At 44.6% G+C, this 57671-nt stretch carries 52 protein-coding genes and 1 tRNA gene (1 of these 53 running past the window's edge); 13 read left to right on the top strand and 40 right to left on the bottom strand.

Annotation, left to right across the window (positions count from 1 at the left end; all coding sequences use genetic code 11):
• The 4 genes from AB4180_RS00590 to fabB form a co-directional block, all read right to left on the bottom strand.
• Window positions 1-1364: part of a FimV/HubP family polar landmark protein coding region (locus tag AB4180_RS00590; protein WP_372081737.1), annotated on the bottom strand (this coding region is incomplete at its 3' end). The annotated region extends 1840 nt beyond the left edge of the window; the window shows 1364 of its 3204 annotated nt.
• Between the two features lie 209 nt (window positions 1365-1573).
• Entirely contained in the window at window positions 1574-2587 is a 1014-nt protein-coding gene (locus tag AB4180_RS00585; protein ID WP_102249272.1) for an aspartate-semialdehyde dehydrogenase, read from the bottom strand.
• A 12-nt stretch (window positions 2588-2599) separates the two neighbouring features.
• Entirely contained in the window at window positions 2600-3733 is a 1134-nt protein-coding gene (locus AB4180_RS00580; RefSeq protein WP_102249271.1) for a 4-phosphoerythronate dehydrogenase, read from the bottom strand.
• Between the two features lie 530 nt (window positions 3734-4263).
• Window positions 4264-5475: a beta-ketoacyl-ACP synthase I gene (gene fabB, locus AB4180_RS00575; protein WP_009848735.1), complete on the bottom strand. Its 1212-nt coding sequence runs from the start codon at window positions 5473-5475 to the stop codon at window positions 4264-4266.
• 128 nt (window positions 5476-5603) lie between these two features.
• Here fabB and mnmC point away from each other — a divergent pair, with 128 nt between their 5' ends.
• The gene (gene mnmC / locus AB4180_RS00570) at window positions 5604-7682 is read left to right on the top strand and encodes a bifunctional tRNA (5-methylaminomethyl-2-thiouridine)(34)-methyltransferase MnmD/FAD-dependent 5-carboxymethylaminomethyl-2-thiouridine(34) oxidoreductase MnmC (protein ID WP_102249270.1); all 2079 of its coding nucleotides are present in this window, start codon (window positions 5604-5606) and stop codon (window positions 7680-7682) included.
• 154 nt (window positions 7683-7836) lie between these two features.
• Here the strand turns inward: mnmC and AB4180_RS00565 are convergent, their stop codons facing one another.
• The 3 genes from AB4180_RS00565 to AB4180_RS00555 form a co-directional block, all read right to left on the bottom strand.
• Window positions 7837-8358, bottom strand: a complete 522-nt coding sequence (locus tag AB4180_RS00565) for an NADPH-dependent FMN reductase (RefSeq protein ID WP_009848737.1) — start codon at window positions 8356-8358, stop codon at window positions 7837-7839.
• Window positions 8359-8546: 188 nt separating this feature from the next.
• Entirely contained in the window at window positions 8547-8810 is a 264-nt protein-coding gene (locus tag AB4180_RS00560) for a YfcL family protein (protein ID WP_009848738.1), read from the bottom strand.
• A gap of 9 nt (window positions 8811-8819) precedes the next feature.
• Entirely contained in the window at window positions 8820-9350 is a 531-nt protein-coding gene (locus tag AB4180_RS00555) for an elongation factor P hydroxylase (RefSeq protein WP_012603480.1), read from the bottom strand.
• A gap of 299 nt (window positions 9351-9649) precedes the next feature.
• Here AB4180_RS00555 and AB4180_RS00550 point away from each other — a divergent pair, with 299 nt between their 5' ends.
• On the top strand, window positions 9650-10273 hold the full coding sequence (locus AB4180_RS00550) for a trimeric intracellular cation channel family protein (protein WP_102249269.1): 624 nt from the start codon (window positions 9650-9652) through the stop codon (window positions 10271-10273).
• Window positions 10274-10386: 113 nt separating this feature from the next.
• Here the strand turns inward: AB4180_RS00550 and aroC are convergent, their stop codons facing one another.
• Complete coding sequence (aroC, locus tag AB4180_RS00545; protein ID WP_004734182.1) at window positions 10387-11472, bottom strand: chorismate synthase; 1086 nt, start codon at window positions 11470-11472, stop codon at window positions 10387-10389.
• 297 nt (window positions 11473-11769) lie between these two features.
• Here aroC and AB4180_RS00540 point away from each other — a divergent pair, with 297 nt between their 5' ends.
• On the top strand, window positions 11770-12273 hold the full coding sequence (locus AB4180_RS00540) for a GNAT family N-acetyltransferase (protein ID WP_029224081.1): 504 nt from the start codon (window positions 11770-11772) through the stop codon (window positions 12271-12273).
• 113 nt (window positions 12274-12386) lie between these two features.
• Here the strand turns inward: AB4180_RS00540 and AB4180_RS00535 are convergent.
• Window positions 12387-12463, bottom strand: a tRNA-Arg gene (locus tag AB4180_RS00535).
• A gap of 211 nt (window positions 12464-12674) precedes the next feature.
• Here AB4180_RS00535 and folD point away from each other — a divergent pair.
• Window positions 12675-13532 carry a bifunctional methylenetetrahydrofolate dehydrogenase/methenyltetrahydrofolate cyclohydrolase FolD gene (folD, locus tag AB4180_RS00530; RefSeq protein WP_012603477.1) on the top strand — a complete coding sequence of 286 codons (858 nt, stop codon included), beginning with the start codon at window positions 12675-12677 and terminating at the stop codon, window positions 13530-13532.
• Window positions 13533-13683: 151 nt separating this feature from the next.
• On the opposite strand, the gene AB4180_RS00525 is transcribed toward folD, so the two are convergent.
• From AB4180_RS00525 to AB4180_RS00505, 5 genes are all read right to left on the bottom strand, one after another.
• Window positions 13684-15498 (bottom strand): sodium:proton antiporter, encoded by a 1815-nt coding sequence (locus AB4180_RS00525; RefSeq protein ID WP_102249268.1) that lies wholly within the window; start codon window positions 15496-15498, stop codon window positions 13684-13686.
• A 185-nt stretch (window positions 15499-15683) separates the two neighbouring features.
• Window positions 15684-16883 carry a NupC/NupG family nucleoside CNT transporter gene (locus AB4180_RS00520; protein ID WP_102249267.1) on the bottom strand — a complete coding sequence of 400 codons (1200 nt, stop codon included), beginning with the start codon at window positions 16881-16883 and terminating at the stop codon, window positions 15684-15686.
• Window positions 16884-17088: 205 nt separating this feature from the next.
• The gene (locus tag AB4180_RS00515) at window positions 17089-18009 is read right to left on the bottom strand and encodes a LysR family transcriptional regulator (protein WP_009848494.1); all 921 of its coding nucleotides are present in this window, start codon (window positions 18007-18009) and stop codon (window positions 17089-17091) included.
• Between the two features lie 188 nt (window positions 18010-18197).
• A complete protein-coding gene (locus AB4180_RS00510; protein ID WP_009848495.1) occupies window positions 18198-19196 on the bottom strand; it encodes a lytic transglycosylase domain-containing protein in 999 nt (332 codons plus the stop codon).
• Between the two features lie 30 nt (window positions 19197-19226).
• A complete protein-coding gene (locus AB4180_RS00505; RefSeq protein WP_009848496.1) occupies window positions 19227-19517 on the bottom strand; it encodes a YcgL domain-containing protein in 291 nt (96 codons plus the stop codon).
• 219 nt (window positions 19518-19736) lie between these two features.
• Between AB4180_RS00505 and minC the strand changes: the two genes are divergently transcribed.
• From minC to minE, 3 genes are read left to right on the top strand one after another with little or no spacing between them, the layout of a single operon-like run.
• Entirely contained in the window at window positions 19737-20399 is a 663-nt protein-coding gene (minC, locus tag AB4180_RS00500) for a septum site-determining protein MinC (protein ID WP_009848497.1), read from the top strand.
• A 22-nt stretch (window positions 20400-20421) separates the two neighbouring features.
• Window positions 20422-21234: a septum site-determining protein MinD gene (minD, locus tag AB4180_RS00495; protein WP_009848498.1), complete on the top strand. Its 813-nt coding sequence runs from the start codon at window positions 20422-20424 to the stop codon at window positions 21232-21234.
• A gap of 6 nt (window positions 21235-21240) precedes the next feature.
• The gene (gene minE / locus AB4180_RS00490) at window positions 21241-21504 is read left to right on the top strand and encodes a cell division topological specificity factor MinE (RefSeq protein ID WP_009848499.1); all 264 of its coding nucleotides are present in this window, start codon (window positions 21241-21243) and stop codon (window positions 21502-21504) included.
• Between the two features lie 95 nt (window positions 21505-21599).
• On the opposite strand, the gene hflX is transcribed toward minE, so the two are convergent.
• The 10 genes from hflX to prmB form a co-directional block, all read right to left on the bottom strand.
• Window positions 21600-22967, bottom strand: a complete 1368-nt coding sequence (gene hflX, locus AB4180_RS00485; protein ID WP_012603471.1) for a GTPase HflX — start codon at window positions 22965-22967, stop codon at window positions 21600-21602.
• 279 nt (window positions 22968-23246) lie between these two features.
• Complete coding sequence (locus AB4180_RS00480) at window positions 23247-24359, bottom strand: ABC transporter ATP-binding protein (RefSeq protein WP_009848501.1); 1113 nt, start codon at window positions 24357-24359, stop codon at window positions 23247-23249.
• Between the two features lie 6 nt (window positions 24360-24365).
• The gene (locus tag AB4180_RS00475) at window positions 24366-25223 is read right to left on the bottom strand and encodes a carbohydrate ABC transporter permease (RefSeq protein WP_009848502.1); all 858 of its coding nucleotides are present in this window, start codon (window positions 25221-25223) and stop codon (window positions 24366-24368) included.
• A complete protein-coding gene (locus AB4180_RS00470; protein WP_009848503.1) occupies window positions 25220-26158 on the bottom strand; it encodes a carbohydrate ABC transporter permease in 939 nt (312 codons plus the stop codon). The genes AB4180_RS00475 and AB4180_RS00470 overlap by 4 nt, the downstream gene beginning before the upstream one ends.
• 181 nt (window positions 26159-26339) lie before the next feature.
• Window positions 26340-27587, bottom strand: coding sequence for an ABC transporter substrate-binding protein (locus tag AB4180_RS00465; protein ID WP_012603467.1), 1248 nt, complete (start codon window positions 27585-27587; stop codon window positions 26340-26342).
• 110 nt (window positions 27588-27697) lie between these two features.
• Entirely contained in the window at window positions 27698-29143 is a 1446-nt protein-coding gene (locus AB4180_RS00460; protein ID WP_102249266.1) for an ATP-binding protein, read from the bottom strand.
• A gap of 45 nt (window positions 29144-29188) precedes the next feature.
• On the bottom strand, window positions 29189-29917 hold the full coding sequence (locus tag AB4180_RS00455; RefSeq protein WP_017099187.1) for a response regulator: 729 nt from the start codon (window positions 29915-29917) through the stop codon (window positions 29189-29191).
• Window positions 29918-30074: 157 nt separating this feature from the next.
• Complete coding sequence (locus AB4180_RS00450) at window positions 30075-31532, bottom strand: protein adenylyltransferase SelO (RefSeq protein ID WP_102249265.1); 1458 nt, start codon at window positions 31530-31532, stop codon at window positions 30075-30077.
• 516 nt (window positions 31533-32048) lie between these two features.
• Window positions 32049-32690 (bottom strand): LysE family translocator, encoded by a 642-nt coding sequence (locus tag AB4180_RS00445; RefSeq protein ID WP_102249264.1) that lies wholly within the window; start codon window positions 32688-32690, stop codon window positions 32049-32051.
• Between the two features lie 261 nt (window positions 32691-32951).
• Window positions 32952-33884 carry a 50S ribosomal protein L3 N(5)-glutamine methyltransferase gene (gene prmB, locus AB4180_RS00440; protein ID WP_009848509.1) on the bottom strand — a complete coding sequence of 311 codons (933 nt, stop codon included), beginning with the start codon at window positions 33882-33884 and terminating at the stop codon, window positions 32952-32954.
• Window positions 33885-33946: 62 nt separating this feature from the next.
• Here prmB and smrB point away from each other — a divergent pair, with 62 nt between their 5' ends.
• Window positions 33947-34477, top strand: coding sequence for an endonuclease SmrB (gene smrB, locus AB4180_RS00435; RefSeq protein WP_009848510.1), 531 nt, complete (start codon window positions 33947-33949; stop codon window positions 34475-34477).
• A gap of 135 nt (window positions 34478-34612) precedes the next feature.
• Here the strand turns inward: smrB and sixA are convergent, their stop codons facing one another.
• The gene (gene sixA / locus AB4180_RS00430; protein WP_012603460.1) at window positions 34613-35077 is read right to left on the bottom strand and encodes a phosphohistidine phosphatase SixA; all 465 of its coding nucleotides are present in this window, start codon (window positions 35075-35077) and stop codon (window positions 34613-34615) included.
• Between the two features lie 304 nt (window positions 35078-35381).
• Between sixA and AB4180_RS00425 the strand changes: the two genes are divergently transcribed.
• Window positions 35382-38159, top strand: a complete 2778-nt coding sequence (locus AB4180_RS00425; protein ID WP_102249263.1) for an insulinase family protein — start codon at window positions 35382-35384, stop codon at window positions 38157-38159.
• A 484-nt stretch (window positions 38160-38643) separates the two neighbouring features.
• Here the strand turns inward: AB4180_RS00425 and fadJ are convergent, their stop codons facing one another.
• Window positions 38644-40890 carry a fatty acid oxidation complex subunit alpha FadJ gene (fadJ, locus tag AB4180_RS00420; RefSeq protein WP_198592244.1) on the bottom strand — a complete coding sequence of 749 codons (2247 nt, stop codon included), beginning with the start codon at window positions 40888-40890 and terminating at the stop codon, window positions 38644-38646.
• Window positions 40890-42197: an acetyl-CoA C-acyltransferase FadI gene (fadI, locus tag AB4180_RS00415; RefSeq protein WP_009848514.1), complete on the bottom strand. Its 1308-nt coding sequence runs from the start codon at window positions 42195-42197 to the stop codon at window positions 40890-40892. The genes fadJ and fadI overlap by 1 nt, the downstream gene beginning before the upstream one ends.
• Before the next feature lie 559 nt (window positions 42198-42756).
• Between fadI and AB4180_RS00410 the strand changes: the two genes are divergently transcribed.
• From AB4180_RS00410 to AB4180_RS00395, 4 genes are all read left to right on the top strand, one after another.
• Window positions 42757-43305, top strand: a complete 549-nt coding sequence (locus AB4180_RS00410) for a sigma-70 family RNA polymerase sigma factor (RefSeq protein ID WP_009848515.1) — start codon at window positions 42757-42759, stop codon at window positions 43303-43305.
• Entirely contained in the window at window positions 43298-44026 is a 729-nt protein-coding gene (locus tag AB4180_RS00405; protein WP_017104011.1) for a DUF3379 domain-containing protein, read from the top strand. The genes AB4180_RS00410 and AB4180_RS00405 overlap by 8 nt, the downstream gene beginning before the upstream one ends.
• Before the next feature lie 297 nt (window positions 44027-44323).
• Window positions 44324-45562 (top strand): outer membrane protein transport protein, encoded by a 1239-nt coding sequence (locus AB4180_RS00400; RefSeq protein ID WP_102249262.1) that lies wholly within the window; start codon window positions 44324-44326, stop codon window positions 45560-45562.
• Window positions 45563-45858: 296 nt separating this feature from the next.
• Complete coding sequence (locus AB4180_RS00395; protein ID WP_102249261.1) at window positions 45859-47133, top strand: outer membrane protein transport protein; 1275 nt, start codon at window positions 45859-45861, stop codon at window positions 47131-47133.
• A 114-nt stretch (window positions 47134-47247) separates the two neighbouring features.
• On the opposite strand, the gene AB4180_RS00390 is transcribed toward AB4180_RS00395, so the two are convergent.
• The 13 genes from AB4180_RS00390 to AB4180_RS00330 all read right to left on the bottom strand — a co-directional run.
• On the bottom strand, window positions 47248-48033 hold the full coding sequence (locus AB4180_RS00390; RefSeq protein ID WP_009848519.1) for a VacJ family lipoprotein: 786 nt from the start codon (window positions 48031-48033) through the stop codon (window positions 47248-47250).
• Window positions 48034-48151: 118 nt separating this feature from the next.
• Window positions 48152-49372: a c-type cytochrome biogenesis protein CcmI gene (gene ccmI, locus AB4180_RS00385; RefSeq protein WP_102249260.1), complete on the bottom strand. Its 1221-nt coding sequence runs from the start codon at window positions 49370-49372 to the stop codon at window positions 48152-48154.
• The gene (locus tag AB4180_RS00380; protein WP_009848521.1) at window positions 49372-49860 is read right to left on the bottom strand and encodes a cytochrome c-type biogenesis protein; all 489 of its coding nucleotides are present in this window, start codon (window positions 49858-49860) and stop codon (window positions 49372-49374) included. The genes ccmI and AB4180_RS00380 overlap by 1 nt, the downstream gene beginning before the upstream one ends.
• The gene (locus tag AB4180_RS00375) at window positions 49857-50408 is read right to left on the bottom strand and encodes a DsbE family thiol:disulfide interchange protein (protein ID WP_102249259.1); all 552 of its coding nucleotides are present in this window, start codon (window positions 50406-50408) and stop codon (window positions 49857-49859) included. Before AB4180_RS00375 ends, AB4180_RS00380 begins: the two co-directional genes overlap by 4 nt.
• Window positions 50409-50413: 5 nt before the next feature.
• The gene (locus AB4180_RS00370; RefSeq protein WP_102249258.1) at window positions 50414-52384 is read right to left on the bottom strand and encodes a heme lyase CcmF/NrfE family subunit; all 1971 of its coding nucleotides are present in this window, start codon (window positions 52382-52384) and stop codon (window positions 50414-50416) included.
• Entirely contained in the window at window positions 52381-52863 is a 483-nt protein-coding gene (gene ccmE / locus AB4180_RS00365; protein WP_009848524.1) for a cytochrome c maturation protein CcmE, read from the bottom strand. The genes AB4180_RS00370 and ccmE overlap by 4 nt, the downstream gene beginning before the upstream one ends.
• Window positions 52860-53066, bottom strand: coding sequence for a heme exporter protein CcmD (gene ccmD / locus AB4180_RS00360; RefSeq protein ID WP_009848525.1), 207 nt, complete (start codon window positions 53064-53066; stop codon window positions 52860-52862). The genes ccmE and ccmD overlap by 4 nt, the downstream gene beginning before the upstream one ends.
• 14 nt (window positions 53067-53080) lie before the next feature.
• Window positions 53081-53821: a heme ABC transporter permease gene (locus AB4180_RS00355; protein ID WP_009848526.1), complete on the bottom strand. Its 741-nt coding sequence runs from the start codon at window positions 53819-53821 to the stop codon at window positions 53081-53083.
• Between the two features lie 174 nt (window positions 53822-53995).
• Entirely contained in the window at window positions 53996-54664 is a 669-nt protein-coding gene (gene ccmB / locus AB4180_RS00350) for a heme exporter protein CcmB (RefSeq protein ID WP_009848527.1), read from the bottom strand.
• Window position 54665: 1 nt separating this feature from the next.
• On the bottom strand, window positions 54666-55283 hold the full coding sequence (gene ccmA / locus AB4180_RS00345) for a cytochrome c biogenesis heme-transporting ATPase CcmA (protein ID WP_102249257.1): 618 nt from the start codon (window positions 55281-55283) through the stop codon (window positions 54666-54668).
• Between the two features lie 278 nt (window positions 55284-55561).
• A complete protein-coding gene (locus tag AB4180_RS00340) occupies window positions 55562-56074 on the bottom strand; it encodes a DUF2802 domain-containing protein (protein ID WP_102249256.1) in 513 nt (170 codons plus the stop codon).
• Window positions 56074-56568, bottom strand: coding sequence for a chemotaxis protein CheW (locus AB4180_RS00335; protein ID WP_009848530.1), 495 nt, complete (start codon window positions 56566-56568; stop codon window positions 56074-56076). Before AB4180_RS00335 ends, AB4180_RS00340 begins: the two co-directional genes overlap by 1 nt.
• Window positions 56569-56638: 70 nt before the next feature.
• The coding region (locus AB4180_RS00330; protein WP_372081736.1) for a chemotaxis protein CheW at window positions 56639-57671 on the bottom strand (1033 nt) is incomplete at its 5' end.

Genomic DNA, 57671 nt, shown 5'->3' with positions numbered 1-57671 from the left:
TTATCATCTGAAAGATCAAAGTCGGCCTCATCAGAACCGAGTTCGCTTTCTGATGTTTTATCAAGTGCGCGCTCCATCTCTTCAAGACCAAGCGCCTTGTCATCGCCATTGACACTAATGCCGTTGCTGCTGTCTAACTCCAGATCATCGAAGTTAGTGTCTAAGTCACCATTTTCGCCAATACTCGCAAATGGGTCGTCATCGTCATCATCGAGATTAAAATCGAGATCAGAATCATCTAAACCTGCGAATACATCTTCTTCAGGCGATGCTTGGTCATCAAATAACTTATCAGCATCATCTTCATTGCCAAATTGTTCATCGTCTAAAGACAATTCATTATCAAAGTCGTCCATCTCGTCGCCTAAAGCGATAGGCGCGACGCTACTTGCATCTGATTGAATTGGTTGGTCTTGTGTCGGCTGCTGCTCATCATTTTTAGAACGGCGCCCCAACAAAATCACTATGATAAGACCAAGTAGAAGGCCTGGAATAACCGCAAGAGCAGTAACTAACCAACCATTTGATAACAATTGATCCATGGCACTTGGAGCCATTTTTGCAATCTCAGCGTTCTTTCTACGCTCTTCATCAAGCAGCTTTTCCACTTCGCTACGAATGCGGTCTTCGTCACTAAGTTCTGTTTTTAGCTCATCCACTTCCAATTGAACATTCGACAACATCAGACGAAGTTGATGGTTTTTCTCTTCAAGTGACAATAGCTCAGTTTCTGAAAGCTCTAGCTGTTTCTCTAACTTATTCACCTCTCGGGTTGGAGCTGATTGAGCTAGAGATGATTGAGTTGGAGACAATGGTTTTTTAGCGGCTTCAGCAGTGCTTACTTGCTTTGCAGGAACAACATTGTTTGAGCTTGCATCAGGGCGGCTTGACGCTTGCGCTGGTTTTGGCTTTGACACTGTGGGTTTAGTCACAGGAGCATCGAGCTTAGCAAGGTGCGCATTCATGATGTTAACGGCTTGCTGTGTAGAACTTGCACGTGCTTGCTCTGAAGAAGGCACACGTAAATTACTGGCAGGCAGCAAGCTGTGAATATTCTGGTTTTCAAACGCTTGTGGATTTAGACGATAAATAGCCAACAAGGTTTGCTGAACTGAAACGGAATTATCAGGGCGTAACTTTGAGGCAATTGACCACAATGTTTCCGACCCCAAAGTTGGGCCGTAAAAACGAGAAGGCCCAGCACGATTCAATTGTGCTCTTTGAAGAGGTTCGGAAAACGTAGGCGCTGATTGTATCTGGCCATTAGGCCCTACAACTCGAATGGAATCTGCACGAACAACGGAAATCTGAGTCGCCATGAGAATGGCAAAAGGCATTAACCACGGCTTGAAAAATTGAAACATAAAAGGCTCAGCTAGGTGCTTAAATTCGAATAAATTGATGAACTGTTAAATATATCGGATAAACGACGTAAAGCTATAGAGATGAAAACAAAAAATGTGTTGCAGCGACAATATTCGCAGCAATTTCACACAATTTGACTAACAATATTTTCAATCGATTAAAAAAGCCCCACTAAAAGAGTGAGGCTTGTTTATCAAAGCAGTGAAGCTTAGAAGTAATCGCGAATCAGAACTTCAGCGATTTGAACTGCGTTTGTTGCTGCGCCTTTACGAACGTTATCAGCGACAACCCACATGTTCACACCGCTGTGATGGCTGATGTCGTTACGAATACGACCAACCATTACGTGGTCTTTACCACCAGCATCACGAACCTGTGTTGGGAAGTCTAGAGCTTGGAAAACTTCTACGCCTTCCGTGTTCTCTAGAAGCTGAACCACTTGCTCTGCACCGATTGGCGCGCGAGTTTCAATGTGTAGAGATTCTGCGTGACCGTAGAATACTGGTACGCGAACACAAGTCGGGTTAACCGTGATTGATGAATCAGCAAAGATCTTTTGAGTTTCCCAAACCATCTTCATTTCTTCACGTGTGTAGCCGTTCTCTGTAAATTCATCAATTTGAGGAATACAGTTGAACGCGATCTGCTGTGAGAACGCTGACTTGTCAGCTGGCATACCGTTAAGAAGCTTAGCCGTTTGACCTGCTAGCTCATCGATACCCGGCTTACCTGCACCAGACACAGATTGGTAAGTTGAAACGTTAATACGCTCAAGACCCACTTCATCGTGAATCGGTTTAAGTGCTACTACCATCTGAATAGTAGAACAGTTCGGGTTCGCAATGATGTTGCGGTTACGGAACTCAGCAATCGCTTCAGGGTTCACTTCAGGCACAACCAGAGGAACATCGTATTCGTAACGGAAACGTGAGGTGTTATCGATAACAACCACACCTTCGTCAGCGGCGATTGGAGCCCAACGTTCTGAAAGCTCGCTACCTGCAGAGAAAAACGCAATATGTACTTGAGACCAATCGAAGTCTTCTACGTTTTGTACTTGTATTGTTTTGCCGTTAAAACGGGAAGTTTTGCCTTCACTACGTTCACTTGCTAGTAAGTGCATTTCACCGACAGGGAATTTACGCTCTTTAAGTACTTCAAGAATGGTTTCACCAACCGCACCAGTCGCACCTAAAATAGCAATATTAAATTCTTGGCTCATTGTTTCTCTCTTTTATAAAGTTGGCTTTACCATAAAACCGAGTTTAGATAACGGCGTTAAATTACAAGATTCGTCGCCCGTTAACTCGACTGCACTGTACTCTCTGCGGTCCCAATATTCTTTACGCATCTTGTCAAAAGAACCCGGCGTAGAGATATTGCGACGGAATAAGGCGTCGTCTTTGCGCACATCATAGATCAACTGAGTCAAATTGTGCAGTGTTGCTTCATCCCAAGCTCTATCTAATTTCATTTGAGGCACTGGCGCTGTCGGTAATAAGTCGCTTGCATAAGCACGCTGTTCAGTACCTAAAAACTCACAATAACTGTTGAAGATCATGGTGGTACCACGCGCTTTACCCTCTAAACCGTAGCCCGCTACGTGAGGTGTTGCAAAAGCAAGCAACGGAAGAAGTTCAAAGTCGACTTCAGGTTCAAACTCAAACACATCAAGAACGGCAGTGAAACCATCGGCTTTTTGCAAGCGAGCTTTTAACGCTTGGTTATCAACAACTGGGCCACGAGCCGCATTAATCAGAATTTGGTCAGCACGTAAATTGTTCAGTACTTGCTCATTGATCAAATGATGCGTTGGGAACTCACCTGTCTTAGTGATTGGCGTATGCAGAGTGATGACGTCTGACTGCTCAAGCAGTGTCTTTAATTCAGTAAACTCACGAGTATCACCCTCTTGCTGTTTTAGAGGGTCGTTTAGCAATACTTTAATGCCAATGCCTTCAAGGCATTTCGCTAAATAGCTACCCACTTGGCCACAGCCGATAATACCGACCGTTTTTTCGAATACAGAGAAACCTTGCTGCTGAGCCAACACCATCATCGCGCTGAACGCGTACTCAGCTACACCCACCTTGTTACAGCCAGGGGCTGCAGTAAAGAAAATGCCACGTTCTTTCATCAATTCTTGGTCGACATGATCCATACCTGCCGTCGCTGTGCCGACAAACTTCAGCTTGTTGGCTTTGCTGATCAATGACTCGTTCACCTTGGTGACAGAGCGAATCATCAAAGCGTCTACGTCAACTAGGTCGTCAGCCGTTAATGTGCGACCAGACTTCATTGTCACTTCCCCTAGCTGGCTAAAAAGCGCTTCAGCATAAGGCATATTTTCGTCGATTAAGATTTTCATTTGGCGAGTACTTTTGTTGGGGTCTATCGACCTAAATGTGAATTGAAATGATTGTGCAAAATTCCACACACGGTGTCGAGTAGCAATTGGAATACATTATAAATAAAGGGTTGAATCGTCTAGTCTGCACAAGAAAAAGCAGTAATAAGAACAACTACCTGAAATTAGAAAACTAAAGTCAGAAGACTAAAACGAAAAATGCCCGATTGAATAAACAATCGGGCAAACATCCAGAACAAAAGGATCCTATCTCGCTCTCCAGGAGACAGAGTCTTGCGTCTGTTCAACCAGTACTAACCAAAGCCAGTACTGATCAAGCTCTGGAAACCTTTCAATTTCTAAACTCAAATTTAAAAAACTATTTTCTAAAGCGAAGCTTATAAAGCTAAGGTTTAAAAACACGTTTGAAAATCTATGTTTAAAAAGCTTTGTTCTGTTGGTCAGGGTTAATGAGCGACCCGTGCGTGTTGAGTCAGCACTCACGTCACCCATTAACGATTAACCTTTTATTAATTTAACCTTAGCTTCAATTAGCCTTGGTATTTTTTGATTACTAGCGTTGCGTTCGTACCGCCGAAACCAAAGCTGTTAGACATAACCGTTGTTAGCTCTTGTTCACGAGCTTCGGTTACGATGTCTAGGCCTTCGCCCGCTTCGTCTAGGTTTGCAACGTTAATGCTTGGTGCGATGAAGCCGTTATCAAGCATTAGCGTTGAGTAAATTGCTTCGTGTACACCAGCCGCACCTAGAGCGTGACCTGTCATCGCTTTAGTTGCTGAGATTGCAGGGCTGTTGCCGCCAAAGACTTCTTGGATTGCGCCAAGTTCTTTAACATCACCTACAGGAGTTGAAGTACCGTGAGTGTTCACGTAGTCAACGCCATCAACGTTTTGCATTGCCATCTTCATACAACGAACCGCGCCTTCACCAGAAGGAGCAACCATGTCGTAGCCATCTGAAGTTGCGCCGTAACCCACGATCTCACCGTAAATTTTTGCGCCACGAGCAACAGCGTGCTCAAGTTCTTCGATAACTAGCATACCGCCGCCACCAGAGATAACGAAACCGTCACGGTCAGCATCGTAAGTACGAGAAGCCAATTCTGGCGTGTCGTTGTACTTAGTAGAAAGTGCGCCCATTGCGTCGAACATCATAGTCAGAGACCAATCCAGTTCTTCACCGCCACCAGCGAATACTACGTCTTGCTTACCAAGTTGGATAAGCTCCATTGCGTGACCGATACAGTGTGCAGATGTTGCACATGCAGAACTCATAGAGTAGTTCACACCGCGGATTTTGAAAGGTGTTGCTAGACAAGCAGAAACCGTAGAAGCCATTGTACGTGGAACCATGTATGGGCCAACGCGCTTCACGCCTTTTTCACGGATGATGTCTACTGCGTTTACTTGGTTTAGAGATGAAGCACCACCTGAACCCGCTACGATACCCGTGCGGTCATTAGATACTTGATCTTCAGTTAAACCAGAGTCAGCAATTGCTTGCTCCATTGAAAGATAAGCGAATGCCGCTGCATCACCCATAAAGCGCATTTTTTTGCGATCGATATGGTCAGCAGGGTTCATTTTTAGGTTACCCCAAACTTGAGAGCGCAAGCCATTTTCCTTGAACTGCTCTGAAGCGGTAATACCTGATTTACCCTCTTTCAGTGATGCTAAAACTTCTTCGACGTTGTTACCGATACTTGAAACAATACCCATACCGGTGATTACGACTCGTTTCATGTGACATTCCTATAATTCTAAATTCAGCTAGATGATAACTAAGAAGCCTAACAAAAGTGGTCAGCTTTCCTAGAAATTCGTACAATCCCTACCAACATATCGCTTCAAATCACAAAATGATAGATTTTATGACTTCAATTACTAATGCAGAGCTGGAATGGAATGAGTCTGGCACGCCAGTTTCAGACCAATTTGACGACGTTTACTTCTCTAATGTTAACGGTTTAGAAGAAACTCGCTACGTCTTTTTAAAACAAAACCACCTTCCAGAGCGTTGGGTTGAACATCAACAACGCCGTTTTGTGATTGCTGAAACCGGTTTTGGTACAGGTTTAAACTTTCTCGCAGTCTGGCAATGGTTCGATGCTTTTCTTAAAGATAACCCACAAGCTATGACCAAAGAGTTACATTTCATCAGTTTTGAAAAATATCCTTTAAATAAAGATGATCTGATCAAAGCGCACCAATCTTGGCCTGAACTAGCCCAGTATGCGACACAACTCCAAGAACACTATCCGATTGCTCTACCGGAATGTCACCGCATTGTGTTGGGCGATGGCGCGATCACACTCGATTTATGGTTTGGTGATATTAAAGATTGTATGCCAAACGTGCCGACCCCGCAGGAAGGTTTGGTTGACGCTTGGTTCTTAGATGGCTTTGCGCCAAGTAAGAACCCTGAAATGTGGAATCAAAACCTATTCAACGGAATGGCCAAACTGGCAAAACAAGATTGCAGCTGTGCAACGTTTACCGCTGCCGGTTTTGTGCGACGCGGTTTAATCGAAGCCGGCTTTGCCATGAAAAAAGTTAAAGGCTTTGGTACTAAGCGTGAAATGATTGCAGGCCGCCTTGACGAGAAGCTCGCTCATACCAACATCAAACCTTGGTATGGCCTAGCTCAACACAGTGATTCACAAGATATCGCCATTATCGGTGGTGGTGTTGCCAGTGCTGCGCTTGCAAAAACGTTAAACCGACGTGGTAAAAACATCACCCTTTATTGTGAACACCAACAAGCCGCTGGAAATGCCTCTGGCAACAATCAAGGTGCCATTTATCCGCTACTCAGCGAAGCGACATCGAATGTTTCAAGAATATTTGGTCCGGGCTTATTGTTTGCCCGCCAATTTATTAATCAAGCAGCACAATCAGTAAACTTCGATCACAACTGGTGTGGCGTGAATATCTTGATGTGGGATGAAGGTTCAACCAAAAAGCTCAACCGCATGTTAGAAGGCAATTTCCACACAGATCTGATTCAGCGTTTAACGCCAGAGCAAGCCAACGAAAAGATTGGCTTACCAGTCGATAAAGAGAGTGTCTACTTTCCACTGGGAGGTTGGTTAAGCCCTCTCCAACTGACTCAAGGTTTGATTGGCAGGTTAGAAGAGACCAACCAAGTGAGCGCGCACTATCAACATCAAGTAACGCAACTTGAATGGTTAGAAACAGAACAGCAATGGTTGCTGACGATTGAGACGCCTCAAGGTGAAATTCAAACCAAGCACGACCAAGTAGTTGTCGCGAATGGACACAAATTCACTCAGTTTGAACAAACTCGCCCCGTACCTCTGACGCCAGTTAAAGGCCAAGTGAGTCATATTCCGACCACGGGAAATCTCAGCCAGCTAAAAACCGTGTTGTGCTTTGATGGCTACCTTACGCCGCAGAATCCAAACAATGGTCATCACTGTATTGGTGCGAATTACGATAAAACCAATATCGACCAAGAATTTGATATTGAGGTTCAACAACATAATGGTGAGCGCCTACATGGGTCGCTACCAGATCAAGCATGGACAAAAGATGTCGACACCAGTGACAATTTAGCGCGCCAAGGTATCCGCAGCGTAAGCCGTGACCACCTTCCGTTTGTCGGAAACGTTGGCGATTTTGAATCAATCAAAGAACAGTACCAAGACCTGCATAACTTCAACCCGCAACGTCACTCTGTTGATGATATTCAAACGGTAGCAAGCTTCCCTAACCTATACTGCTTTATCGGGCTAGGCTCACGTGGCTTGAGCTCTGCGCCATTATTAGCTGAAGTGTTAGCATCGCAAATTTGTGGCGATCCGCTTCCCTTACCTGTCGATGTGCTTGAGGCGATTCACCCAAGCAGAATGTGGGTGCGCAGACTGCGTAAAGGCAAAGCATTAACGGCTGGATGGGTTGCAGACAAGCACTCTAAATCAAATTCATAGTTTCTAGTTCAGCTATTCTGAACATCTGAAGTTTCTGAATATCAGAAATATCTAAAACTAAAGGCTAAAAGCTAGAAAGCCCGAGCGACATTATGTCACTCGGGCTTTTTGTTGTTCGTGTTGACCTAAACTGATGTTCTAAACGGAGCAGTATTTACAGCTTAGCAACCGCGTCTTTAATCTGTTGGGCGATCTCTTCGTTGCTGATAGCACCGGACTCAAAATCAAAGTTATCGTAGAAGCTAGGCACTGAAAGCGATGCTTTAACGTTACCACCAAAGTACGGAGCCGAACCAGTTGCTGCGCCAAGTACTGTTTGTGCGCCACCTGGGCCTGGTGATGTCGCTAAGTAAACCGCAGGTTTCTCGCCAAATACTGAACGCTCAATGCGTGTCGCCCAGTCAAATAGGTTTTTGTACGCCGCTGGGTAGTGCCCGTTGTGCTCAGCGAAAGAGATAACAAATGCGTCAGCTTCTGCTAGGTCACGTAAGAATGCTTGAGCACCTTCCGCTTGGCCAATCTCTTTTTCAGTGTCTTCACTGAACATAGGAACGTTGTAATCGTTGATGTTTAGAACTTTGACTTCAGCACCTTCAATCAAGTTAGCTGCGTAAGTTGCTAGAGTTTTGTTGATAGAGGTAGAGCTGGTGCTTGCGCCAAATGCGATAACTTTCATGATGTGACCTTTTCTGTGATTCCGTTAAGTGGGATTAGAATAACGTAGTCAGAAAATGGAACCATCACAAGGATTGAACGGACTCATTCAAAAAATTCGAATGAGTCTCAAATTATTGGTTCGCTCAAAAATGAGGAGGGAGAGTTGTGAGCGAATTACGGTAGACGAATAATGCTAAACGACTAAAATTAAGCTTGGTTTTGCAGCTCAACCCAAAGGTCATTAACGATCGTACGATCGGCTGGCGTCAATTCAGAACGTGCGTCTTCTAGGCTCTTCTCAATACGCAATTTAACTTCTGCTACGTCTTCAATACCGTCTTCTTCACATGAAGCTACTGAAAGAGAAATATGACCACGTAAGTAACCACCAGCAAACAGTTCATCATCTGATGCGTTTTCAATGCGAGCATCAATTAATTCAAGTAGTTTTTCTTCAAATTCGATAATCATAATATTCTCTTATTTCACAATAAATTGGCTAGTACATAAAGGCGCAACATCATAGAAGCTGCGTAATGCTTCAGAGAGCATTTTCACGCGAGGCGGCAGACCAGCTTCAAAGATACCCATGACTTCGCTGTGTACTTTATTCATAAAGGCCAAACGATCTGGCTCAAAATCGCCGTGTAGATTGTCACAGCTAACATTAAAAGGAAAGCCTGCGCTGGTCGCAATGATCCATTCATACGCTTGTGGGCGAATTTCCACTTTTTCAAACTCAGCTTGAACCGACTCAGTTCGGCCATCAGGCTCATACCAGTAACCAAAATCTTCCAATAAGCGACGCTCAGGACCAGCCACACACCAGTGCGCTATCTCGTGAAGTGCTGAAGCATAAAAGCCACGAGCAAAAACGATACGGTGATGAGGAATCTCCTCATCGGCTGGCAGGTAAATAGGCTCGTCCGCTCCCAGTTCTAGCTTAGTATTGAAGCTCTCGAAAAAGGTTTGATTGAAAATGTCGATGATGTCTGGGTATTGGTGTGTCATAAGATCAAATTTAAGTAAAAAGAACTGGGGCATTTTGCGTTTTTTTAAGCGCTCGGTAAAGCCCTATCACTGGCAATGACATTAGGTTCATCATAATACTTTACGATGACAATCGATTGCTGATCCCAGATTACACCACTTTGAGGTAAATGATTAGTTTAGCTAATCTGAAATACCTATTCACGGTACAAATATTCATTCGTCAATCAGCGTTTTTACTACTACACTCGCGCTTCATTTTTATATCCCTACGGCCTATAAGACTCCAATTTATAGACCTAAATTATAGAGCTACAGCAATGCTACTAAGTGTTTTGTATATCATTGGCATCACGGCAGAAGCCATGACCGGTGCTCTCAGTGCTGGCAAACAAAAAATGGATTGGTTTGGTGTAATGCTGGTTGCGAGTGCAACGGCAATTGGCGGAGGTACAGTAAGAGATATTTTACTCGGCCATCACCCTTTAGGCTGGGTTGAAAACCCCCAGTATCTGGCGATCACTTGTATTGCTGGTGTTATCACAACGGGATTAGCCAAATGGGTAATCAAGCTAAAAGGCTTGTTCATTCGTTTGGATGCGTTGGGGCTTATCGTATTTAGTATCATTGGTACTAAAGTAGCGATGACCATGGGTCTGCACCCAATGATTTGTATGGTGTCTGCATTAGTGACTGGCGTGTTTGGTGGCCTGCTGCGCGATCTTATCTGTCGTCAAACGCCACTAGTCTTGCATGAAGAGTTGTACGCATCTGTCGCCCTTGTCGCTTCAGGCTTGTACTTAGGTCTTCTTGAACTAGGCATAAACGATGTGACCGCGACGATCGTGACATTGGTTGTAGGCTATTTACTGCGCATGGCAGCAGTGAGATTCAAATGGCGCTTGCCTTCGTTCCAGCTTGATCCGGAAAGCTCTGTGCATTAGATAATATATTCTCAATGACGCAGAATATAAAAAGGGTTGCTTCATTACGAAGCAACCCTTTTTGATTTCTCTCAAATCAGTTTCAAATCTGTTCTGAATAAAACGAAGCAGAACTAGATTTTTGGCGTTTCTGTTGTCACACCAAAGTTTTGACCACGGTGACGTAGTAAGTGATCAAGCAACACGATAGCCAGCATCGCTTCAGCAATAGGCACCGCACGGATACCAACACATGGATCGTGACGGCCTTTAGTGATTAGCTGCGTTGCTTCACCGTCTTTGGTGATCGTGTCACCAGGAACGGTAATGCTTGATGTGGGTTTAAGCGCAATGCTTGCCACAATATCTTGACCAGTAGAAATACCGCCTAAGATACCGCCAGCGTGGTTGCTGCTGAAGCCTTCTGGAGTTAATGGATCACGGTGTTCACTACCGCGCTGATTAACCACATCGAAGCCATCACCAATCTCAACACCTTTCACCGCATTGATGCTCATTAGAGCGTGCGCGATGTCTGCATCTAGACGATCAAAGATTGGCTCACCAAGGCCTACAGGCACTTTAGTCGCAACTACTTGAATCTTCGCACCGATCGAGTTGCCTTCTTTTAGCAAGTCACGAATCAGTTGGTCAAATTCAGGTACTTTGTCGGCATCAGGACAGAAGAAAGCGTTGTTTTCGATCTCGTTCCAATCCACTTTATCAATTGAGATATCACCCATTTGAGAAAGATAAGCTTGGATTTCAACACCAAATTCTTGCTTAAGGTATTTCTTCGCAATCGCACCTGCCGCAACACGCATTGCAGTTTCACGAGCCGAAGAGCGACCGCCACCTCGGTAATCACGCACACCGTACTTTTGATGGTAGGTATAATCAGCGTGGCCAGGGCGGAACTTGTCTTTAATTTCGGAATAGTCTTTAGAGCGTTGGTCTGTATTTTCAATCAATAGACCAATAGAAGTACCCGTAGTCTGGCCTTCAAATACACCGGATAAAATCTTTACTTCATCCGCTTCACGGCGAGCCGTTGTATAACGAGAAGTACCTGGGCGACGACGATCCAAATCTCTTTGAAGGTCTGCTTCGGTAATTTCTAATCCTGGTGGGCACCCATCTACGATACATCCTAGTGCGATACCGTGACTTTCTCCGAACGTAGTCACGCGGAAATGTTGTCCGATACTGTTTCCTGCCATTACTTCCTCTAAATCAGCCATTGAGCAGAAGGTTTGATTCCTAAACCTACGGGTTAACAGCTTTACTTGTCTATTCTTCGTGAATTCATATTGGCTTTATTACCAAATGATGTAAACCCCAAAAAACCAACAATTTTAACTTTCTATTACATGAGCCGAATGAAATGAATAACGAGGGGAAATGAGTGGTGCTTTAAAGTGGTGATTTTGAATAGTTTCATGGCCAGTTAACAAAGGTTAATGAACTCGGTTTGAATACTATCTATGTTGTAGCCCAAAATAATAAGGAGAAAAGTGATGATCGAGTGGAGAGTTAAAAAATTTTCGGAGCTGTCTGTTCAAGAGCTCTATGATTTCTTACAGCAAAGAGTCGATATTTTTATCGTCGATATGAACACACCCTATAGTGATCTAGACGGCAAAGATAGCCATCCAGAAACCTATCACGTCATGGGTTATGAGAACGGGCAACTAGTAGCTTACAGTCGAATTATGGCTCAGAAGCTTGGATACCCCGTAGATGTTCTCCCTCTGCTCGATTCTGATGCAGATGATGTTTGTATCGGGCGAGTGATCGTAGCAAAGGATTATCGCGGTAAACAGATTGGTAACCAGCTGATGCAAGTAAGCTTTGATACGACCCGCGAGGTGTATCCTGACTGTTCAATTTTTATTTCGGCACAAGCACACCTCAAAGACTACTATGGTAAATTCGGCTTCGACGTTGTCACCGACAGTTACTTGGAAGATGGGTGCAGTATGTTAGGTCTTAGATATACCCCACAGTTAGTAGTCGTTTAGCAATAACCGAAAGACAGAGACATCTAAATACAAAACATGGTATTGATAGATTAAGCTGTTCTGAAATGCAAAAAACCCGACAACTCAGAGAGTTATCGGGTTTCTTTAAATAGTGGTACGCCCTGAAGGATTCGAACCTTCGACCACCTCCTTAGAAGGGAGGTGCTCTATCCAGCTGAGCTAAGGGCGCGCTACAGGAAAGGATTATACGAATTCGAATCAGTAAAGCAACGGCTTTGTGTAACATTCTGATCCAAGTGAGTAAAAAAAGGGCAATGAGATTATAAGTGTTGGAAAATAGAACAAAGCAAACGTTTGCTTGATGGTAATCAAAAAGACTTTCTGGAATAATGCGCCAAAAACATCAGCCACTAACTTGAATATCAATACTAAGGAAATTCATGACTGCTCAAAATATTGATGGAAAGCTAATTTCTCAAACGGTTCGCTCTGAAGTTGCGGCTCGTGTAAAAGCTCGCACTCAAGCTGGATTACGCGCTCCGGGCCTAGCGGTTGTTTTAGTGGGTGAAGACCCTGCTTCTCAGGTTTACGTAGGAAGTAAACGTAAAGCATGTGAAGAAGTTGGCTTCGTATCTAAATCTTACGACTTGCCAGCCACTGCGACAGAAGACGAATTATTAACACTGGTAGACCAACTGAACGAAGACCCGGAGATTGACGGTATTCTTGTTCAACTTCCTCTACCAGCTGGTATTGATAGCACTCAAGTTCTTGAGCGCATCACGCCGGAAAAAGACGTTGATGGCTTCCACCCATACAACGTAGGTCGTTTGGCTCAGCGTATGCCTAAGCTTCGCTCTTGTACGCCTAAAGGCATCATTACGCTGCTTGACCGTTATAACATCGACTTACGTGGCAAACACGCGGTTGTGGTTGGCGCATCAAACATCGTAGGTCGCCCAATGACGTTAGAGCTTCTTCTAGCCGGTTGTACGACGACAACATGTCACCGCTTCACCAAAGACCTTGAGGGTCATGTACGTCAAGCAGATGTTGTTGTGGTAGCAGTTGGTAAGCCTAACTTCATTCCTGGTGCTTGGATTAAGAAAGGGGCTGTTGTGGTCGATGTAGGCATCAACCGTTTGGAATCTGGCAAACTCGTTGGCGACGTTGAATACGATGTCGCGAAAGAGAGCGCAAGCTTCATCACACCAGTTCCGGGTGGTGTTGGTCCAATGACTGTAGCAAGCCTAATTGAGAACACAATGATCGCTTGTGAGCAGTTTCACTCGAAATAGTCCGCAATGACAGCTTCGATAGTAATACCGTTGGCATGAATTGCCTCGCCCTAGAGTAAAACAAGCTAGAGCAGAATTAGAAAGCCGCAACGTGATGAACGTTGCGGCTTTTTTGAATCAAGGCAACTCGCTTCTGATGCAGTGCTCGTTGCTACTTATCTGGTATCTCGATTTTTTCCGTCTGTTCAGAAGGCGGCAATAAACTAATGATCGCACACTCCGTTGATATGAGTTTTTCCAAATCAGAACCTTGTGTTACTAAACGGAAATCACCACCAGTAATCACACCGAGTGGAATCGCTTTAGGATACAGGGCGTTAAACTCATTAAGGTCAAACGCATCGGTCAATCCCGTGCTCTTAATTTGGCTGCCTTGAGCCATCAAGGAGTTAAGCTTGGAATAGGTAATTCCTTCCGAAAACAGGCTTCTGTTACCATCTCGGCTCACTGAATGCCTTTCGTGTTTAGTTTCTGTCGATTCAAGCTCAAACACCTTATTTTCACCAAACTCATCTTGATAATGCATGCTGACTAATGGATTGGTTTGACGATAAGGCGAGACGATCATCGCGCGCCCTATCCCGTCCAATTCCAGATTATTTTCCGCGTGGCTTGAGGCTGGGTTACCAAAATAGACACTCAGGTTATCCATACGCGCCAAACGAATGCTTTCCCAGTTGGTATCGGCAAGTACACTGTTGATGTTGTGTGTCGCCAGCACCTTGGCAAACTGTCTTGCAAAATGAGTCGCGCCAAAGAAGATAACCCCTTGCGCTTTCTCTTGAGTCACACCCAACCTTCTCGCCCACCAACTTGCGGTAAGGCTTTGAATCACAACCGTACCGATGATGACCAAGAACATCATTGGCACCAGTAGATCAGCCCCTTCAATCAATTGCTTCTCTTGAAGTTTGATAGCAAACAGAGAAGAAACTGCGGCAGCAACGATCCCGCGAGGTGCCATCCAGCTCAAAAACCATTTATCTGCTGAAGTAAGATCCGTGCCGATCCCGCTGATCCACACGCTCAAAGGACGAGCCACCAGCATGACGACCGCTAATAAGCCAATACCGCCCCAACCTATCGAAAGGAAAGTCCCAGAATCAAGTCTACTCGCCAGTAAGATAAACAAGGCAGAAATGAGTAACACGGTTAAGGTCTCTTTGAACTCAATAATATCTTCAAGATCCAAGCCTTTCACGTTGGCGAGCCAGATACCCATGATGGTCACGGTTAATAGGCCAGACTCTTCACTCAGATCATTAGAAAAAGAGAACGCCGCCAACATCAACGTTAGGACTGCCACGTTACGCAAATAATGCGGAACCCAATGCCCTTTCAGCATCTTGGCAATCAAATAGCCACCGATGATCCCTAAGCCTAAACCGATGGCTAGAGTCAGCCCCAAAGCCGACAGTACATGGCTTGTAGGATCGGCTGAAGAAACAATGTATTCGTAAACGAGAACGGCAAACAGAGCGCCAATCGGATCAATCACTATCCCTTCCCAGCGCAAGATGCTGCCTAACGAAGATTTGGGCTGAATGCTGCGCAGCATGGGAACAATAACGGTTGGACCCGTCACCACCACTAAGGCAGCAAACAGCGCGGCTAATGGCCAACTGAAGTCCACAAAGTAATAAGCACCAACAACAATACACGCCCAAGTAATCAGCATGCCGAAACTCACGAGGTGCGTCACCATACGACCATGACCTCTTATTTCCTTGAAATTCAGGGTCAATGCACCTTCAAACAGAATAATAGCGACACCTAATGAAATCAGCGGAAATAGCACGTCACCAAAAATGGCATCGGGATTAAGGATGTTAAGACCGGGACCTAAAAGTAGGCCGACAATAAGAAGAGGAAGAATAGCAGGAAGACGTAAGCGCCAGCCTAACAATTGACACGTTAAGGACAGCAGTCCAATTAACGCCAAGGATGAAGTAATCGACAAATCCATTTGTGCCCCTAAAAAATTTGCACCACACCTTGTGATACAAACCTATTTGCTGAAACAAGAAAGCCTATGTAATTAAACTATAGGCTCTCTTTTTCATGCTAACCGAATATTAGTGTGATTAATCAGTCACTTTACTATAGGGGAAATAAAGTGACTGACTCATCCACTCTGTACTTATCATCTAGCTACAGAGAAAGCACCACGCCAGCGATCGCAGCGCTCATTAAGTTGGCAAGCACACCCGCACAAATCGCTTTGAAGCCATATTGTGAGATGAAAGAGCGACGCTCTGGAACTAAGCTACCCAAACCGCCAATCAGAATCGCCATGGTAGAGATGTTAGCAAAACCACATAGTGCAAAAGTAACGATCGCTTTTGAGTGCTCACTCAGTGCATCTTTTACGTCCATTAACTGGATGAAAGCCACAAACTCATTCACAACGATTTTGTTACCGATCAGCGAGCCTGCAACCACAGCTTCAGACCACGGTACACCGATCAGCCATGCAACGGGTGCGAACACATAACCTAGGATAAGTTCGAAGCTTAGGTTTACGCCAAACCAGCCACCAACAATACCTAACAAGCCATTCAGCATCGCAATCACACTGATAAAGGCTAGAAGTGTCGCACCCACCGCAACGGCAATACGAAGTCCAGACATAGCCCCATCTGCCATTGCCTCAACTACGTTTGTTGCTCGTGGAATCTCTACACCAGACTCAATATCTTCTTGAACATCCTCTGGGCTGCCTGGTACTAAGATTTTAGCCATCAATAGACCAGCTGGTGCCGACATGAATGCCGCAGCGATCAGATAGTTTAGGTCAACACCCAGCGATGCATAACCCACTAGCGTGCCGCCAGCAACAGAAGCCAAACCACATACCATCACAGCAAACAGTTGTGAGTCCGTCATATGTTTTAGGTAAGGCTTAACCACCAATGGCGCTTCGATCATGCCAACAAAAATGTTTGCCGTTGCAGACAGTGACTCCGCACGACCTGTGCCTAGAAACTTCTGCAAAGCACCGCCGATTATGTTGATCACCTTTGGCATAAAGCCGATGTGATACAAACCTGAAATCAATGCAGAGAAAAAGATAATGATGCCGAGAACATTAATAGCGAAAACAAATCCGTTATTCGTTAGGCCACCGAATAGGAAGTTAATCCCCTCTTGACCGTAGTTGATCAAGCTAGACACCGCACCAGTAGCTGCATTCAGCGCTTCTTTACCCATTGGCACATAAAGAACCAATAGCGCGAATGAGATTTGCAGTAAGAAAGCCAAAGAGACAGTTCTTAGCGGGATATTTTTTCTGTCCGTAGATAGTAACCAAGCGGCTACTAAAATAGTGATAATTCCAAGTAGGGAAGCCATATGCGTCAACCTAAAAGTTGTAGGTAGGAAAGGCGACGCATTGTATAGAGGAAATCGTTTGCGGCAAGGTGCGGTTGTTAATGTGATGTTGGGATTATCAGCAACTTGCCCAAGATTAGATTAAAGCATTGAATTTTAATGGATTAACTTGTTCAAAAAGCATACTTTTTCCATATGGAAATTATATTTATGAATTAGGAAACAATTAACGATGCAGCTCAACGCAAGTTTTGAGGTTTTTGTCCCAATACGTCGGCGAACCAACATGCTGTTTGATGAACTCAATCACTGCTGAAAGCTTCTTTGGCATGTTCTTTCGACTCGGATAGACGGCATAGAATGGCATCAACTGACTGGCTCTCCATTCTGGTAATACTTGGATTAACTTGCCTGTTCTAAACTCCTCTTTGACTAAATAAGTCGCCAAATAAGCAACACCCCACCCAGATACAGCTGCGTCTCGTACCGCCTCAGCCAAATCCACCGAGTAATCGCCCGCCACTTTGACACTGAGGTTTTCTTGCCCGTTATCAAACGCCCATGACGTGTAGTCTCGTTCACGGCTGCGATAGATAAGACAGTTATGGTCAATCAGATCAGATGGCACATGAGGAGTACCAGCTTTAATCAGATAATCCGGTGATGCGGCTACCACAAATTGGCTGTCGGCTAAACGCTGCGCTATATAACCTTCTGGCAGGTCTTCATTATTGGTGATCCAAAGATCCAAGCGCTCCTCAATCATATCCACTTTGTAATCGAACAAATGCACTTCAATTCTCAGCTGCGGATAGAGCTGTCTGAGCTGATCAATCGCTGGAATGATATGCAGTGTGCCAAATGACTGAGACAAGCCTATGCGGAATATTCCAGAAATGTCGTCACGCTGGCTATCCATATCCATTTGAGCCGCTTTCACCGTATTGAACAGCTGCTCACAATGTTGATAGAACACTTCCCCTGCTTCAGTTAGTGTCAGGCTGCGTGTGGTTCGTTGCACCAGCTTGATACCTATCGAATCCTCGAGCAAAGCAACTTGCTTACTGATGTGAGACACCGACACATTCAAACTTTTTGCTGCACTGGTAAAGCCTTCATGCTTGATTAACGCATGGAATATCACCATCTGTGCGGCTCTATCTGTTAGCACAAGGCCACCTTTAAAAATCTCTGAAATATAAAAGAAAAAGGACTCCGAAGAGTCCTTTAGTTCGTTCTGCCTATGGTAGGCCAAATGCTATTCAAAGCGACCTAAATCTGTTAACCAAATTAGCTCTAATAACCAAATTAAGGCCATTAATCAAATTAGGTCGATTAATCAAACTTAATTCTGTCTGCTAGGTGGCTAACTGCCAACGCAAAGTAGTAAGAACGATTCCACTTCATTAACACATTGTAGTTGTTGTAAATGAGGTAAGAACGGCCAGTTTCATCGTCTGGCATAATTAGCCAAGCTTTAATATCTTCATCAAGCGTTGGTAGTGGGCGATCGTCAAAGCGCTTAATACCGAGTTCAGACCACTCTTTTAAGTATTTCGCTTTGTCTTCGCCTCGGCCTTGCATTTCAATAGACACAGTCGACGGTACGTGAACCTGACGGCCCCAAGTATATTTGTCATCCCAACCCGATTGGCTGAGATAATTCGCCGCTGAAGCAAATACATCTTCTTCAGTACCCCAAATATCTTTCTTGCCATCGCCGTTACCGTCAGCGGCATAAGCTAAGAATGAGCTTGGCATAAACTGAGGTTGTCCCATCGCACCAGCCCAAGAGCCTTTCATCTCTTGTGGTGCAATATGGCCTTGATCAAGAATCTTCAACGCCGCCATCGCTTCGCTACGGAAGAAGGCTTCTCTACGTCCTTCATAGGCCATAGTCGTGAGAGCATCAATAACACTGTAGTTACCTGTGAACTTACCAAAGTTACTCTCAACACCCCATAGCGCGACAATGAATCTTGGTTGAACACCATATTCATCACCAATGCGCTTCAACGCTGAATAATGCTTCTTATAGAGCGATCTCGCCTGCTTCACTTTCCAATCTGGAACCGCGCGTGGAATGTATTCATCCAGAGTCAGTTTTTTCTCAGGTTGATTCTTATCGGCTTTCACCGCTCTTGGCTTAAACGTCACACCATCAAAGGCCTGATCAATGATCGTTTCAGAGATGCCTTCTGCACGGCCTTGTTGCTTTAGTTTCTCTACATATTGCTCAAAGCTCAGCTCTTCAGCCTGAACTGAACCAATCGTCAGGCTATTACCCAATAGTAATGCCGACACAGCCAATATGGTTTTCGAAAATTTACTCAACGATCACTCCTCCCTGAATTAAGGTAGCTATCACTCTTCGTCTTGAACGTTTTGCTGAGCTTTACGCTCTTTATGAAGTTCAAGTTCATTAACCGGTGGTGGCGGAACCTGCAAAAAGAAACCATCGGTGTTCAGTGATTCTCTCACTTTATCGATGTTCACTTGCGCCAGTTTACGGCCATCCATTTTAATTACCATTACAAAACTAGGTTTACCAAACATTTGCATCAATGCGTCAGGAACTTGTGAGAAATCATCCTTCTTAGGGATATAAAGGTATGTTCCTTCTTTCTTTGAACTTTTATATATAGAACACAGCATGACAAACCTTTTTATTGTTTATGACTACAAAACTCTCACTTACGAGATCAATAGTTTATGTTAAGGGAAATATTGGGAACAAAACGTTCATTTGACAACAAGATTACTTGCTGTGCTTGGTTTGGGAATATAACATGATAAACCAAGTTTCAGGCAACGCCCTTTATTTTATTGATAAAGAAATTGTACCAATCCGCTATTGAGGTCCTGTAGTTTTCGATGTCTAGTAATCCAGATCTAAAAGGTAGCAGTTTTACGCTATCTGTTTTGCACTTATCCGATGATCAAGTCGAAAATGCGGTGTCTTTTCTTCAAGAAAAAGTAAACCAAGCTCCCACTTTTTTCGCTGCTGCGCCTGTTGTTATCAATATTAGCAAAGTCGCGGGTGATATCGATTTTGTGCAACTGAAAGAGGGTATATCTCAAGCGGGCATGATCCCAGTAGGTGTGGCTGGTTGTTCGGATAAACGTATGCAGAACCTAGCGAAAGAAGCTGGTTTTGCAGTGATGACAGCCAGTAAATCGCCTTCTCAAGCTCCAGCGAAGATGGCTCCGATAAAAGTGGTGAGAACGCCTATTCGTTCTGGTCAGCAAGTGTATGCAAAAGATGGCGATCTATTGATCCTCAGCCATGTGAGTGCTGGCGCAGAAGTCATAGCCGATGGCAGCATCCATATCCATGGTACTTTACGCGGTCGTGCGATTGCAGGCGCGAGTGGTCAAACTGAAGCAAAAATAATTTGTAATGATTTACAAGCCGAGCTGGTTTCCATTGCTGGAAATTACTGGCTCAGCGATCAAATTGAAAGCGAGTACTGGCAGAAGAAAACCATGTTCAGTATGGCAAACGATGTATTACACGTTGATGTCCTCGCAATATAAGAGAAATAAAAAGGAAAACAAAATGGCACGCATTATCGTTGTAACGTCAGGTAAAGGCGGGGTAGGCAAAACGACCTCCAGTGCAGCTATTGCCTCAGGCTTAGCTTTAAAAGGGAAGAAAACCGCAGTTATCGACTTTGATATCGGTCTGCGTAACCTAGATTTAATCATGGGTTGTGAGCGTCGTGTTGTGTACGACTTCGTTAACGTTATCAATGGCGAAGCGACACTGAACCAAGCGATGATCAAAGACAAGCGCACAGAGAATCTATTCATTCTTCCGGCTTCTCAAACTCGTGATAAAGATGCACTAACAAAAGATGGTGTTCGTCGTGTATTTGATGAACTAGATGAAATGGGCTTTGATTTCATCATCTGTGATTCTCCTGCAGGTATCGAGCAAGGCGCTCTGATGGCGCTTTACTTTGCTGATGAAGCGATTGTTACGACTAACCCAGAAGTTTCTTCTGTACGCGATTCAGACCGTATTCTCGGTATTCTTGATTCTAAGTCTCGTCGTTCAGAAGATGGCTTAGAACCAGTGAAAACGCACCTTTTACTGACTCGCTACAACCCAGCACGTGTAACTCAAGGTGAGATGCTAAGTGTTGAAGACGTTGAAGAGATTCTTCACATCTCTCTACTGGGTGTCATCCCAGAGAGCCAAGCAGTACTGAACGCATCGAACAAAGGTGTTCCAGTTATTTTTGACGAAGCAACCGATGCAGGTATGGCTTACAATGATACTGTAGAACGACTACTGGGTAGCCAAGTGGACTTCCGTTTCTTAACGGAACAGAAGAAAGGCATCTTCAAAAGACTGTTCGGGGGCTAATTCGCAATGTCATTACTAGAGTTTTTTAGACCACAAAAAAAGACAACCGCAAACCTAGCTAAAGAGCGTTTGCAGATCATTGTTGCCGAGCGACGCAGCCATGACGACCCAGCGCCGTCTTATCTGCCGCAACTAAAAGAAGACATCTTGAAGTGTATTGCGAAGTACGTTGACGTCGATCCATCAATGGTTGATCTGACTTTCGAACACAAAGATGACGACATCTCAGTATTAGAGCTGAACGTCAAACTTCCAGAAGAAGACCGATAAGCAGAGTTCGAGCGGTGCTTATCACGATTCAATAAAAAAGAGAGCCTAGGCTCTCTTTTTTGGTATTTTAACTTGTGTCTAAACGCTATAAAAGATTAAGAATTCTGCATACGCTTTTTCAGTCGCGCTAAGTCTATTTCACTAGAGCGAACGGTCAACTTAATGCACTCGTAATCGTACTCTTCTTTAACCACACTCATGTTTGAGCGAATCTCACCGATGATGCCTTGTCCTGAATAAGGAATCGTGATCTCTTCTTCGATCATGCCTTCTTCAGCAACACCAACGATGTACTTGTGCAGTTTCGTGATATCCAGAGGATCACGAGTCGACGTTAACATCGCATCTGGGAATTCTTCGATCAGCTCTAATTGCTGCTCTTCAGTCAATCTATCGCACTTATTCAGCACTAATAGTTTTTCGCTGCCTTCTACACCCACTTGTGCTAATACGTCGTGTACCACATCAAGTTGTGCGCGGAATGAAACGTCAGAAGCATCAACGACATAAAGTAGCAATGAAGCATCGTGCGCTTCTGCTAGCGTTGAGTGGAACGAAGCAACCAAATCGTGTGGCAATTTCTTGATGAAACCAACGGTATCTGAAACAAGGATACGCGGTTGAGTGATTGGCTGAAGCGCACGAACCGTCGTATCTAGCGTTGCGAACAGTTTATCTTCACCCACCACTTCGGTTGCGGTCATTGCACGCATCATCGAAGATTTACCGGCATTGGTGTAGCCAACTAAAGCAACAGTGAAAAGCTCCGCGCGCCTTGTGCGTCGAGTCTTCATTTCATCTTGTACGCTTACTAGCTCACGCTTAAGCGCAGCAATTTGGTCACGTACGTTACGACGGTCTAGCTCTAGTGAAGTTTCACCTGCGCCCTGACCCATTTGACGCTCTTTATCACCCTCAGCCGTTTCACGAAGTCGTGGCACCAAGTAGTTTAGACGAGCGATATCAACTTGCAGACGAGCAGTACGAGTACGAGCGTGACGGCTGAAGATTTCGATGATGATGCCAGTACGGTCAAATACTTCCACACCCAAACTCGCCTCAACAGTACGCATTTGAGATGGACTTAAATCACAGTCAAATACCACAACATCAGCGGCACCGTATTGGAAATTGCCCGTTGGAAGATCATCAAAATCTAGCTCATCGATTTCAGAATCAAACAAACCCGACTCATCAAGAAAGTCTTCATCTTCAGCTTCTTCAATAGAGCCTTGGTAACCAGTTAGATGTGCAATTTCGGCGAGCTTACCTGCACCCAACACATTCTGTCTTTGAGATGAACTGTGGTGTTGCGATTGCGTACCGACGACTTTAAACCCTAGGGTTGTCACTAAGCGAGCAAGTTCGGCAAGAGACTCTTTTGCTTCGTCACCTTTAAAATCCGGTGTCGTAATAGAAATAAGTAAAGCGTTATTCGCCGCTGGTTTTGCTGTTAGTTTCATGTATTCTTCTGTTTATGCACCAAGGTGCAGCCTAGTTTCTGGTCTAAAGTAGTGTGATCCTACGCGTTTCTACGTCAGCTTTATAGAGCTAAGGGATACTAAATCACGATATTATTGCAGTAGAAGCATATATATCGTTTATCCCTCTGTTTTTATAAGGGATAAAAAGCAAGTATAGACAACGAAAAAGGCAGCATCACGTTACTTATTAGTAGTTGGTGATACTGCCTTTGATTTAGACATGAACTTTGATTGTTAAACTAACTCAGCAACTAGAAGTTAAAAGTCGATTCTCGCTTCAGTCTGAGCATCGAAGAATACCGCCTTTGATAAGTCAAAATGAAGCGGTGCCATTTGCCCAACCGACACTTCAAACTCTGGTGACAAACGACACGCGACTTCTTGGTCGTTCACTTTAACCATTGCGATGGTATCTGGCCCTGTTGGCTCCAACACTTCCAATTGCAGATCTAGCTTTGTAGTTGCCGACACATCATCACCTTCTTGCTCAGTGATGTGTTCTGGACGCAACCCAATCACCAACTCTTTGCCATCTTGGTCACGCATACTCTGAGGCAATCGAATGTGGTGTTCTTGCTCCGCCGTGCCAGTTACTTTGATGATCGGATTCTGATCGTCGTCCAAATCCACCATGGTCTTAATGAAGTTCATTGATGGTGAGCCCATAAAGCCCGCTACGAACATATTGTTTGGCTTGGTATAGATCTCTTGCGGTGTGCCTAACTGCTGCAGTTCACCGTCTTTCATTACTGCGATGCGATCCGCCAGAGTCATCGCTTCGATTTGATCATGGGTTACATAAACAATCGTGGTATTCAGCTTCTGGTGCAGACGTTTAATCTGATGGCGCATCTCAACACGCAGCTTGGCATCCAAGTTAGAAAGCGGCTCATCAAACAGATACAGCTTAGGACGACGAGCTAGAGCGCGTCCCATCGCGACACGTTGACGCTGACCACCAGAAAGTTGCGACGGTTTACGATCAAGCAACTGTTCGATTTGCAGCATTTCTGCCACTCGATTTACTTCAGCATCAATCTCTTGCTGCGGCATCTTACGAATCTTCAAACCGAAAGCGATATTGCCACGCACCGTCATGTTTGGATACAAGGCGTACGACTGGAATACCATCGCGATATCGCGATCTTTAGGTTCAACCTGCGCCACGTCTATGCCATCAATTACAATCTCACCCGAGCTAATATTCTCTAGCCCAGCGATGGTGTTCATCAAGGTGGATTTTCCACACCCCGAAGGGCCGACAAGTATCAAAAATTCCCCCGAATCGATACTAATGTCGATGCCCTTTAACGTTTCGTTGTCCGCGTTGCGATAGGTTTTACGGATCTGTTTTAAATCTAATGTTGCCATGGGTAATTATCCTTTTACTGATCCTGCCGTTAGGCCACGAACAAAATATTTTCCTGCGAAGACGTACACCAACAGCGTTGGCAAGGCGGCGATGATCGCGGCAGCCATGTCGACGTTATATTCTTTAACGCCTGTGCTGGTGTTGACTAGGTTGTTTAATGCCACGGTAATCGGCTGTGTCTCTGAGCCCGAATACACCACCCCGAATAAGAAATCGTTCCAGATTGCGGTGAACTGCCAGATCACTGTCACCATGATGATAGGTGTAGAGATCGGTAATAAGATCTTAAAGAAAATGGTAAAGAAGCCTGCGCCATCCAGTTTTGCTGCTTTGATCAATTCATCAGGAATCGAGATGTAGAAGTTACGGAAAAATAGAGTCGTAAACGCCATGCCGTAGATAACGTGCACAATCACCAAGCCGATAGTTGTGTTTGCTAAACCCATCTTGCCAAGCATGGTTGCCATTGGCAGCAGCACAACTTGGAACGGAATAAAGCAGCCAAACAACAGCAAGCTAAAGAACAGATTTGAACCTCTGAACTGCCACTTGGTTACCACGTAGCCATTGAATGCACCGAGCAATGTTGAGATCGCAACCGCAGGTATCACCATTTGGAATGAGTTCCAAAAGTAACCTTTGATGCCTTCACATTTCACGCCCGTACAAGCGGTGTCCCACGCTTTATACCAAGCATCGAACACCCACTCTTTCGGCAAGCTCATCAAGTTACCCGCCTTGATATCAGGCAAGGTTTTGAATGACGTCAGCGCCATGACGAACAATGGCATTAGGTACACTAAACAGAAGAAAAGCAGTGCTGAATAAATAAAGATTCGAGCAAAATTGATGTTATTCATCATGACTTTTTCTCCCTAAGTTCAGAGTAAAGATAAGGCACGAGAATCGCTAAGATACCAGCAAGCATCATCATGGCACTGGCAGCACCAAGGCCAATTTGTCCGCGAGTAAAGGAGTGTGCGTACATAAATAGCGCAGGAAGATCCGATGAATAACCGGGGCCACCTGCCGTCATTGCGGTCACAAGGTCGAAGCTCTTAATCGCAATGTGAGAAGTAATGATCACCGCACTGAAAACCACAGGGCGCAAGCAAGGCAGAATGATTTTGAGATAGATGGTAGGTAAGCTTGCCCCATCAATTTGAGCTGCTTTGATGATTGAAGAATCGATCCCACGCAGACCTGCTAAGAACATAGCCATCACGAATCCAGAAGACTGCCAAAGTGCCGCGATAACCAAGGTATACACCGACATTTCAGAGTCGACTAGCCAATCAAATTTGAAGTCCGTAAATCCCCAATCTTGCATCAGCTTTTCAATGCCAAGACCCGGATTAAGAATCCATTTCCACGCCGTACCCGTCACAATGAATGACAACGCCATTGGGTAGAGATAGATAGTACGAATCGCCCCTTCTTGACGGATATTCTGGTCAAGTAATACCGCTAAACCAACACCAAGCAAGATAGCAATCGCCATGAACAGAAAACCAAACACACCGAGGTTGGTGATTGAGGTGATCCAGCGATCGTTGTCCATCAGCTTTTCATATTGGGTTAAACCAACGAAGTTAAAGCTCGGCAGAAATCGAGAGTTGGTGAACGACAGCGCTGCCGTCCAAAATATATAGCCGTAGATACACACCACGGTCACTAACGCGGTTGGCGCCAGTACTATTTTAGGTAACCAATGTTGCAACCTGTCAGCAAAACTCGGTTTCGGTGCAGGCTGGCTCCTTGTGGGTTTTGGAGTCGACTCAGTCAAAACATGCTCCATAACTTATCCTTGTTGCACAATCGAGCCAATGGCTTACCTTTCGGCACCACATCAGCATCACGCATATCAGAATTGGGAGTGAAGAGCAGATAGGCTCCCTACGAGCCTACCCACCCTGGGGGTTCGATAAAGCAACACAACCCGTCACTCACGTGCGTTGTGTGTCACTTATCAAGTTAGATTAGATAGCCGCTTTCACTGCTTTTGCTAACTTAGCTGCCGCTTGTTTAGGATCGGCATCTTTCTCGTTGAAGAAGTTGGTCACCACGTCATAAATAGCGCCTTGAGCGTAGCTTGTTGTCGCTAGGCCGTGAGCCATACTCGGGACAAGATCGCCCGATTCAGCACTCGCTTTGAAGGTAGCCATTGAATCCAACGCGCATTGATCAAACTTAGACATGTCCATATCTAGACGTACAGGGATTGAACCTTTGTTGAGGTTGAATACTTCTTGGAAATCTTTGGTAAGAATGGTTTTTGCTAGGTCTTGCTGCGCTTTTTGGTTCTCTTTGTCACTTAACTCAAAGAACGCAAAGCTATCGATATTGAAGGTAAATTGGCCGTCAGTACCCGGTGCTGGTGCACAAATGTAGTCTTTACCTGGCACTTTGCCTGCCGCAGTAAATTCACCTTTCGCCCAGTCACCCATGATTTGCATCGCGGCTTCGCCATTAATAACCATTGAAGTTGCGACGTTCCAATCACGACCTGGAGAGTTGCTGTCGATGTAATCACGCATCTTTTTGAACTTGGTGAACACTTCCACCATTTTGTCGCCAGATAATACGTCCATATCAAGATCAACGAACGCTTTGTTGTAGTCTTCACTGCCTAGTACATCAAGTGCTACGGCTTCGAATACGGTCGCGTCTTGCCAAGGCTGACCACCATGAGCTAACGGAATGAAGCCAGCCGCTTTAATCTTGTCTGCAGCAACAAAGAACTCATCTAATGTCGTTGGAACCGTCACGCCTGATTTTTCTAAAACAACAGGGTTAGCCCAAAGCCAGTTAACACGGTGAACGTTGACAGGAACTGCCACATATTCGCCATCCCACTTCATCACTTTAGTCACTACTTCTGGTAGTAGTTCATCCCATTGTTCTTGTTTAGCAGTCGCATCGAGAGACGTTAGAAAACCTAAACCACCCCACTCCTGGATATCATGACCTTTAATCTGCGCGGCAGATGGAGGGTTGCCCGATACTGCTCGCGTTTTCAAAACAGTCATCGCACTTTCACCGCCGCCACCAGCAACTGCGAAGTCTTTCCAAGTATGGCCTTGTTGTTCAATCATCTCTTTCAGTACGGCAGCGGATTTCGCTTCGCCACCGGCAGTCCACCAGTGAAGCACTTCCACTTCACCAGCTTGAGAAAATGTTGAGGCAGCAAGAAGAGATAGAGTAAGTAGGGTTTTATTGATTTTCATTATTATCTTCCATGTTTAGCGGACTCGACGTCCGGTTCATTAAAGAGTCTACTTATTCTGACTGATAAGATTGAAACAAAAGGTAACCCCAATGTAACAGGATTGTTACATTACACTTCTAGACCTGTTGGGATATAGACTTTGACTTCCAAGCCACCTTGAGAGGAGTTGCGAATAATGAGATCTCCACCGTGTCCGTGCAGGATGTTTCGGCAGATCCCGAGGCCAAGTCCGTGTCCTTGATCGTCCGTTGCTAGCCTAAAATAGGGTTCAAAAACCATCTCTAACTTGTCTTCAGGAATGCCATTCCCACGGTCTTGAATAGTCACGACAACCCAAAGCTCATCACCACTAACTTCCACGACAGCTGATGAACCATACTTAACCGCGTTGTCAATTAAGTTGGTCAGTACACGCTTAATCGCCAGTGGTTTCGCGACCAGAGGCTCAATGACGACCGGCTCGAACTCAACTTTTGTCTGATACTGATTATGAGATTCAATCACAGAAAGTACCATTTCGTTGAGGTCAATAATGGCATTATTCTCGTGTAGATCGGTGTCTCTTACCGCTTGCAAAGCACCTTTAACCATCATCTCAAGCTCATCGAGATCTTTATTAAATTTGTCTTTCTTTACTTCACTCTCCAACAACTCTGCACGCAATCTAAGACGTGTGATTGGTGTCTTTAAGTCATGGGAGATCGCAGAGAAAAGGTGCTCTCGGTCGGCCACATAGCGACGAATTCGTTGCTGCATGCGATTAAAGGCTCGAGTGGCAGTGACCAGTTCCGTTGCCCCTTCTTCGTTAAGCGGAGGCTGCTGAATATCCATGCTCATCTCATTAGCCGCTCTTGCTAACTTTTTAAGAGGACGTACTTGACGACGAATCATTAAATAAGTCAAAACCAATAGAATGAGTGTCGAGGAAACTAAGAAAATTACTTGCTCACGACCGAGAATCGTATCGTCGAGTTTCACATATGGCGCAGGCAACAACGCAGCGATATATACCCATTCGTGGCTGGTTAATTCTATTTGAACAACCAGAATTGGCGGATTAAGAGGCTCTAACGTTAAAGTATGATGTGCCCACGATCGCGGGAGATCGCTTAAGTAGATGTCGTTTTTAAGCAAGCGAAGGTGTTCAGGTCGAGAAAAATCAACCCGCACTGACGCCACTTTATTGAGTTTGCTACTCAAAACACTTTCTATCGCCTCAATTGAGGCGGTTTTTAGTCGGGTATCCGGGATCGGTTCGACAATCAAGGCCTCTTTATTGAAAGAAACAAAGAAACGCGTACCGCCCATATTGCGGATTTGATCCAACACGATATGACGATATTTAACGGATAGAGATTGGAAAAAAGTCACCGTTGAAGCAAACATGTTCGCCATGCTCGACGAGGCAGAACGAATTCCTTCCAGCTCTTTGTGTTTTGATTCGCTATACCATATAGACGTTGCGATGCCTTGAGCAATCACAACGGCTAACAACGTCAGCAACAATGTTCTTGCGACCAAAGAGTTTGGTTTTAATCGACTCAACCAGTTCATAGGAAATACTTCATTGGCAAGGTGTTCATTAACAGCACTTGATTATCAATGTTCATACTGAACCGGCACAGCAAGAATGTAGCCATTACCGCGCATGGTTTTGATGTAGTGAGGGTATTTACCACTGTCACCCAGTCGGCTTCTCAGGCGACTAAGCTGTACATCAATACCACGTTCAAAAGGCAGCGCTTCACGGCCTCTGGTAGCGAAAGAGATGGTGTCACGGTCGAGAACTTCGTTAGGGCGAGTTAAGAACAGCATCAACAAAGAAAAGTCACTGCCCGATAAGTCCATCTCTTCTGAGCTTTCATTGTGATAGATTCGATGCGCGAGCGTATCGAGCGTCCAATCACCAAAAATAATCTGCTTTGGCAGTGCATCACTTGGCTTGTCGTCCACCACTTGAACACGGCGTAATAGCGCTTTGATTCGAGCCATTAACTGACGAGGGCTAAACGGCTTCGCGATGTAATCATCTGCACCAATTTCTAAGCCGATAATCTGATCGGTTTCATCCGATACCGCTGTCAGCATAATGATAGGCACATTGGATTGTTTTCGGACTCGCTGACACAAGGTAAAACCGTCGTCACCGGGTAGCATCACATCAAGCAGAATCAGGTCTGGATAACCATTGTTTTGCAGATGAGTTTCGAGTTCAACACCATCTCCCACCGAAGAAACATCGAAACCCGATTTTGTGAGGTACTCTTCCAGAAGCTCGCAGATTTCTTGATCATCATCCACCACGAGAATTCGAGTATTTGTTGGCATCGCCCAAACCTATTAAATTTACAACTTATTCACATAGTGTATAGGCTGGCCGATTATTTGATTATTGACATGTTTGTAAAGTTAGACGAACAAACAGATAAAGATCACATCTTAGTGACCTCTACCTGTACTTAGCGACTCAAAGAATCATAGGAGATTAAGAGGAACAGCTGATTTCCATTGCTTTGCCCCACTCAGGCGGCAAGGCAGCAAGATGTTCGTAGTCAGGATGTTCCGCATAAGGGTCTGCCAGCACCACCATTAGTGCATCAATATCGCTGCTATCACCGCGCTCAGCTTTATCTATCGCAAGCTGGGCTAGGTAATTTCTGAGGATGTATTTAGGGTTCACCTGTCTCATCTTTTCACAGCGCTCTGTCACTGAACTGTCTTCTAATTCGCAGCGTTGCAAGTAGTTATCCACCCATAGCTTTGCGGCCTCGCGGTCGATAACCAAATCAATCACGTCTTGCGGCAGCAATGTATCTAGGTTCGACAACGTTCTAAAGAATCTTGGGTAGTCGACTTTGTTTTGCGACATCAACTCAAACATAGATTCAAACAAACGGCTGTCACCTTCTTGTTTCGAAAGCAATCCTAACTTACGGCGCATCAGCTGACTGAAATAACCGTTCATTTGTGGCTCGTACTGTTCTAACGCGGCCTCTAGATCGGCTTTATCCACCAGCGGCGAAAGCGAGTGAGCCAGTGCCGACAAATTCCATAATCCAATTCTAGGCTGCTGATTAAAGGCATAACGACCTTGATAGTCGGAGTGATTACAGATCAAGCGAGGGTCATATTCATCTAAGAAGGCGAACGGGCCATAATCAAAGGTTTGCCCTATGATCGACATGTTATCGGTGTTCATCACCCCATGAGCAAAACCATTCGCTTGCCACAGCGCGACCATTTCCGCAGTGCGATCAACAATCTGATTAAACATAGCAGCATAGGATTTCTCTTCATCGAGGCATTTCGGGAAGTGCCATTCGATGACTTTATCGGCCAATAATTTATGTTCTGCCAACTGATTGGTATAAAACAGATGTTCAAAGTGACCGAAACGGATGTGTGACTCAGCAGCACGCACCAGCAATGCGCCCCACTCTTGTTTCTCTCGATAAACGGGTGTGTCGCTGGTCATCATCGCCAATGCGCGAGTTGTGGGAATATTAAGCCCCGCCATCGCTTCGCTACATAGATACTCACGAACCGTTGATCGAATAACAGCACGACCATCGCCCATACGAGAATAGGGAGTTTTACCCGCACCTTTAAGGTGTAAGTCGAACGTTTCACCACTTTTCGCGACAACTTGAGCTAATAACAGCCCTCTTCCATCACCTAAATCAGGGTTATAAGAGCCAAACTGGTGGCCTGCGTATTTCATTGCTACTGGCGAGAATGGCTCAGGTTCAACATTGCCTGATAACGTCTCAAGCAACTCCTCGGAAGTGCATTCAAATGACGGAAAGCCTAGTTCGTTCGCAAGGTTATGGTTCCATGCGAGCCATTGGACATTGTTTAACGGTGTAGGTTGAATTGGGGTATAGAACAGTCGAGGTAATGCCATAAATCGATTGTTAAATGAAATAGAATCCCAGACAGACATGAGAGATACACTGTAGATAAAAGATAACTTAAGATTATCACAGTTTGATAACAACTTCAGATCAGGTTATGCAGTGAGTCTATTGAGATAAAGGGGTTAATGAGACAAAGAGATTATTCAGAGAAAAAGGTTACTGAGAGGAAGGTACAGCTAAGAAAAGGTTAAGTGGCTAGCCTGATGAGAAGAGCCACATTTACGAGTGTAAGAGTTCTAACTTTGAAGACTTTTTGAAAAGTATATTCATAATAAAACTGAAAATATAGAGCCATGAAGCTGACTACATTAGAGCAAGAATACCCAGAAGAGAAAGGGTAGAGAAAATCCAAGTACGACTGATTACGCCAAAATTACTGTGTTGAATCATTTCTTGATGCTGCATATATCTCTCCTGAGAATGTGATGGTGTAACACCAATATATCGACTTTATGCCGATATCAGCAAGCACATTAATATTAACCTTTTATTACAGCCTGAATAATTTTCTGTAACTATTCAGGCCTTTGATAAATTGAAAATTACGCTCTGCTTGTAGTAGAAAGCAGCGCCCCAGCACCGATAAAGACACCACCAGTCACACGATTAAAAACCTTGGCTCTACCTTTAGCAAACAACCAATTTGATGATTTCGCACCTAGGTAGGCATAAACCAGTAACCAAGACAATTCCATCACAACGAAGGTCAAAGCGAACACCAAAAATTGAGGAAATAGCGCTATCGATGGGTCAATAAACTGAGGAAAAAGTGCGGTAAAAAATAGAATAGCTTTGGGATTGCTCGCACCAACAATGAAGCCACTTAAGTAATGCTGCGCAGCACTTTCATTAACAGGTTGAGAGCCTGCTTGTTGATTCGATAGCTTGTCGTAATCTTGCTGACTCGACCGTAGCGACTTCCAACCGAGATAAATAAGGTAAGCAGCACCCGTCCACTTAATGATATTAAACACCACTTCTGACGAAGCAATAATCACCCCTAAACCGGTAAAAGATAACGTAAGGATTCCGGTAATGGCAGTCACGCTACCCAAGGCGGTAAATATCGATAACTTAAAGCCTGATTGCACACCTTTGGTCATGCATAATAAAGAGCTTGGCCCGGGCGAAGCTGTCAAAATCAGCACCGCTAATAAATAATAAATCCATGTATCAAAGCTCATCGCGAATTCTCCTTAACTCACTAAAACGACTAAACATTGACCATCAATATGTGATAGTTATTCACATTAAGCAACTAAATAATATGCAACGAATCCTCAACGCTAAGTACGATATCCAAAATGTAGGCAATAAAAAACGCCATGCATTGCTGCATGGCGTTTAAATTCAAACGTTTCAAATAGAACGTCTTATCAGGTTCTAACCTTAAGTTTCCAGCCTAATCTCTAAGCCAAATCCCTAAGCTAACGACTAACAGTAACCTAGTCTTTGTAGATAGAGAACTCATCCGCGCAAGCAACAAGCTGCTCACGAGTGATCATGAATACGCCATGACCACCGTTAGAGAATTCAATCCAAGTGAATGGAATCTCTGGGTACTGATCCATCATGTGAACCATTGAGTTGCCCACTTCACAGATAAGAATACCGTCATCAGTTAGGTAGTCTGGTGCGTTAGCTAAGATACGACGAACCAATTTCAGACCGTCTGTACCCGCTGCTAGGCCAAGTTCTGGCTCGTGAGTAAACTCATCTGGCAGGCTGTTCATATCTTCTTCGTCCACGTAAGGTGGGTTAGATACGATCAGGTTGTATTTCTCTTTTGGCAAGTCACGGAAAAGATCTGAACGGATTGGGAACACTTGCTGCTCCATGCCGTGATCTTGAACGTTCTGCTCTGCAACTTGCAGTGCGTCTGTAGAGATATCAATCGCATCTACTTCTGCGTCAGGGAATGCATGAGCACAAGCAATAGCAATACAACCACTACCCGTACACATATCCATGATGCGAGTTGGCTCTTCAATTAACCAAGGTTGGAATTGAGCTTCGATCAGCTCACCAATTGGAGAGCGAGGCACAAGAACGCGCTCATCAACGAAGAACTCAAGGCCACAGAACCAAGCTTTATTGGTTAAGTAAGCCGTTGGTGTACGCTCATTGATACGCTTGATTACGCGCTCAACAATACGCAGACGTTCGCTACTTGTTAGACGAGAGTTCATCACATGCGAAGGAACATCAATCGGTAGATAAAGAGTAGGTAAAATTAGTTGTACCGCCTCATCCCACGCGTTATCAGTGCCGTGACCATAAAATAGGCCCGCTGCGTTAAAGCGACTAACAGTCCAACGAATCACATCTTGAAGCGTGTGTAGTTCTGATACCGCTTCTTCTACAAAAATCTTATCCAAAATTGTCTCCGAAAAGCGCTACAATACTGCTAATTACGTTTCTAATTAGAATTCATAACCTGATGAGCAAAAAAGACACCGACTTCGATGACGATTTCGCCCTGTTCAACGATGCAGTAAAGGGCGTTAAAAAGTTGCAACAGGATACCATAGTCCAGCAGCCAAAAAGAAATGCCAAGCAAAAAGAAATTACTCGAACGGCAAGACAAGCCAGTGATAGCGAGTTTTATTTCTCGGATGAGTTCATTCCGCATCTTAGCGAAGAGGGGCCTACACGTTATGCGCGCGATGATGTCTCTAAATATGAGGTGAAGCGCTTACGTCGTGGTGTCTATGTACCGGATGTATATCTTGATATGCACGGTATGACGCAGCAAGAAGCCAAACGTGAACTTGGCGCGATGATTGCGCACTGCGTTAAAGAGAGCGTAGCTTGTGCCTGTGTACAGCACGGCATTGGTAAACACATCCTTAAACAGAAAGTGCCTTTGTGGTTAGCACAGCACCCAGATGTGATGGCTTTTCACCAAGCACCTTTAGAGTTCGGTGGCCATGGGGCGCTACTGGTTTTACTTGCTATCCCAGATAAATAGCCATCGACTTGCTCTTTATTCTAAAAAGTACGTCCAGCACCTTGTCGTTTGGTCGAAATAATCCGTTAGAAACAACAAAGGGCATCTCAATAATCATGAGATGCCCTTAAATTTATCTTGAGAAAACGGTCTCAGCTATGGATTGATGTTCCAAAGTAACTCGCCTTTTTGTTTTTCAAGGTCGAATTCAATACACGCGAGCCCTGAGGTTGGGAACATAGGTGGCGCCATGCCCGTCGCAAATTCAGCCGTTAAATAGCCCACTAGAGGTAAATGAGAAACAAATAAAATGGTCTCTAGCTTTTCTACTTCAGCCATTGCTATGGTCAAATCAAACACATCGTCAGACATTCCGTAAGGCGTAATATCATCACAGGTTTCTACTTTCTTTCCAGAAAACGCTTGAGAGATTTCTAACCACGTTTCTTGTGCCCTCAAGTATGGGCTCACAAGCACTTTATCGAACTGGCTAAACCCTTGCTCATTTGCAGCTTGTGCTACCGCAAGAGACGCCATTTTACCGCGCTTCGTTAACGCTCGTTCTGCATCCGAGTTAGCAAAATGTTCTGCTTCACCGTGGCGCATTATGAATATTTTCATGTTCAGTCCTGTCTACGTAACATTTCGAAAGTCGATATATCCCATATCAGCGATACGCTACTTAGCGTTTGGCTCTCAAACTAGAGAAACCGCAGTCTATATAAATAATTATATCAAGTCACTTGCTAAAGAGTTCGACTTTCTTAACAATCTTATTAAAAGAAAATAAATCACTGATAAAAATCGATAAAAGTGATTTAGAAGTCGCCAAAAAGCACTTCATATCCCAAAATATGATCGCGAGGTTTGCACCTTAAATCATCGCGTACATAATTTAAAAACCACCTTCTCTGGAGATGCATCTGTGCATTTAAGCCCTAATGATGAACATCAATACCGTTACTTAACATTAGATAACGGGTTGAGAGTACTGTTAGTTCACGATCAGAACGCTCAAAAAGCTGCAGCCGCACTCGCCGTTAATGTCGGGCATTTTGATGACCCTACAGACCGAGAGGGTTTAGCTCACTACTTAGAGCATATGCTATTTTTGGGAACTGAAAAGTATCCAAAGGTCGGAGAGTTCCAAAGTTTTATCAGCCAGCATGGCGGTAGCAACAACGCATGGACAGGAACCGAACACACCTGCTTCTTTTTTGATGTTGAATTGAATGCCTTTGAAAATGCACTCGATCGCTTCAGCCAATTTTTTACTGCCCCCCTGTTCAACGAAGAAGCCTTAGACAAAGAACGCCAAGCCGTTGATTCAGAGTATAAAATGAAACTCAACGACGACTCGCGACGCTTGTACCAAGTGACCAAAGAGCTGGTGAATAACAATCACCCATTCTCGAAGTTTTCTGTCGGTAATATCGATACGTTGGGTGACCGAAACGGCGAGACGATTCGACAAGAGATCTTGGCTTTCCACCAGCAGCAGTACTCTTCAGACTTAATGACACTGACGCTGTCTGGTAATCAATCATTAGACGAGATGCAAAGTTGGGTTGAGGAGCGTTTTAGCTCGATTACCAACCACCAACTACAAGGCAAGAAGGTTGAAGTACCGATTGTTGGCGAATTAAGCACGGGGGTACAAGTACACGTTAAACCGATCAAAGAAGTGCGCAAACTTATCTTAACCTTCCCAATGCCAAGCATGGATGAACACTACGGTATTAAACCATTATCGTTCTTTGCACACCTTATCGGTTACGAAGGCGAAGGCAGTTTGATGATGCAACTCAAAGAGAAAGGCTGGATTACTTCCCTCTCCGCAGGTGGCGGCGCAAGTGGCAGTAACTATCGTGATTTCACAGTCAGTTGCTCAATAACCATCGAAGGTTTAACCAAAACCGATAACATCATCCAAGCGGTGTTCCAGTACATTAAGTTGATTGAACAACAAGGTATTGAAGAGTGGCGTTACCTCGAAAAACGGGCTGTTTTGGAATCAGCCTTCCGCTTTCAAGAGCCCTCAAGACCACTTGATGTCGTCAGCCATCTCGTTATCAACATGCAGCATTACCAAGAGCAAGATGTAGTGTATGGCGATTACAAAATGTCGCATTTCGACGAAGAGTTACAACGTTCTCTGCTTCCTTACTTAACCGTCGACAACATGCGGGTCACCATTGTTGCTCAAGGGTTCGAATATGACAGAGAAGCGAAATGGTACTTTACGCCCTATTCGCTCACACCATTTAGCGCTGAGCAAGTTCAATGCTTTACATGCATTAACCCCGGCTGGCAGTTTGAGCTCCCAAGCAGAAACCCATTTATTTGCTACGACTTAGACCCTGCAGAGCTCGAAGGTGACGCTAAGCACCCACAACTGTTAGAAGAGCTGGACGGCTTTAAGTTATGGCACCTCCAAGACCATCAATTTCGAGTTCCAAAAGGTGTGGTGTATATCGCTATAGATAGCCCACACTCAGTTGCCACCCCGAGAAACATCGTTAAAACACGCTTGTGTGTAGAGATGTTCTTAGACTCGCTTGAAAAAGATACGTATCAAGCTGAGATTGCTGGCATGGGCTACAACATGTATACCCATCAAGGTGGTGTCACACTTACTCTATCTGGATTTAGCGAGAAACAGCCACAGCTGCTCAATATGATTCTTGAACGTTTCCAAGCACGCGACTTTAGTTCAACACGATTCGAAACGATTAAGCATCAATTGCTCAGAAACTGGAATAACGCATCGCAAGACCGTCCTATTTCTCAGCTGTTCAATGCGATGACGGGAATCTTACAGCCAAACAACCCGCCCTATTCCGTTTTAATTGAAGCGCTGGAAACAATAGAAGTCGACGAGCTTTCTTCTTTTGTTCAAGCTATTTTGGCCGAACTGCATGTCGAAATGTTTGTGTATGGTGACTGGAAAAAAGCCGATGCGAACAAGATGGCTGAAACGCTAAAAGATGCCCTGCGTGTTCAAGATCAGGCTTACGAAGAGTCACTGCGCCCTTTAATCATGCTGGGTGATAACGGTAGTTTCCAACGCGAAGTGGTCTGTAATCAAGATGACTCAGCCATTGTGGTTTACTACCAATGTTCAGATATATCACCTACAAATATTGCACTGTATTCATTGGCCAACCACTTGATGTCAGCCACTTTCTTCCACGAGATTCGTACTAAGCAGCAGCTAGGCTATATGGTCGGCACTGGTAATATGCCATTGAACCGACACCCAGGTATTGTGTTGTATGTGCAATCGCCTAATGCAGCCCCAGCAGATCTGTTGGCTTCCATAGACGAGTTCCTCAATGCCTTTTACATGGTATTGCTAGAGCTTAACGACTATCAATGGCACAGCAGTAAACGCGGTCTTTGGAATCAAATTTCAACGCCAGATACCACCTTGCGTGGTCGTGCTCAACGCTTATGGGTTGCGATAGGCAATAAGGATTTGGAATTCAATCAGAGGGATCGCGTGTTAGAAGAGCTCAAAGGTCTGACTCGCTCAGACATGATGCGCTTTGTGGTTAGCCAACTTAAACCTCGTACAGCGAATCGTCTGATTATGCATGCCCACGGCAACGCTCATAATGAAGAAGAGAAGTTGTCAGCAGGTGTGGAGATTGGCTCAATTGATGAGTTTCAGTTGCGTCCTAAAGACTGTGAGCTTGGTTAGTCGTTCTTAGTAAAAAGATCAGAAGGTTGATGTGAAAGCATCAACCTTTTTTATTGAATGCAGCACAAGAGCAGATCTCCTATTACGCTCCTTCGTCGCTTTAGGAGATGACGGTAGTTTTGATTGAGGTGTGTTGACCACCTTCCTAATCAACACAATAGCTTACTTGTTACATCTCAATCGTCACTCCCAAAAAGAGAAACGACCGAGTTAGAAATCTCCCACACCAACCAACACTACCTTACAGAACACATCACCCTCCCCCGCCATTCCCGAGAAGGAGGAACGACTGAGTCGTGAATCTCCCACACCAGGCCAACATTACCCGACAGAACTCATCACTACCCCCGTCATTCCCGAGAAGGAGGAGCGACTGAATCGGGAATCTCCTGCCTCTCGAATACTCCCATAAAAATGAAGCCCGCATCAATTGCTTGATACGGGCTTTATAATCAAAGTGCTAGAAAGTTACTAATCGAAAGAGTTACTTATAAAAAGACTCATCCAATCCAGCACGTGTCAGTAGGCCATCACATGGCGCAAAACGATCACCGTACTTCTTAGCGAAGTCGTTCATCATCTCTACCAGTGACTTAATACCGATTTGATCCATATAACGGAACGGACCACCTAGGAATGGCGGGAAGCCGATACCGAAAATAGCACCAATATCGCCATCTCTAGGGCTACGGATAATGCCATCATCCAAACAACGAACCGCTTCGTTGAGCATCGGTAACACACAACGCATTGCGATGTCGTTATCGCTTAGCTTAGGTTCAGGTTGCAGCTTAAGCAGTTTGTAAACTGACTTATCGACTTCCTTCTTCTTACCTTTGTAAGTGTAGAAACCTTTGCCACTCTTACGGCCTTTACGGTTGTCATTCAAAAGAATGTCGAACACATCAGGGCCTTGGAAACGTTCGCCTAATTCATTAACTAGAATCGGGATGATCTTCGCACCGATATCAACACCGACTTCGTCTAACAAAGTAATTGGGCCAACCGGGAAACCAAAGTCCAGCAACGTGCTGTCGAGCTTTTCAATCGGCTCATTTGCCAATAACAGATGCGCAGCTTCATTCATGTATGGAGCAAGAATACGGTTTACGTAGAAGCCAGCCGTATCTTTAACAACAATCGGTGTTTTACCTTGCTTCTTCGCTAATGCAACAACCGTCGAAATCGTCTCTTCTGACGTTGTTTCATGAGGAATAACTTCAACCAGTGGCATTTTTTCTGCTGGGCTGAAGTAGTGAAGACCGACTACGTTTTCTGGTCGCTGCGCCTTCTCTGCAATCTTATGGATTGGCAGTGAAGACGTGTTGGTCGCAAAGATAGTCTCTGACTTGGCATTGGCTTCAATGTCTGCAACCATTGATTGCTTAAGGTCGAGATCTTCAAATACCGCTTCAATCACCACATCCGTGTGGTTAAAACTCGTAAAGTCGATGCCACCAGACAGTTGTAACATCTTACTCTCAAGGCCAGCTCGGCTCAGAATACGACGTTTACGTTGCTTATCGAACAACTTGTAATTGTAGTTAAGTGCATTGAGCACACCTTCATTAGACACATCTTTAATACGAACCGGTACTTTCGCTTTAGCAACACTGACGTGGCTGATACCAGCGCCCATAAGACCACCGCCCAATACACCAACACGCTTAACCGCTTTCGGTTCTGCGTCTGCGCCGTGTTCTTTTTTCATTTCAGTCGTTGCAAAGAAAATCGAACGAAGGGCTTTGGATTCTGCGGTCATCACCAATTCAGAGAAACGCTTCGCTTCGTACTGAAGACCTTTATCAAAGCCGTTCTCTAAGCCATAACGAATCACATCAAGAATCGCATCAGCGGCTGGGTAATTACCGCGTGTTTTCTGATTGGTCTTCTTTGAAGCCTGTTCAAAAATAACCTTGCGACCAAGACCCGTACGTGAAATTAGTTTTTCTTTGGCCGAAGCTTGGCTTTTAGACGCCAAGCGCTTACCTTTTTTCCCGCCTGAGTTCTTTTCAACAAAGCTCTTAGCCACTTCCAGCAAGATAGTTTCTGGCACACAAGCATCCACGACACCTAGCGATTTCGCTTTTTTAGCGCGCAGTTGCTTACCCGTAAGAATAAGGTCAAGAGAAGGCAGTAAACCGATAAGACGAGGAAGACGTTGCGTACCACCAGATCCTGGTAACAGACCAAGTTGGACTTCTGGCAGACCTAAGCGAGTCTTATCTGAATCAGTACATACGCGGTAATCACACGATAGTGCCAGCTCTAAGCCACCACCTAAACATGGGCCGTGAATCGCCGCAACAACAGGATAAGGCAAATCAGAAAGTGCTTGGAACATCTCCTGCCCCTGACGAGCAAGAGATTGCGCTTCATCTGCTGTCTTGCAAGCATCAAGCATTCGTACGTCAGCGCCAGCAATAAAATTATCTGGCTTCAATGAATGAACGATTAAGCCTTTAACTCGGCTTTGCTTTTCCTTCAACTGCTCGAAGATTGCTTTCATTTCTTCGGCAAATGCCGCTTGTAGCGTGTTCATTTTTTCGTTTGGTACATCGATCGCAAGCCATGCAATATCTTGGTCATCGATAGTTAAAGAAAACGCGGTCGCCGGTTTTACGGCTTCATCATTTGAAACCGTCTTATCACTTTTAGATACAGTCACTGGCTTTGAACCCGTTTTTTTGACTGCTTTCTTTTCTTTTTTCACATCAAGAGTCGTAGACATTATTCCACCTCCAAGATCATTGCTGCACCTAAGCCACCAGCCGCACAAGCAGTATTCAATGCTAGGCCACCACCACGACGTTTAAGTTCACGCAGTGTCTGAGTCATCATACGCGCGCCAGTCGCTGCAAACGGGTGTCCGTAAGCAATTGAGCTACCCAGCACGTTGAACTTCTCCATATCAATCTCACCGATCGCTTTGTCACGGCCAAGATTCTTCTGAGCAAATTCATCGCTTGCGAACATTTTGACGTTAGCCAGAACTTGAGCTGCAAACGCTTCGTGCATCTCGATAAGTGTTAGGTCTGATAATTCTAGTCCTGTGTTCTTCAATACTTGAGAGGTCGCGTACGTCGGTCCCATCAGCATATCCGTTTCAACACCAATCGCTGAGAACGCGTAACCACGAATGTAACCAAGCACTTCTAAGCCTAGCTCTTTCGCTTTTCCTTCGCGCATCAACATCACTGCGGCACCGCCATCGGTAAGAGGCGTGGCATTGGCTGCCGTTACACTGCCGTATTGTCTGTCGAATGCAGGGCGCAATTTAGCGTAACCTTCAACCGTCGAGTCGTGGCGAATGTTGTTGTCTTCTGCTAGGTACTTTTTATAAGGCGCGGGGAATGCCGTCATCACTTCGTCTTTAATCTTGCCTTCTTTCCATGCTTGAGAAGCCAAAGAGTGAGAACGGTGAGCAAGTGCATCTTGAGCTTCGCGAGTAATACCATGTGTCTTAGCCATCTGCTCAGCAGTTTGTCCCATAGACAAACCTGTCGAGTATTCTGCGACTGCTGGTGGTACTGGCATCAAATCTTTGACTGAAAATGTTTTAAGAATCTTCAGTTTTTGACCTATGGTTTTCGTTTTACTCAGTGCTAATAAGTTCGCCGCTAACTTTTTCGAAACACCGATTGGCAATACAGAAGAAGAATCCGCGCCGCCCGCAATACCAACATCAATCGTGCCAGCCATAATGCTCTCGGTCACGTTGACTGCAGCTTGGAAGCTAGTCGCACATGCTCGCGTCACACTGTAGGCATCAGTATTAATGTCCATGCCTGTACCCAGCACGATTTCACGTGCAATGTTCGGTGCTTCTGGCATTTGCACTACTTGCCCGAACACGACTTGTTCGATAAGCGCAGGATCGACATCAGTTCTTGCAAGCATTTCGCTCACCACCATTTTGCCTAGGTCAACCGCAGGCACTTGGCTAAATTCTGTGCTCTGACGAGCGAATGGGGTTCGTAGTCCAGCGACAACGGCAACACGTTCTCCAGAACGCGTTTTGACTTCCTGTTTGCCCATGGTTTCTCCTTAAGGTTAAGAGGTCTGACCTGAAGCATTGTAAACAAGTTGTTAATTAAATCAAACAGGCGTTTAAATAAACGTGATACGAGTATCCCACTGCTTGAAAATCTAACTGAACATTCAGGCGAACCTTTTTGAGGGAAAGGTTGTCGTAAGATACTAAACTATTGCAAGCAAAGCTGTTATCGCTATGTAAGGAATGGTTTTCTTGAGGCAAAAAAAAACCACACAAAACTGTGTGGTCGGAATGTATATAAAGCAATTAACTTAACGCCAATTGAAATAATCAGTTTCCTGATTAGGAGAAAGTAAAGTCAGCCTTCAAAAGGAAGTGTCGTCTTGCTCAACATGCTAGCCACGAATGACTAACTAGACGACAAGGTGTACTATAGCGTTTTCGAGGGCTTAAATTTTGAAGTAGATCAATTTTAATGTGATTTTACGACTTCCTGCCGACGTTAGCCCTAAAAACGAAACAGCATATATAACGAAGCACAACGTATAGAAGACAGCTATACGCAGAGCAATTATGGAGGCTCGTGTGTCAATAATAAAAATGTTTGGAAAGAAAACAGCCAAGCGTCCGGTCAACTCTGATATGGACAAACAAAGAAAATACGAAGCACTCGTGCGCGCCTATCATCGTGACCTCTTTCGCTATGCCTATTGGCTATGCAAAGACAAAAGCATTGCCGAAGATTTAGTTCAAGAAACTTGCCTTCGTGCATGGAAGTCACTCGATAGCCTACAAGATGAAAAAGCCGCAAAGTCATGGCTGATTACTATCTTGCGCCGCGAGAATGCTCGACGTTTTGAACGCAAACAATTTGATCTGGTTGATATCGACGATCATGGTAACGATGCTAGCATCAGTGATGACCCACATCATCAACACCAATGGTTGCAAGCGCAGATCATGAAACTTGAAATCGAATACCGTGAACCCCTCTTCTTACAAGTGATTGGTGGTTTTAGTGGTGATGAGATCGCCGATATTCTCGATCTTAACAAAAATACGGTGATGACACGTTTATTCAGAGCTCGAAATCAGTTGAAAGAGATGCTGGATACAGAAGAGGCAGAGAGGGGGCAACATAATGGATGATTTGGAATTTCGTCGTCGTGTATTGTCGGAACCTAAGCAACGTACACAAGACATTATTGATGCAGCAGCGAATAGTGAAGCCAATAGTAATTTCTTAGACGATGTACTATCACTTGATAAGCAAATCCATTCAGCATTGAATGTGGATGTGCCAGACGATCTGGCAGATCGTATCCTATTCAATCAGACCTCAAGCGAAGAGAGCAAAGTAGTAAGGCCTACGTTTGCTCGACGAGCGATGGCAATGGCTGCTTCTGTGGCATTCGTTGCAGGTTTATTGGTTGGTCAAGTCAACTGGGGCAACGCGTTGGTATCTCCAGCTCAAGCAAGCTTGGCGGATACTGCAATGAAACATGTTGTTGATGAAAAGAGCTTCGTTAGTGCACTTGATGAAAATGTATCATCTCAACAAATCAACGCAAAAATGAACCCGTTTGCTTTTCAGTTTGATGAAGCCTTCCCTTACCACGTCTATTACCTGAACCACTGTGGTTTTGGCAAATCCAACGCAATGCACATGGTTTTCCAAGGCGAAAAAGGCAAAGTCACGCTGTTTTTAACTGGCATTCCGACTGACAAGTCTATCGACTTTGATGAAAAAGGCATGTCAGGCTCGGTAACACCGATCGATGGCAGCAGTTTGATCCTTGTAGGGGAAGATGGCGAGGATGTCTCTAAAATCGCCGAAAAGCTGACAAAAATGATCAAACCAATGAGCTAATTTGCTCTCAAAGCCCCGTAACAAAAGGCCCAGCAAGTATATCACTGATATTGCTGGGCTTTATTTATCAATAAATCGCAAAACCATTCACCACACCAATACCTCTAGAGTTAAAACTCTAAAAAACAGCATTTCTCTCCATTTTCGTGCCAGATAGGCGTCATTTCCATAATTTTACCCTCAAAATTTCCAATGGTCGGATTTGTATATCGTATACTTCCGAATAGGATCAGCCAACATTGAGCAATTGCTCAAATTAATCGCCCTGTAGAGGCGGATATATAAAGGAATAAATGAATGACTACCAACAACACGCGTCTGTTTAAAAAGTCTCTTTTAGCAGTAACAATCACACTGGCATCTTCGCAAGCGATGGCAGCAGGTTTCCAACTTAACGCACAATCAGCAACCGGCATCGGCCGTGCTTTTGCTGGTGATGCAGTAATCGCAGATAACGCGTCAGTAATGGCACGTAACCCTGCAGCAATGGCACTATTTGATAAAACTGAGCTATCTCTTGGTTTTGAAAGCATCACTTCAATGATTGAAGTCAACGACGTTAACTACGTTGGTGGTCAAGTGCCAGTAAATAATACTGATGATGTAGGTGATACATCTATCGCGCCTAACATCCACTTAATCGTTCCAGTAAATGATAAATTTGCTTGGGGTATCAATGCCTACTCAAACTTCGGTACTAAAACAGAGTTTGACGACAACTATCCGGCAGCTGAATACGGTGGCTTAACGGATGTTAAGAGCGTCAACTTTGGTCTTGCAGGTTCTTACCGACTAGACGACCAATGGAGCTTCGGTGCAGGTTTAGACCTTATTTATGGTCAAGGCACGATGAAACGCACCTCTGGTGTAGGCATGCAAGCTGGTAATGTACCTCTAGGTACTCCTTTATTAAACGTCGACAAAGCTGATGGTTGGGCTGTTGGCTTTAACGTTGGTACCGTTTATGAGCTAGATGAAAACAACCGTTTTGGTCTATCTTACCGTTACAGCCCTGAAATCACCGCTAAAGATGACAAGGGCCAAGAGATCACGCTACCACTACCAGACATCGCTGAATTCTCTGGTTTCCACAAAATTGAAGATACTAAGTTCGCAGTTCACTACTCTGTACAATGGATCGGCTGGGGTGACTTCGACCAGATCGAATTCCAGAACCTATCTCAAGGTGCGATCAAAGGCGCTTACAATAAAGAATACAAATGGCAAGATGGCTGGCACTACGCAATTGGTGGTACTTACTACCTAAACGATACATGGACACTACGTACCGGTTACATGTATGACACCAGTGCACAAGATGAACTGACGTCTATTTCTGTACCAGATTCTGACCGTCAGTGGTTCTCTGCTGGTTTCACTTACCATATTGACACCGCTTCAAACGTAGACTTCGGCTTTACATACTTGTTAGGTGACGATGTGAGAGTTTCAGAAAACTCTTCAAAGACACCACTAACAGCGACGACACATGCTGATGCAATCCTATTAGGTCTTCAGTACAGCCGCAGCTTCTAATATAAAGTTAGCTATAATCCCAAAGGGTCGCATTGTGCGACCCTTTTTTGTTTTCCTAAACCACTGACCAACCTAAATTTAAGCTTACAACTGTAGCCTGCAGAGCAAATATACAGCTACAGGTGTACGCTCAAACTTCGCAACACAGCCGAAACATTTAGATGATTTCTCTAATAATTAAACACATTTGCTCATTTAATCCCTAAAACACTGTTTTATTCGAATTTCATTTTTAAAGTAATAACTCTAAAAGTAGAATCACGCCACTAAATACTTATGATTCAGTGAACATAATAATGAAAATAAATAAAACTCTTCTATCTTCTGCAGTGGCAGTTGGATTACTTTCGACTTCTACCGTAACTAACGCGGCAGGTTTTCAACTAGCAGAATACTCAGCAACAGGTTTAGGCCGTGCTTACGCTGGTGAAGCAGCAATGGCTGACGGTGCAGACGCGCAATGGCGTAACCCTGCTATGCTGACTTACCTAGAAGGCACACAGGTTTCTGTGGGTGGTATCTACGTTGACCCAAATATTGATATTGAAGGGACTTCTACAACTCCTCGCGGAAAAACAACATCTAACTCTAGTGACTTCGCGCACAGTGCTTTTATTCCAAATTTTTATGCTTCTCATAAGTACAATGACAAATTTGCGTTGGGTTTTGCTGCAGGCACAAACTACGGTATGGCAACGGACCTGGGTAAAGACTTTGGTGGTGCAAACCATGGTAACGAAGCAAGTGTGACTACTATGGAGCTGAACTTGAACGCTGCATACCAGGTACTAGAGAGTGTTTCTATTGGTGGTGGCGTACGTTACATCATGGCTGAAGGTAGCTTTGGTGCAGTATCAACTAAAAACTCTCTTATTCCAGTGAAGTCTGGTACCTCTTTGAAATACATGGAAGGTGATGACACGGCATGGGGTTGGCAAGTTGGTACCGCTTGGGACATTAATGAAGACAACCGCCTTGGCTTTACCTACAAATCAGAAGTTGACCTGACTTTAGAAGGCTATGCAAAAGGCTTTGGTTTCAACCCAACAAAACCAGAAGCACACAAAAGTGGTTCAATGGACCTCGCTCTTCCGGCAACAGCTGAACTTGCTAGCTTCCACCAGCTGACAGACACTGTAGCGGTTCACGCAAGTATTAACTGGACGAACTGGAGCAGCTTTAAAGAGCTTGTTGCTGATTTCCCTGGCGAAAAAAGCGTAGAGATCAAGCAAGAGAACTGGGAAGACAACTACCGTTTTGCAATCGGTACGACTTACCAAATGACCCCTAAACTAGCACTGCGTTCTGGTATTGCCTACGATACTTCAGCGGTAAGCGAAGAGCACCGTACTGCGACGATCCCAGAAACAGACCGCACTTGGTTAAGTATTGGTGCGGGCTACCAATGGTCAGATCAGCTAACTCTGGATGCTGGCTTCACTTACATTCTAGCGAAAGACGCGAAAATGCATGAAAAAGATCCAAAAGCAGATTACTTTGGTGGTAGCTTCGAAGGCGAAGTGACAGGCAGCATCTGGTTAGTCGGTATCCAAGCCAACTACCGCTTCTAGGCTAGTTACCTAATTATCTACTTACCGAAAGGTAGAAAAGTAGACAGCATTAAAAAGGCTCGATGTTGAATTAACATCGAGCCTTTCTCTTATCTGCTTATTTAAGCTTTGTATTTAGTAATCTTCGAGATACTCATCAATGAAATCTTCTTCCTCAAGATCAACCTCTTCTGGCTCGATCTCAGCTTTAAAATCTTGACGTTGGATGTAAATATCACGAGTCAAAGCATATGGATCTGGAGAGTCATCTAATAAGGCTTCTTGCGAGGCCAACTGAGCACGTGTTTCCATACCTTCAAAGGCCCACTTCCCTAACTTTGCCCAGAAGGTAAACAGAGACAAAGGTACGTATAAGCTATCCACTTGCTCTGTAACTTGTCGAGTCGTCACAGGGCCATATCCCGGCAGCATAAAATACGGTCCATTCCCTACCCCATAATGACCAATCGCATCAGAAAACGACTTTTCGTCATATTTGGTGATCCCCGCTTCGCTAGCAATATCAATCAGACCAAGAAGACCAAAGGTAGAGTTAATCCAAAAACGATTGAAATGATCGAGCGCTTTCCCACCATTCCCCATAATGAGATTGTTGAGCATACTTGATGGCTCATCTAAGTTGGCTAAAAAATTGGAAATACCAGAGCGAATTGGTACAGGGGTATAGTCAACATAGGCAAGAGAAACAGGTCGAACCAAATAAGGATCGAGATACTCGTAGTTGATATCCCACATCGCCCGGTTGAAACCTTCAAAAGGGTCGTTCGGATGGGACTCTTCGACATATTCAGAGGTTTCGAGGTTATCACCGCCATTGCTTTCATCTGGTACGCTCGAACAACCTACCGTTAAGCTTGCGATGAAGAGTAAACTCGAAAGTCTTAAAACACTGATAGACATATCACCTTTTCCATAAGGAATAATAAAAAAGGCCAGCAATCGCTGGCCTCAATTGGTTGCGTAAGTCTATACCGTTTTTTAATAAATCGGAATAGCTAACGCCTATGCAAAGTAATGATTAATATTGCTTATTGATATCAATGGTAACTGGGGCACCCAGTTCAACCACTTCACTTTCACCGAACCAATCACCGTCTCGAGTTGAAACGTTACCATCTGTATCAAGCCTAGCTCTAACCATTAGAGTTTCAAGGCTGGACAGTTTCTGTCCTTCCAACATGCTGTTGCCATCATCAAGAACGACAGTACGAGGGAAAGTTCCTAGCGGATAACGAGCCGCAGCAATCGGCATTGGTGAGCCGTCTGCTCTGTGCACTGATACAACTAACACTGAACTAGGGGCAGCATTCACATCACCAGATAACTCAAGCGTTACAGCAACAGTTTTACCTTGGTCAACGCCCATAGCATTGCCCATTTTCTTCTGTGCACTTTCAATACTGCGCGACAACATTTCATAGCGACTGTCTTGTGGACCAATCATCTGTTGCATGATGCTCCAGTACTTAACAGCACCTGGGTAGTCTTGACGCTCAAACGCATCAAACGCTAGCAACGAGAACACACGAAGATCAACATAGTCGTTTTGAATCAAACGGCTCAAAATTAAACGAGCTTGGTTTTGATCCGCATCATCAGGTGAAAGCATCAATGCTTGTGCATAACCTAGCTGAACATCTTCATTCTTTGGCTCAAGCTTGTAAGCTCTTTGCATCGAATCTTTCGCAGTTTCCGCGTCGCGGTTAGCCAATGCAATACGACCTAATAGTAACCAACCTGTCGAATCTTTTGGTTGATAGTGCAGACGAGTACGAAGTGCCAGAGTCAAATCTTCTAGTTCATCATCCGTTAATGCACCACCTTCCGATGACATTAGCTTTTTAGACAACTCAGGAAGGTTTGAACTCACTTCTTGCCAGTGTTGGACTTTATCCAGAGCACCAAACTGAAAGTACATACCATATGTAACAACCACGACTAGGACAATAGATGGTACTACGACGCCCAATGTTGAGATTTGGGTCTTCTTCATCTCTTTCTGCGCAGGTACATCATCAAGTAGAGACTGTTTCAAATCAGCGATCAGCTCTTGTTGGTTATCAACAAGGCCTTCTTCTGCTTCTACTTCGAGCTCAACGAGACGATCTTTATAGAATGCTTTGTTCAACTCGTCGCGAAGCATTTCATCATTGTTCGCCTTCTTATTTATGAAGGGCAGAACAATTAAGAAAATAGCTGCTAGCGAAAGGATAATGGTAGAAATCCAAAATAGAGTCATTACTTCTTATCTCCGTCGTTCTCTTCATCGAGTAACGCTTTTAAACGAGCTTCTTTGTCTGCATCCCAGTCTTTATCTGACTCTACTGCTTTCGACTTTGACTTTCGGCTTCGTAAAATGATCAAACCGAAACCAAACACGACTACCGCAAACGGACCAACCCAAAGGATTGATGTGGCTAATGTGAGTGGTGGGTTGTAAGTAACAAAGTTACCGTAGCGAGCAATCATGTAATCAATGATGTCTTGCTTCGACTTGCCATCTTTTGTCATTTCATACACTTTTTGGCGTAAATCAACCGCAAGCTCTGCGTTCGAATCACCAATGGTGTTGTTCTGACATTTAGGGCAACGCAGCGTGTTGCTTAGCTCTTTGAACTGCTGCTCTTGATCAACGGTATCAAATTCATGAAATTCGATAGGCGCAGCAGAAACAGTCGCCGAAATAGCAAATGTAGCGAATAGAGCAATCAGTGTCTTCTTAATCATTTCGCTTCCTCCAACAACTCTTGGTACATCGGCTCAAGCGTCGATGCCCAGTTAGTTGGGTTCACGTCACCAACATGGCGATAACGAACTACGCCGTTAGCATCAATGAGGAAAGTCTCTGGAGCGCCATACACACCAAGGTCAAGACCTAGCATGCCGTTACCATCGAACAGGCTGATCAAGTATGGATTGCCCAGCTCTTTTAACCAACCTACCGCTTTATTGCGATCATCTTTGTAGTTAAGGCCAATAATCTTAACGCCTTGACCCGCTAACTTATTCAAGTAAGAGTGCTCTGCATAACAAGTAGGACACCAAGTCGCCCACACATTTAGAAGCAGTGGCTCACCTTTAAAGATAGCTTGATCATGGAACTTACCCGGTTGCTCTAAGTCTTCTAAACCGAACTCAGGTACTGGCTTACCAATCAATACCGATTCAAGTTTAGTCGGGTCATCACCCGACTGGTTACGCATCAATTGAGTCGCAAAGATTCCAACTAGAACCATGAACGCAATCAATGGAATGAATAAAATCTTCTTGTTCATTCGAATTAAGCCTCCTGCTCTTTAGTAGACTTTTTCGTTGGCTTACGGAAGCGGTAACGACGGTCACTGATAGCAATAACACCACCAATCGACATAATCAGAGAACCAGCCCAGATCCAACGTACAAATGGTTTGTAGTAGATACGCACAGCCCAAGATTTATTGTCGTCTAAACGCTCACCCATTGCGATGTAAAGGTCGCGCGTTACGCCACGATCAATCGCCGCTTCTGTCATCATCGACTTAGCGGTTGTGTAAAAACGTTTTTCAGCGTGAAGCGTGTTGATGTATTTGCCTTCTTTGGTAATTTCAAAGTCAGCAATGTAACCATCGTAGTTAGGGCCATCTTTGTCACGAACTCCTGTAAACAGGAAGCTGTACTCTTCAAGTTGGTAGCTTTCACCTGGTGCTAAGCGTACGTCACGTTCGATGCTGTAGTTTTGCACCATCGCTATACCAATCACTGTCACGGCCAAACCAATGTGACCACACATCATCGCCCAGTGGCTACGAGGTAGTTTAGTCAGGCCTTTCAGGAATGTATGACGGTGTGTCGCACGTTCATGAAGCTCAAAGCCATGCATGAAGATAATCCAGAATGCCATTACCCAACCAGCAAAAGCGGTACCGCTGAAACGGTCAGCCAGCATCGTAACCATTAGCGCACTTAAGCCCAGTGAGAATACACCTGAGATCAGCATAGGTTTAACGAGCTTAGATAGGTTGTCACGTTTCCAACGGATCAGTGGACCGATACCTAATAGGAACGAGAACGGGATCATTAACCAGAAGAACAACATATCAAAGAATGGTGCACCGATAGATACCGAGCCCAAGCCTAACTGTTTATGAACTAATGGCAGCAAGGTACCAACTAACACAACCACAAGTGCAGCAATCAATAGGATGTTGTTGCCGAGTAGCGCGTTTTCACGAGAAACCAAATCGAAGTTACCACGTACACGAACCGATGCGCCTTTAACAGCAAACAACAACAGTGAACCACCGATAACGAACACTAAGAAACCTAGAATAAACATACCACGGGCAGGATCCGACGCGAATGCGTGAACCGATACCAAGATGCCCGAACGAACTAAGAATGTACCTAGTAAGCTTAGTGAGAATGCAGAGATAGCCAGCAAGACTGTCCAAGCTTTAAATGTGCCACGCTTTTCGGTTACCGCTAGTGAGTGCATTAGAGCAGTACCAGCTAACCAAGGCATGAATGAAGCGTTTTCTACTGGATCCCAGAACCACCAGCCACCCCAGCCAAGTTCGTAGTAAGCCCACCATGAACCAAGTGCGATACCTACTGTTAGGAATAACCAAGCAGCGATTGTCCAAGGACGAGACCAACGAGCCCATGCCGTATCTAAACGACCGCTCATTAGAGAAGCGATTGCAAAAGAGAACGCTACCGAGAAACCTACATAACCCATGTAAAGCATTGGCGGGTGAATAATCAAACCCGGATCTTGCAGTAGTGGGTTCAAGTCACGGCCATCAACAGGGAAGAAAGGCAATGTACGTAAAAACGGGTTAGACGTTACGATAATGAACAGCAAGAAGCCGACAGTAATTAAACCCATAATCGCCAGTACGCGAGCCACAGACTCTTGAGGCATACCACGACTAAACGTTGCAACTGCTACCGTCCAACCCGCTTGGATTAGAACCCAAAGCAGTAGTGAGCCTTCATGAGCCCCCCAAACCGCGGTAATTCGGTAGTACCAAGGTAGTTGGCTATTCGAGTTACTTGCTACGTATTGAATCGTAAAATCATTTGTGTAGAACGCGTAACACAAGATAAAGAACGAAATCGCTAGGAATCCGAACATACCCCACGACAGCGGTCGTGCACTGTTCATCAATAATGTGTTATTTCGAGCGGCTCCATACAGTGGGAGCACGCTTAGCAGCAGTGCAAGTCCCAAAGACAGGATCATCGCAAAATGGCCGATCTCGGCTATCATTGAGCATTTCCTTCTTTTTGTTCAGTCGTGTATTGCAAAGGCTCATGAGTTTTCTTCATTGCTTCAGCAACTTCAGAAGGCATATATTCTTCATCGTGCTTTGCCAACACCTCAAACGCTTCAATTGTCGTTGCATCCTTAAGGACACCTTGAGCAACAATACCTTGGCCTTCACGGAAAAGATCAGGAAGGATGCCATCATATAGAATCGTCACTTTAGGGCCTACATCAGCCAAATCGAAGCTAACACGCAATGATTCATTGTCACGGCTTACAGAGCCGACTACAACCATGCCACCAATACGTAAGCGTTGACCCACTTCAGGTTTTTTACCATCTTTGCCGTTGACGAGCTCGGTTGGTGTATAGAACAGATCCATGTTCTGGTTAAGTGCATAAACCATCAATCCAACAGTTGCACTGATACCAAAAAAGATCGCTAAGATAATGCCTAGCCTCTTTTTGCGTCTTGGGTTCATAGAGTGTTCTCCATATTTTTTGCTGCATCAATACGAGCTTGACGGTCAATCTTAGCTTGTACTTCATTTAATAATTGCTTACCACGACGAACGCTTACGACCAGTAAAATGATCATCGCGAGGAATGTGATTCCAAATGCACTCCATACATATGAGGCGTAGCCACCCATGGCAAAGAAATCACTCAGAGATTCAAAATACATAATTACCTACCCTACTACGCTTTATTAGCCGCTAGCTTGCGAACCCATGGACGGTGACTCTCTTTACTGATGATTTCGTTTCTAAAACGAACCATAGTCACGGCACCAAAGAAAAAGGCAAAACCGAAGATGTTAAGAAGAAGCGGCCATAGCATGTCACTTGAAATAGAAGGCTTATCAAACTTAGTAATTGTTGCGCCTTGGTGGAGTGTGTTCCACCACTCTACTGAAAAGTGAATGATAGGTAGGTTGATGACACCAACGATGGCCAAAATACCGGCTGCTTTTGCTGCGGTTTTTTGGTCGTCAAACGCATGGTGCAGTGCAATAACACCTAAATATAGGAATAGAAGAATCAGCTCTGAGGTTAAACGTGCATCCCAAACCCACCAAGCACCCCACATTGGTTTACCCCAAACAGCGCCAGTTAGTAACGCAATAAAGGTAAATACAGCACCGATAGGCGCCATAGCCAACGCAGCCATGTCTGACAGCCTTACCTGCCATACCAAACCGATAAAGGCGGCAATTGCCATCGACATGTATACACCCATAGACCAAATTGCAGACGGAACATGGATATAGATAATTCGGAAGCTATCGCCTTGCTGGTAATCAGAAGGGGCAAATGCAAGCCCCCATACAGTACCGGCGGATAGACACAATAGCGCTAGGATCGAAAACCATGGCAGAAGTTTACCAGCAAGCTGATAAGAGGTTTCTGCTTTGGCGTAGGGATGGAGCCATTTCCACATGTTGTAATCTCACTCTTACTTCATATTGCTTACAGCTATCACAGCTATAATTATTATAATTTATTTGGCTTACAGCTTCTTTCAGTGACTCTAGGAGTTTGAAGGCTTTAAATAGTTCACTTTGAACATGCAAAGTGCTAGTGAGTGCGTAGTTAATCTTAACCAGGTAATTAACTAGTTAACACTCACTCTCAGTGCTGCACTGATGGCAAATGGGGTGAGCGTCATCGCGCCCATTAACATTGCCCCTAACACCGCTAATTGTCCGTTATACGCAACGCCTAACGCTGCGGCATCAATCGCTGATGTAGCAAATATAAGAATTGGGATATACAACGGCAAAATAAGCAGACTTAACAGCACACCACCTTTTTGTAACCCAACCGTTAAAGCCACACCAATCGCACCAATAAAGCTTAATGCAGGCGTACCGACCGATAACGTTAAGACTACCGATAACCAAGTATCGAAATCCAAGGACAGCAGTACCGCCAACAACGGACTGATCAAAATTAATGGTAACCCTGTCAATAACCAGTGCGCTATGACCTTGGACAAGACTACCAACTGCAACGGGATGGGCATCAACATCATCTGCTCAAGCGCGCCATCTTGAAAATCATCACGAAACAAACGCTCTAAAGAGAGCAATGCAGAAAGCAAAGCCGCTACCCAAACAATACCTGCAGCAATACGTGCAAGTAGGTTTGGTTCAGGGCCGATACTCAATGGGAAAAGGGTGATGACAATAATAAAAAACCACAGAGGGTTAAAGATATCGGCTTGGCGACGAAATGCGATCAATAGCTCACGTCGGATGATCGTTGTCATTGAAGAGATCATATTACTCACCCAACTTTATTTTTCTTAGTTTCGGGCTATCAGCAAACATATCTTGGTGTGTGGTTAATAACACAATGCCACCGTTATCTGCATGCTGAGAAAAAAGAGACTCCAAAACCTTAACACCCTGCTTGTCTATTGCAGTCAGCGGTTCGTCTAGAATCCATAACATTTGCTTACTCAACCAAAGACGAGCCAATGCCACACGGCGCTGTTGCCCCGCTGAAAGTTGCCCTGCTGGTACGTCTTCTCTACCAGCAAGCCCCACTTGAGCCAATGCATTGTAAAGTTCTTCCTTACTCGTTCCACTGCTGTGAATCGATTGATAGAAGCTCAGATTTTCATAGGCACTGAGCTCGCGTTTCACGCCAGTCTGGTGACCAAGAAAAAGCAAATTTTGGTGATACATATCTCGATTCGACTCAATAGATTCACCATCCCAAGAGATAGTGCCGTCATCGCGGTCGCCTAGCCCAGAGATAATCCTAAGGAGTGTCGTTTTCCCAGTACCGTTACGACCTTCAACTTGAACCAGTTCGCCGGGTTTCAATTGAAAAGACAACGATTCAAACAGAACCCTGTCGTCACGAATAGCAGTTAAATTTGAGACTTCTAGCATAGGTAAATTTAGTCGAGTAATGAGAGGGCTATAGTAGCACACCAATAAGGTGACAAAACAGGACTAGGCGTTTTCGAAAGAACAAACTCCGTAAGAAACTGTTACCACCGCATCACAATTTACACATTTTCATCAACAAACAAGATATTGCATTAGATACAAACACTTATAAACATCGTTCTATATAGGTATAACAGGCACAAAAAAAGAAGCCGAAGCTTCTTTTAAGAGGTGTGCGTGATGAACATCAATTGCACATTACGCAGTAAGCGCTAAATTTAACGATGTCGAGTCGGGTCTCTACGATCACGAGAGGATGCAGGTTGTTCATCATACGATGAAGGATTACTTCTTAACGAAGGGATTTTTTCCTTACCTGCGAGCTTATTCTGCAGAGACATCATCAGCTCAGCTTCTGCCTTAGGTAATTCACACTCTTCGATCAGTTCGTTTATCCCAGCCCCAAGCTGAACCATTTTAGTTGCACGTGTATACAAACGCCCATCGGTGTCCGCATGTTCCAACTCAACAATACGTTCATTCAAGTGTTTTATCAGATCTTGCTGTTCCGTCACTTTCTGACCAAGGCCAACCACAACAGAGCGAACTTCAAGTAATTGCTTACTCGATTTTTGAAGCTCTTTATCCAAGTTACGAACTTGCAGGCGTGACGTATCGATCTGCTTTTGAATTGCACTTTTTACTTTGCTAATCAAAATCACGATGAATAACGTAAAAACCCCAACTCCGACTATCAGAGCAATAGGGTTTAAAGGAAGCGCTTCAAACATTACAGGTGAGCCATCTCATCCCATTCGTCTTCACTTAACAGCTTGTTCAGATCGACTAAGATAAGAAGCTTGCCATCACGGTTACTAACACCTTGGATGAACTTAGCACTTTCATCAGTACCAACACTTGGTGTCGTGTCGATCTCAGAAGAACGCAGGTAAACAACTTCAGCAACACTATCTACTAAAATGCCAATAACTTGACGCTCAGACTCAATAACGATAATGCGTGTGTTATCTGTGATTTCACCTTGCATCAAACCAAAACGAGAACGAGTGTCAATAACAGTAACAACGTTACCACGCAGGTTGATAATACCTAAAACGTAGTCTGGAGCACCCGGTACTGGAGCAATCTCGCTGTAACGCAATACTTCACGTACTTGCATTACATTGATGCCGTAAGTTTCTTCTTCTAGTTGAAATGTCACCCATTGAAGTACTTCATCATTTGTTTGATCTTTTCTTACTTCAACTTCACTCATATGAGACATAGATAATCCTCTTGCCGTCGTTACCGACCACTGTTGTTAACTTGATGCTTATATTGTACCAATCGTAGTACTAGCCCAATGCTTTTACGTCTAGCCCTGCATTTAGCATGGCGGTTAATGCTTCAACATGGATCAAAGCACACATTTTTTCTTTTACCATACCAGCGAGCCATGGCCGTTTCCCTGCCGTTTCTCGCCAGCGTACTTTATCTGTATTAAGCAGTTCGGTACCTTTAAGCTCTGTGCTCGCAAGCCCCCATAAGCTTTCGCCAAGCATGACTATATATTGATAATTATCTTTATAATCATCACATAATAGCTTTTCAGGCATCACCCATTTGGCGGTATCAACCACGTCTAGCTTACTATCTCGATTAGTTTGCAACCCCAAATACCAAGCAGGTTTGCCAATAATATGACTTAACTCTTCAAGGCGATGAATACCCCCGAGCTCATCAAGTGGCACAGCAAACGTCACACCGTTCACATCAAAATACAGCACTTGAAAATCTTCAGTTCTAGCCGTCGTTTCCCATGATGTAAACTGACCGGCTCCACCAGCTTGAGTTTCAAGTTCGGTAAATGGCTCAATTTGAGGAGATTCAAGATCGGGTTCAGTAGCCTTAACTTCTACTTGCTCCGTCTCCAGCGATTCAGCTTGTAACTCTTCAATTTGCTGCGATTCAACAGGTGGCTCTACAGCAATTGATAAATCAGGTTCTGGAAGATCCCAATCTTGAATTTCAGGATCTACAGACACTTGAACAGACTCTACTGCAGCGTCAAACATTTGCATGTCTGCCTGCTGAGCAATTTGCTGTGTGTTCCGATCCATCAACTCATCTAGATTCAGCTCATCGACAACATTAGTCGCTTCTAAACGACTCAGAAGTTTCTGAACATCCTCAAGATTCGGCACTTCAAATTCTGCAGCGCGTATTTCGGCGTAGCTTGAATAATGACTAGTCGTCAATTGTGGCTCTGGCTCTGGCTCTGGCTCTGGCTCTGGCTCTGGCTCTGGCTCTGGCTCTGGCTCTGGCTCTGGCTCTGGCTCTGGCTCTGGCTCTGGCTCTGGCTCTTTAGTTTGTGATTCGTCGCTAGAC

The organism is Vibrio sp. 10N.286.49.C3, assembly GCF_041469545.1.
Classification (GTDB): Bacteria; Pseudomonadota; Gammaproteobacteria; order Enterobacterales; family Vibrionaceae; genus Vibrio; species Vibrio tasmaniensis_A.
Note: the sequence above shows the minus strand (reverse complement) of the source record. Positions and strands in the feature narration are given on the sequence as shown.

Bases quoted from the DNA above. Each gene is read 5' to 3' on its own strand.
- AB4180_RS00585 (WP_102249272.1), bottom strand. From the start codon at position 2,587: ATGAGCCAAGAATTTAATATTGCTATTTTAGGTGCGACTGGTGCGGTT.
- AB4180_RS00580 (WP_102249271.1), bottom strand. From the start codon at position 3,733: ATGAAAATCTTAATCGACGAAAATATGCCTTATGCTGAAGCGCTTTTT.
- fabB (WP_009848735.1), bottom strand. From the start codon at position 5,475: ATGAAACGAGTCGTAATCACCGGTATGGGTATTGTTTCAAGTATCGGT.
- mnmC (WP_102249270.1), top strand. From the start codon at position 5,604: ATGACTTCAATTACTAATGCAGAGCTGGAATGGAATGAGTCTGGCACG.
- AB4180_RS00565 (WP_009848737.1), bottom strand. From the start codon at position 8,358: ATGAAAGTTATCGCATTTGGCGCAAGCACCAGCTCTACCTCTATCAAC.
- AB4180_RS00560 (WP_009848738.1), bottom strand. From the start codon at position 8,810: ATGATTATCGAATTTGAAGAAAAACTACTTGAATTAATTGATGCTCGC.
- AB4180_RS00555 (WP_012603480.1), bottom strand. From the start codon at position 9,350: ATGACACACCAATACCCAGACATCATCGACATTTTCAATCAAACCTTT.
- AB4180_RS00550 (WP_102249269.1), top strand. From the start codon at position 9,650: ATGCTACTAAGTGTTTTGTATATCATTGGCATCACGGCAGAAGCCATG.
- aroC (WP_004734182.1), bottom strand. From the start codon at position 11,472: ATGGCAGGAAACAGTATCGGACAACATTTCCGCGTGACTACGTTCGGA.
- AB4180_RS00540 (WP_029224081.1), top strand. From the start codon at position 11,770: ATGATCGAGTGGAGAGTTAAAAAATTTTCGGAGCTGTCTGTTCAAGAG.
- folD (WP_012603477.1), top strand. From the start codon at position 12,675: ATGACTGCTCAAAATATTGATGGAAAGCTAATTTCTCAAACGGTTCGC.
- AB4180_RS00525 (WP_102249268.1), bottom strand. From the start codon at position 15,498: ATGGATTTGTCGATTACTTCATCCTTGGCGTTAATTGGACTGCTGTCC.
- AB4180_RS00520 (WP_102249267.1), bottom strand. From the start codon at position 16,883: ATGGCTTCCCTACTTGGAATTATCACTATTTTAGTAGCCGCTTGGTTA.
- AB4180_RS00515 (WP_009848494.1), bottom strand. From the start codon at position 18,009: ATGGTGATATTCCATGCGTTAATCAAGCATGAAGGCTTTACCAGTGCA.
- AB4180_RS00505 (WP_009848496.1), bottom strand. From the start codon at position 19,517: ATGCTGTGTTCTATATATAAAAGTTCAAAGAAAGAAGGAACATACCTT.
- minC (WP_009848497.1), top strand. From the start codon at position 19,737: ATGTCTAGTAATCCAGATCTAAAAGGTAGCAGTTTTACGCTATCTGTT.
- minD (WP_009848498.1), top strand. From the start codon at position 20,422: ATGGCACGCATTATCGTTGTAACGTCAGGTAAAGGCGGGGTAGGCAAA.
- minE (WP_009848499.1), top strand. From the start codon at position 21,241: ATGTCATTACTAGAGTTTTTTAGACCACAAAAAAAGACAACCGCAAAC.
- hflX (WP_012603471.1), bottom strand. From the start codon at position 22,967: ATGAAACTAACAGCAAAACCAGCGGCGAATAACGCTTTACTTATTTCT.
- AB4180_RS00480 (WP_009848501.1), bottom strand. From the start codon at position 24,359: ATGGCAACATTAGATTTAAAACAGATCCGTAAAACCTATCGCAACGCG.
- AB4180_RS00475 (WP_009848502.1), bottom strand. From the start codon at position 25,223: ATGATGAATAACATCAATTTTGCTCGAATCTTTATTTATTCAGCACTG.
- AB4180_RS00470 (WP_009848503.1), bottom strand. From the start codon at position 26,158: ATGGAGCATGTTTTGACTGAGTCGACTCCAAAACCCACAAGGAGCCAG.
- AB4180_RS00465 (WP_012603467.1), bottom strand. From the start codon at position 27,587: ATGAAAATCAATAAAACCCTACTTACTCTATCTCTTCTTGCTGCCTCA.
- AB4180_RS00460 (WP_102249266.1), bottom strand. From the start codon at position 29,143: ATGAACTGGTTGAGTCGATTAAAACCAAACTCTTTGGTCGCAAGAACA.
- AB4180_RS00455 (WP_017099187.1), bottom strand. From the start codon at position 29,917: ATGCCAACAAATACTCGAATTCTCGTGGTGGATGATGATCAAGAAATC.
- AB4180_RS00450 (WP_102249265.1), bottom strand. From the start codon at position 31,532: ATGTCTGTCTGGGATTCTATTTCATTTAACAATCGATTTATGGCATTA.
- AB4180_RS00445 (WP_102249264.1), bottom strand. From the start codon at position 32,690: ATGAGCTTTGATACATGGATTTATTATTTATTAGCGGTGCTGATTTTG.
- smrB (WP_009848510.1), top strand. From the start codon at position 33,947: ATGAGCAAAAAAGACACCGACTTCGATGACGATTTCGCCCTGTTCAAC.
- sixA (WP_012603460.1), bottom strand. From the start codon at position 35,077: ATGAAAATATTCATAATGCGCCACGGTGAAGCAGAACATTTTGCTAAC.
- fadJ (WP_198592244.1), bottom strand. From the start codon at position 40,890: ATGTCTACGACTCTTGATGTGAAAAAAGAAAAGAAAGCAGTCAAAAAA.
- fadI (WP_009848514.1), bottom strand. From the start codon at position 42,197: ATGGGCAAACAGGAAGTCAAAACGCGTTCTGGAGAACGTGTTGCCGTT.
- AB4180_RS00410 (WP_009848515.1), top strand. From the start codon at position 42,757: ATGTTTGGAAAGAAAACAGCCAAGCGTCCGGTCAACTCTGATATGGAC.
- AB4180_RS00405 (WP_017104011.1), top strand. From the start codon at position 43,298: ATGGATGATTTGGAATTTCGTCGTCGTGTATTGTCGGAACCTAAGCAA.
- AB4180_RS00400 (WP_102249262.1), top strand. From the start codon at position 44,324: ATGACTACCAACAACACGCGTCTGTTTAAAAAGTCTCTTTTAGCAGTA.
- AB4180_RS00395 (WP_102249261.1), top strand. From the start codon at position 45,859: ATGAAAATAAATAAAACTCTTCTATCTTCTGCAGTGGCAGTTGGATTA.
- AB4180_RS00390 (WP_009848519.1), bottom strand. From the start codon at position 48,033: ATGTCTATCAGTGTTTTAAGACTTTCGAGTTTACTCTTCATCGCAAGC.
- ccmI (WP_102249260.1), bottom strand. From the start codon at position 49,372: ATGACTCTATTTTGGATTTCTACCATTATCCTTTCGCTAGCAGCTATT.
- AB4180_RS00380 (WP_009848521.1), bottom strand. From the start codon at position 49,860: ATGATTAAGAAGACACTGATTGCTCTATTCGCTACATTTGCTATTTCG.
- AB4180_RS00375 (WP_102249259.1), bottom strand. From the start codon at position 50,408: ATGAACAAGAAGATTTTATTCATTCCATTGATTGCGTTCATGGTTCTA.
- AB4180_RS00370 (WP_102249258.1), bottom strand. From the start codon at position 52,384: ATGATAGCCGAGATCGGCCATTTTGCGATGATCCTGTCTTTGGGACTT.
- ccmE (WP_009848524.1), bottom strand. From the start codon at position 52,863: ATGAACCCAAGACGCAAAAAGAGGCTAGGCATTATCTTAGCGATCTTT.
- ccmD (WP_009848525.1), bottom strand. From the start codon at position 53,066: ATGTATTTTGAATCTCTGAGTGATTTCTTTGCCATGGGTGGCTACGCC.
- AB4180_RS00355 (WP_009848526.1), bottom strand. From the start codon at position 53,821: ATGTGGAAATGGCTCCATCCCTACGCCAAAGCAGAAACCTCTTATCAG.
- ccmB (WP_009848527.1), bottom strand. From the start codon at position 54,664: ATGATCTCTTCAATGACAACGATCATCCGACGTGAGCTATTGATCGCA.
- ccmA (WP_102249257.1), bottom strand. From the start codon at position 55,283: ATGCTAGAAGTCTCAAATTTAACTGCTATTCGTGACGACAGGGTTCTG.
- AB4180_RS00340 (WP_102249256.1), bottom strand. From the start codon at position 56,074: ATGTTTGAAGCGCTTCCTTTAAACCCTATTGCTCTGATAGTCGGAGTT.
- AB4180_RS00335 (WP_009848530.1), bottom strand. From the start codon at position 56,568: ATGTCTCATATGAGTGAAGTTGAAGTAAGAAAAGATCAAACAAATGAT.